This window comes from Pseudoglutamicibacter albus, from assembly GCF_022346425.1.
Lineage (GTDB): Bacteria > Actinomycetota > Actinomycetes > Actinomycetales > Micrococcaceae > Pseudoglutamicibacter > Pseudoglutamicibacter albus.
Window position 1 is genome coordinate 1 of sequence record NZ_JAKRCW010000010.1, and the last position, 57,671, is coordinate 57,671.

At 57.8% G+C, this 57,671-nt stretch carries 53 protein-coding genes, 3 tRNA genes and 1 pseudogene (1 of these 57 running past the window's edge); 35 read left to right on the forward strand and 22 right to left on the reverse strand.

Features of this window, described 5'->3' with window-relative positions:
- The 8 genes and pseudogenes from MHJ63_RS06925 to rpmH form a co-directional block, all read right to left on the reverse strand.
- Positions 1-581: pseudogene (locus tag MHJ63_RS06925) on the reverse strand (hypothetical protein); the annotation flags it as partial.
- A gap of 1,587 nt (positions 582-2,168) precedes the next feature.
- The gene (locus MHJ63_RS06930) at positions 2,169-2,969 is read right to left on the reverse strand and encodes a ParA family protein (RefSeq protein ID WP_070491389.1); all 801 of its coding nucleotides are present in this window, start codon (positions 2,967-2,969) and stop codon (positions 2,169-2,171) included.
- Between the two features lie 118 nt (positions 2,970-3,087).
- The gene (gene rsmG, locus MHJ63_RS06935) at positions 3,088-3,849 is read right to left on the reverse strand and encodes a 16S rRNA (guanine(527)-N(7))-methyltransferase RsmG (RefSeq protein WP_083285470.1); all 762 of its coding nucleotides are present in this window, start codon (positions 3,847-3,849) and stop codon (positions 3,088-3,090) included.
- Complete coding sequence (locus tag MHJ63_RS06940; protein WP_035755738.1) at positions 3,849-4,433, reverse strand: Jag family protein; 585 nt, start codon at positions 4,431-4,433, stop codon at positions 3,849-3,851. The genes rsmG and MHJ63_RS06940 overlap by 1 nt, the downstream gene beginning before the upstream one ends.
- A complete protein-coding gene (yidC, locus tag MHJ63_RS06945) occupies positions 4,433-5,404 on the reverse strand; it encodes a membrane protein insertase YidC (protein WP_035755736.1) in 972 nt (323 codons plus the stop codon). The genes MHJ63_RS06940 and yidC overlap by 1 nt, the downstream gene beginning before the upstream one ends.
- Entirely contained in the window at positions 5,401-5,964 is a 564-nt protein-coding gene (yidD, locus tag MHJ63_RS06950; protein WP_239446747.1) for a membrane protein insertion efficiency factor YidD, read from the reverse strand. The genes yidC and yidD overlap by 4 nt, the downstream gene beginning before the upstream one ends.
- Positions 5,945-6,301 carry a ribonuclease P protein component gene (rnpA, locus tag MHJ63_RS06955; RefSeq protein WP_084590390.1) on the reverse strand — a complete coding sequence of 119 codons (357 nt, stop codon included), beginning with the start codon at positions 6,299-6,301 and terminating at the stop codon, positions 5,945-5,947. The genes yidD and rnpA overlap by 20 nt, the downstream gene beginning before the upstream one ends.
- A 72-nt stretch (positions 6,302-6,373) precedes the next feature.
- A complete protein-coding gene (rpmH, locus tag MHJ63_RS06960; RefSeq protein ID WP_035755734.1) occupies positions 6,374-6,511 on the reverse strand; it encodes a 50S ribosomal protein L34 in 138 nt (45 codons plus the stop codon).
- A 588-nt stretch (positions 6,512-7,099) separates the two neighbouring features.
- Between rpmH and dnaA the strand changes: the two genes are divergently transcribed.
- From dnaA to MHJ63_RS07005, 9 genes are all read left to right on the forward strand, one after another.
- Entirely contained in the window at positions 7,100-8,836 is a 1,737-nt protein-coding gene (dnaA, locus tag MHJ63_RS06965; RefSeq protein ID WP_035755733.1) for a chromosomal replication initiator protein DnaA, read from the forward strand.
- A gap of 472 nt (positions 8,837-9,308) precedes the next feature.
- Positions 9,309-10,433: a DNA polymerase III subunit beta gene (dnaN, locus tag MHJ63_RS06970; RefSeq protein WP_035755732.1), complete on the forward strand. Its 1,125-nt coding sequence runs from the start codon at positions 9,309-9,311 to the stop codon at positions 10,431-10,433.
- A gap of 7 nt (positions 10,434-10,440) precedes the next feature.
- Positions 10,441-11,634, forward strand: a complete 1,194-nt coding sequence (recF, locus tag MHJ63_RS06975) for a DNA replication/repair protein RecF (RefSeq protein ID WP_239446748.1) — start codon at positions 10,441-10,443, stop codon at positions 11,632-11,634.
- Positions 11,615-12,292, forward strand: coding sequence for a DciA family protein (locus tag MHJ63_RS06980; RefSeq protein ID WP_084590389.1), 678 nt, complete (start codon positions 11,615-11,617; stop codon positions 12,290-12,292). Before recF ends, MHJ63_RS06980 begins: the two co-directional genes overlap by 20 nt.
- Positions 12,293-12,721: 429 nt before the next feature.
- Positions 12,722-14,728 carry a DNA topoisomerase (ATP-hydrolyzing) subunit B gene (gyrB, locus tag MHJ63_RS06985; protein WP_239446780.1) on the forward strand — a complete coding sequence of 669 codons (2,007 nt, stop codon included), beginning with the start codon at positions 12,722-12,724 and terminating at the stop codon, positions 14,726-14,728.
- A gap of 114 nt (positions 14,729-14,842) precedes the next feature.
- On the forward strand, positions 14,843-17,512 hold the full coding sequence (gene gyrA / locus MHJ63_RS06990) for a DNA gyrase subunit A (protein WP_239446749.1): 2,670 nt from the start codon (positions 14,843-14,845) through the stop codon (positions 17,510-17,512).
- A complete protein-coding gene (locus MHJ63_RS06995) occupies positions 17,509-18,048 on the forward strand; it encodes a DUF3566 domain-containing protein (RefSeq protein ID WP_239446750.1) in 540 nt (179 codons plus the stop codon). Before gyrA ends, MHJ63_RS06995 begins: the two co-directional genes overlap by 4 nt.
- A 298-nt stretch (positions 18,049-18,346) precedes the next feature.
- Positions 18,347-18,423 (forward strand) — tRNA-Ile (locus MHJ63_RS07000).
- A gap of 1 nt (position 18,424) precedes the next feature.
- A tRNA-Ala gene (locus tag MHJ63_RS07005) sits at positions 18,425-18,497 on the forward strand.
- A 336-nt stretch (positions 18,498-18,833) separates the two neighbouring features.
- Here MHJ63_RS07005 and MHJ63_RS07010 read toward each other — a convergent pair.
- The gene (locus MHJ63_RS07010; RefSeq protein ID WP_052048439.1) at positions 18,834-19,778 is read right to left on the reverse strand and encodes a hypothetical protein; all 945 of its coding nucleotides are present in this window, start codon (positions 19,776-19,778) and stop codon (positions 18,834-18,836) included.
- Positions 19,779-19,953: 175 nt separating this feature from the next.
- On the opposite strand from MHJ63_RS07010, the gene MHJ63_RS07015 reads away from it, so the two are divergent.
- From MHJ63_RS07015 to MHJ63_RS07025, 3 genes are all read left to right on the forward strand, one after another.
- Complete coding sequence (locus tag MHJ63_RS07015) at positions 19,954-20,496, forward strand: peptidylprolyl isomerase (protein ID WP_035756067.1); 543 nt, start codon at positions 19,954-19,956, stop codon at positions 20,494-20,496.
- Positions 20,497-20,608: 112 nt separating this feature from the next.
- Positions 20,609-21,340: a rhomboid family intramembrane serine protease gene (locus MHJ63_RS07020; protein WP_239446751.1), complete on the forward strand. Its 732-nt coding sequence runs from the start codon at positions 20,609-20,611 to the stop codon at positions 21,338-21,340.
- A gap of 793 nt (positions 21,341-22,133) precedes the next feature.
- On the forward strand, positions 22,134-22,451 hold the full coding sequence (locus tag MHJ63_RS07025) for a DMT family transporter (RefSeq protein WP_239446752.1): 318 nt from the start codon (positions 22,134-22,136) through the stop codon (positions 22,449-22,451).
- Between the two features lie 97 nt (positions 22,452-22,548).
- Here the strand turns inward: MHJ63_RS07025 and MHJ63_RS07030 are convergent, their stop codons facing one another.
- Entirely contained in the window at positions 22,549-22,866 is a 318-nt protein-coding gene (locus tag MHJ63_RS07030) for a cell division protein CrgA (RefSeq protein WP_232219275.1), read from the reverse strand.
- A gap of 182 nt (positions 22,867-23,048) precedes the next feature.
- Between MHJ63_RS07030 and MHJ63_RS07035 the strand changes: the two genes are divergently transcribed.
- The 3 genes from MHJ63_RS07035 to MHJ63_RS07045 all read left to right on the forward strand — a co-directional run bounded on the left by MHJ63_RS07035 (position 23,049) and on the right by MHJ63_RS07045 (position 24,702).
- Positions 23,049-23,789, forward strand: a complete 741-nt coding sequence (locus MHJ63_RS07035; RefSeq protein WP_070491328.1) for a class E sortase — start codon at positions 23,049-23,051, stop codon at positions 23,787-23,789.
- Complete coding sequence (locus MHJ63_RS07040) at positions 23,789-23,977, forward strand: hypothetical protein (protein WP_035756061.1); 189 nt, start codon at positions 23,789-23,791, stop codon at positions 23,975-23,977. The genes MHJ63_RS07035 and MHJ63_RS07040 overlap by 1 nt, the downstream gene beginning before the upstream one ends.
- Before the next feature lie 71 nt (positions 23,978-24,048).
- Positions 24,049-24,702 carry an anthranilate synthase component II gene (locus MHJ63_RS07045; RefSeq protein ID WP_035756115.1) on the forward strand — a complete coding sequence of 218 codons (654 nt, stop codon included), beginning with the start codon at positions 24,049-24,051 and terminating at the stop codon, positions 24,700-24,702.
- Positions 24,703-24,824: 122 nt separating this feature from the next.
- Here MHJ63_RS07045 and pknB read toward each other — a convergent pair whose 3' ends face one another.
- Genes pknB through MHJ63_RS10055 form a run of 7 tightly spaced genes read right to left on the reverse strand, consistent with a single transcriptional unit; the run spans position 24,825 to position 34,288 of the window.
- Positions 24,825-26,753, reverse strand: a complete 1,929-nt coding sequence (gene pknB, locus MHJ63_RS07050) for a Stk1 family PASTA domain-containing Ser/Thr kinase (RefSeq protein ID WP_052048437.1) — start codon at positions 26,751-26,753, stop codon at positions 24,825-24,827.
- A gap of 8 nt (positions 26,754-26,761) precedes the next feature.
- Positions 26,762-28,462, reverse strand: a complete 1,701-nt coding sequence (locus MHJ63_RS07055) for a protein kinase domain-containing protein (protein WP_239446753.1) — start codon at positions 28,460-28,462, stop codon at positions 26,762-26,764.
- A complete protein-coding gene (locus MHJ63_RS07060; RefSeq protein WP_035756059.1) occupies positions 28,459-29,916 on the reverse strand; it encodes a penicillin-binding transpeptidase domain-containing protein in 1,458 nt (485 codons plus the stop codon). The genes MHJ63_RS07055 and MHJ63_RS07060 overlap by 4 nt, the downstream gene beginning before the upstream one ends.
- Entirely contained in the window at positions 29,913-31,538 is a 1,626-nt protein-coding gene (locus MHJ63_RS07065) for an FtsW/RodA/SpoVE family cell cycle protein (RefSeq protein WP_070491330.1), read from the reverse strand. The genes MHJ63_RS07060 and MHJ63_RS07065 overlap by 4 nt, the downstream gene beginning before the upstream one ends.
- Positions 31,535-33,016 (reverse strand): PP2C family protein-serine/threonine phosphatase, encoded by a 1,482-nt coding sequence (locus MHJ63_RS07070; RefSeq protein ID WP_239446754.1) that lies wholly within the window; start codon positions 33,014-33,016, stop codon positions 31,535-31,537. Before MHJ63_RS07070 ends, MHJ63_RS07065 begins: the two co-directional genes overlap by 4 nt.
- Positions 33,016-33,513 (reverse strand): FHA domain-containing protein FhaB/FipA, encoded by a 498-nt coding sequence (locus tag MHJ63_RS07075; RefSeq protein WP_239446755.1) that lies wholly within the window; start codon positions 33,511-33,513, stop codon positions 33,016-33,018. The genes MHJ63_RS07070 and MHJ63_RS07075 overlap by 1 nt, the downstream gene beginning before the upstream one ends.
- A 4-nt stretch (positions 33,514-33,517) precedes the next feature.
- On the reverse strand, positions 33,518-34,288 hold the full coding sequence (locus MHJ63_RS10055) for an FhaA domain-containing protein (protein ID WP_070507537.1): 771 nt from the start codon (positions 34,286-34,288) through the stop codon (positions 33,518-33,520).
- 336 nt (positions 34,289-34,624) lie between these two features.
- On the opposite strand from MHJ63_RS10055, the gene MHJ63_RS07085 reads away from it, so the two are divergent.
- From MHJ63_RS07085 to MHJ63_RS07105, 5 genes are all read left to right on the forward strand, one after another.
- A tRNA-Leu gene (locus tag MHJ63_RS07085) sits at positions 34,625-34,708 on the forward strand.
- Positions 34,709-35,017: 309 nt separating this feature from the next.
- Complete coding sequence (locus tag MHJ63_RS07090) at positions 35,018-35,980, forward strand: metal ABC transporter substrate-binding protein (RefSeq protein ID WP_239446756.1); 963 nt, start codon at positions 35,018-35,020, stop codon at positions 35,978-35,980.
- A gap of 2 nt (positions 35,981-35,982) precedes the next feature.
- The gene (locus MHJ63_RS07095) at positions 35,983-36,801 is read left to right on the forward strand and encodes a metal ABC transporter ATP-binding protein (protein ID WP_232219274.1); all 819 of its coding nucleotides are present in this window, start codon (positions 35,983-35,985) and stop codon (positions 36,799-36,801) included.
- Complete coding sequence (locus MHJ63_RS07100; RefSeq protein ID WP_239446757.1) at positions 36,798-37,733, forward strand: metal ABC transporter permease; 936 nt, start codon at positions 36,798-36,800, stop codon at positions 37,731-37,733. The genes MHJ63_RS07095 and MHJ63_RS07100 overlap by 4 nt, the downstream gene beginning before the upstream one ends.
- Positions 37,730-38,599 (forward strand): metal ABC transporter permease, encoded by an 870-nt coding sequence (locus tag MHJ63_RS07105; protein WP_239446758.1) that lies wholly within the window; start codon positions 37,730-37,732, stop codon positions 38,597-38,599. Before MHJ63_RS07100 ends, MHJ63_RS07105 begins: the two co-directional genes overlap by 4 nt.
- Here the strand turns inward: MHJ63_RS07105 and MHJ63_RS07110 are convergent.
- Positions 38,550-39,224 carry a metal-dependent transcriptional regulator gene (locus MHJ63_RS07110; protein ID WP_239446759.1) on the reverse strand — a complete coding sequence of 225 codons (675 nt, stop codon included), beginning with the start codon at positions 39,222-39,224 and terminating at the stop codon, positions 38,550-38,552. The genes MHJ63_RS07105 and MHJ63_RS07110 overlap by 50 nt on opposite strands.
- A 99-nt stretch (positions 39,225-39,323) precedes the next feature.
- On the opposite strand from MHJ63_RS07110, the gene MHJ63_RS07115 reads away from it, so the two are divergent.
- The 11 genes from MHJ63_RS07115 (at position 39,324) to MHJ63_RS07165 (ending at position 48,314) form a co-directional block, all read left to right on the forward strand.
- Positions 39,324-40,883 (forward strand): SulP family inorganic anion transporter, encoded by a 1,560-nt coding sequence (locus tag MHJ63_RS07115; protein ID WP_420876143.1) that lies wholly within the window; start codon positions 39,324-39,326, stop codon positions 40,881-40,883.
- Between the two features lie 178 nt (positions 40,884-41,061).
- A complete protein-coding gene (locus tag MHJ63_RS07120) occupies positions 41,062-41,502 on the forward strand; it encodes a prolipoprotein diacylglyceryl transferase (RefSeq protein WP_035756045.1) in 441 nt (146 codons plus the stop codon).
- Between the two features lie 234 nt (positions 41,503-41,736).
- Positions 41,737-42,099, forward strand: coding sequence for a hypothetical protein (locus MHJ63_RS07125; RefSeq protein ID WP_239446760.1), 363 nt, complete (start codon positions 41,737-41,739; stop codon positions 42,097-42,099).
- Positions 42,100-42,226: 127 nt separating this feature from the next.
- Positions 42,227-42,676 carry a hypothetical protein gene (locus tag MHJ63_RS07130; RefSeq protein ID WP_035756042.1) on the forward strand — a complete coding sequence of 150 codons (450 nt, stop codon included), beginning with the start codon at positions 42,227-42,229 and terminating at the stop codon, positions 42,674-42,676.
- Between the two features lie 60 nt (positions 42,677-42,736).
- Positions 42,737-43,192, forward strand: coding sequence for a hypothetical protein (locus MHJ63_RS07135; protein ID WP_035756040.1), 456 nt, complete (start codon positions 42,737-42,739; stop codon positions 43,190-43,192).
- A gap of 103 nt (positions 43,193-43,295) precedes the next feature.
- Positions 43,296-43,727, forward strand: coding sequence for a universal stress protein (locus MHJ63_RS07140; RefSeq protein ID WP_035756037.1), 432 nt, complete (start codon positions 43,296-43,298; stop codon positions 43,725-43,727).
- Positions 43,693-44,562 (forward strand): LysR substrate-binding domain-containing protein, encoded by an 870-nt coding sequence (locus tag MHJ63_RS07145; RefSeq protein ID WP_239446761.1) that lies wholly within the window; start codon positions 43,693-43,695, stop codon positions 44,560-44,562. The genes MHJ63_RS07140 and MHJ63_RS07145 overlap by 35 nt, the downstream gene beginning before the upstream one ends.
- A gap of 244 nt (positions 44,563-44,806) precedes the next feature.
- Positions 44,807-45,562, forward strand: a complete 756-nt coding sequence (locus tag MHJ63_RS07150) for a FadR/GntR family transcriptional regulator (RefSeq protein ID WP_239446762.1) — start codon at positions 44,807-44,809, stop codon at positions 45,560-45,562.
- Positions 45,563-45,682: 120 nt separating this feature from the next.
- Positions 45,683-46,501 carry an enoyl-CoA hydratase/isomerase family protein gene (locus tag MHJ63_RS07155; RefSeq protein ID WP_239446763.1) on the forward strand — a complete coding sequence of 273 codons (819 nt, stop codon included), beginning with the start codon at positions 45,683-45,685 and terminating at the stop codon, positions 46,499-46,501.
- Between the two features lie 35 nt (positions 46,502-46,536).
- Positions 46,537-47,499 carry a carbohydrate kinase family protein gene (locus MHJ63_RS07160; protein ID WP_239446764.1) on the forward strand — a complete coding sequence of 321 codons (963 nt, stop codon included), beginning with the start codon at positions 46,537-46,539 and terminating at the stop codon, positions 47,497-47,499.
- Complete coding sequence (locus tag MHJ63_RS07165; protein WP_239446765.1) at positions 47,496-48,314, forward strand: HAD family hydrolase; 819 nt, start codon at positions 47,496-47,498, stop codon at positions 48,312-48,314. Before MHJ63_RS07160 ends, MHJ63_RS07165 begins: the two co-directional genes overlap by 4 nt.
- On the opposite strand, the gene MHJ63_RS07170 is transcribed toward MHJ63_RS07165, so the two are convergent.
- Together MHJ63_RS07170 and MHJ63_RS07175 are read right to left on the reverse strand one after the other, a co-directional pair.
- Positions 48,306-49,559, reverse strand: coding sequence for a hypothetical protein (locus tag MHJ63_RS07170; protein ID WP_239446766.1), 1,254 nt, complete (start codon positions 49,557-49,559; stop codon positions 48,306-48,308). The two genes, MHJ63_RS07165 and MHJ63_RS07170, sit on opposite strands and share 9 nt — an antisense overlap.
- Before the next feature lie 51 nt (positions 49,560-49,610).
- Positions 49,611-50,951 carry a uracil-xanthine permease family protein gene (locus MHJ63_RS07175; RefSeq protein ID WP_239446767.1) on the reverse strand — a complete coding sequence of 447 codons (1,341 nt, stop codon included), beginning with the start codon at positions 50,949-50,951 and terminating at the stop codon, positions 49,611-49,613.
- A gap of 141 nt (positions 50,952-51,092) precedes the next feature.
- On the opposite strand from MHJ63_RS07175, the gene MHJ63_RS07180 reads away from it, so the two are divergent.
- A complete protein-coding gene (locus MHJ63_RS07180) occupies positions 51,093-52,532 on the forward strand; it encodes an aldehyde dehydrogenase family protein (RefSeq protein WP_052048432.1) in 1,440 nt (479 codons plus the stop codon).
- Positions 52,533-52,536: 4 nt separating this feature from the next.
- Here the strand turns inward: MHJ63_RS07180 and MHJ63_RS07185 are convergent, their stop codons facing one another.
- A complete protein-coding gene (locus MHJ63_RS07185; protein WP_239446768.1) occupies positions 52,537-54,156 on the reverse strand; it encodes an amidase in 1,620 nt (539 codons plus the stop codon).
- A 192-nt stretch (positions 54,157-54,348) separates the two neighbouring features.
- Between MHJ63_RS07185 and MHJ63_RS07190 the strand changes: the two genes are divergently transcribed.
- Both MHJ63_RS07190 and pheA read left to right on the forward strand, forming a co-directional pair.
- A complete protein-coding gene (locus tag MHJ63_RS07190) occupies positions 54,349-54,678 on the forward strand; it encodes a rhodanese-like domain-containing protein (protein ID WP_035756021.1) in 330 nt (109 codons plus the stop codon).
- 128 nt (positions 54,679-54,806) lie between these two features.
- Positions 54,807-55,781 (forward strand): prephenate dehydratase, encoded by a 975-nt coding sequence (pheA, locus tag MHJ63_RS07195; protein ID WP_239446782.1) that lies wholly within the window; start codon positions 54,807-54,809, stop codon positions 55,779-55,781.
- A gap of 4 nt (positions 55,782-55,785) precedes the next feature.
- Here pheA and MHJ63_RS07200 read toward each other — a convergent pair whose 3' ends face one another.
- A complete protein-coding gene (locus MHJ63_RS07200; RefSeq protein ID WP_239446769.1) occupies positions 55,786-56,790 on the reverse strand; it encodes a diacylglycerol/lipid kinase family protein in 1,005 nt (334 codons plus the stop codon).
- Positions 56,791-56,927: 137 nt separating this feature from the next.
- Between MHJ63_RS07200 and serS the strand changes: the two genes are divergently transcribed.
- On the forward strand, positions 56,928-57,671 hold the 5' portion of the coding sequence (gene serS, locus MHJ63_RS07205; protein ID WP_239446770.1) for a serine--tRNA ligase. 549 nt of this gene lie beyond the right edge of the window; only the first 744 of its 1,293 coding nucleotides appear in the window; its start codon is at positions 56,928-56,930; its stop codon lies off the right edge, out of view.

Genomic DNA, 57,671 nt, shown 5'->3' on the forward strand with positions numbered 1-57,671 from the left:
GTCTCGTTGGCGCCACTGCCGTCTACTGAATCATGTTCAGTGCTGCGATCCGCCTCGGTGGTGAAGAAGAAGTCCACAGGGCGCCGCTTGTGGTTAGCTTTATCCCCCGTTGCTTTCCGCGCGGATTTACCACCCTGGACATTGGAGGCTGAAGTTGCCTGCGTTTCACGTGAAACCTCAGACGCCTTAGAGCGTCCAGTTGTGTTGCTTGCTATAGATTTCGCAGCGGGTGTACGCGCCTCACTCTTGGTTGCCTTCGCATCATCTTTGGTCGACGTGGGCTTACTCTGCGACGCCTGAGCGCTACCTGTCTTGGTCGTCGCAGATTTTGCCTTAGGGGTGGAAGACTTTTGTGTTGCTTGAGTCTTCGACTTTTTAGACCCGGTCTCGGCAGATGTAGCCGAGGACTGAGAAGATGCCTTCGTACGAGTCACGTCCTTCGCAGCCTCTGTACGAGTCTTGGCTTGTTGCTCTGTATCTTCGTTGTTCGCTGTAGTTTCGCTGGCGGATTGCTGCGGGGTGCTCGCCCCGATGAGTGCACCTAGTCCCCTACCGAGACCGCGCCTACGTGGTGTGGCCATCTAAACGCTCCTTCGCTCGCAACTAGTTTATCCGCTTTGGCGCTAATCGCGGCCTTGGATTCGGCAGGTTTCCCCGCAAGACATCTTTTCTGGTCAGTACAGTGAGCCGTGGGCTCCGCCTCATACGGATTCCATCCCTATTGGCGGCTAGTTTCATGCCTGGGTTTCACGTGAAACGGTCCAACGAGCACGTTTATCTCTCGCAGCGTTTCGTGTACTTACAGGACAAATGTAATGTGCCGGGACATCGTTCCGCTTAGCGCGGTTAACAAAGGCGGCCCGGCAACGTACTTGCAGTCTTGCGGATCCCGGTTCTCCAGGACGACTTTGCTGCCGCTGCGGCTGATGTACGCCGGTGTTGTCGTTCCTCCTTGACACCGGGATAGGCGCGTTTTTATGCAACCTCTGTCTCGGCATGGGCTACGTCGGCGGACTAGTCCCACCCTCTCTCGCGGTGGGAACGATGTCGTAACAGATGGGTGAAGGATGTCGTGAAACATGGTTTGAAGGATGACGTGAGAGATACGTGAACAGGTTGAGGTGACTAGAGGCTCACAATGGCGTGAACCAAAGATTCTGGCAGGAAGTAGCCAAGAAGCTGCGTCTACTCTCACCTTGCGCCCGTCCTAACTGCATATGGTAAGTAGGCAGGGATCCCCTTCGTTGCAGGCGTCCCCGCATAGCTCTCTGAGGTCATGTGCGCGAGAACTGAGACGCCTTCAAACGCACAAGACCCTATTTCAGTTAGCGTTGCAACGCTGCAACAATTCGCCTTGTCGCTTACCTGCTAACCACTCTACTCCCTGCGTTTCACGTGAAACGGGCACTGGCATTCAGCATCACCGGGTTCTCATAACATCACCTAGTTGCCACGTTCCTGCGGAAACAAGAACTACGCTCCTGCCGTTACTGAAGAACGCCGGGCTTCAAGGACAGAAAGCCGAACAACCGGGAAGATTGTCTGCCTATTGTTCAGAAGCACTCACGCACACCGGAGCCTACTCACCTGGCTCAGCAGCTACGTGCATGGATCGTGCAGGTGGCAGGCGACCCTCCTACCCCACTGGCATCGTTTAGACCAGAGAACTAGTGCACATACGCAGTCAGCTAGTTAGACCAGAGCCATTCACCAGCTAGGCGGCATCTACCTCGACGAGTCAATGTCTCCAGTGACGCCCGGAGAATCCCTGCAGCATGTATCCGAAAGTCTAACTATCTACAGCTCTACCTCCGGCTCAGCTTCTGAACGCGTGAAAGCTAATAGAACTGACTCCACGCTGCAGCAAACCACTATGGATTCCGTCCGCTCCCCTGCCGGTTCGAAAGGTTCCGATCTGCGCCCATCGTATTGATGCGCCCGCCGCATTCAGAAGCACGTTGCATTCATGAGTCCGTCGTACTCGTAGACGCGTTGTATCCGTAGGTCCGCGTTTCACGTGAAACGCTCCGAAAGACTCGAATGGCCGAGAAGTGAGCCGAAATACGGAAATTGCGCCTTGGATACCCTTAGGGCAGGTCAGGTAAAAGGACTCGATCAAGGAATCCACTGTTGACAGCGGATCAACAGTGCACTCAAGTAAAAATGCTTTATTTGTTCAGAAGTTCCCGCGCAACGTTGATATATGCCAAGGCGCCAGTGGACGTCGGGTCATACGTCAGCACAGTCTGCTGGAAACTTGGCGCCTCTGAAATACGCACCGAACGTGGAATCACGGAATCTAGGGCCTGATCAGGGAAATGCCCCCGAACCTCTTCGGCAACCTGCGAGGACAAGTTGGTGCGGCCATCGTACATGGTCAACAAGATAGCGCTCACCGCAAGCTCAGGGTTCAGATGCTCACGGATCAACTCGATATTGCTCAACAGCTGGCTCAAACCCTCGAGTGCATAGTACTCACTCTGGATCGGGATCAGAACCTCACGCGCTGCAACGAAAGCGTTAACCGTCAACAGACCCAACGACGGCGGGCAGTCAATGAAAACGAAATCAAGACGAGGGAGGCCGTTGGCCTCACGGTACTCGGCGTAGTCCCGGATAGCTGTAGCCAACCGCACGTTACGGTCCTCAAGGGAGACCAACTCAATTTCGGCGCCAGCAAGATCGATCGTCGCAGGAGCAACAACCAAGTTGTCCACGTCAGGGCAATTCTGAACAACGTCAGACAAGGGTGTCCCCTCAATCAGGACGTCGTAGGTCGAGGGAACTTCAGAAGAGTGAGGAACATTCAACGCGGTGGAGGCGTTACCCTGGGGATCGTTATCGATCACCAGAACCTGCATGCCCTCTAAAGCAAGCGCGGCAGCCAGGTTCACGGTTGTGGTGGTTTTCCCTACCCCGCCCTTCTGGTTGCTCACCGTAATAACGCGGGTCGCTTCGGGACGCTTCATATCGCCTGCAGGAAAAGAGACCTCAGCGGCAGAATTCGAATCACCAGAAATATTGTCGCCGGCCTGATTATTATCGAGCATTCCTGCGCCTCTCATCCATAACCTTCAGAGTTCAACCTTATCGAGGATCAACCACGATCCGCACTACGGTTGACGGCTCGGCGAGCCATTCCTCACCCACAGTTTCAATCCGGACATCGCGGCCCTTATATTTCCGGATCACCTTCGCAGCCTTTTCAACCTCAGCCGCAGCCGAACGGCCCTTCAACGCGATCAGCTCCCCTCCCCCACGCATCAGAGGAAGAGTCAAAGGAACCAGCTGACGCATCGCAGTCACTGCGCGGGCCGTCACCACATCAACATCTAAGGTTTCGACCATCTGTTCGGCGCGAGCCTGAACCACATCGACTCGGTCGCTCAGGCCTAAGTCCTCGATCACTTCATCAAGCCACTGACAACGGCGCTGTAGCGGTTCAATCAAGACAAGAGTCAGGTCAGGGCGCGCTAGAGCCAAAACGATACCCGGCAATCCAGCGCCGGAACCGACGTCAGCAACCAGTGCGCCTTCGGGCATCACATCGGCCAAAGCAGCACAGTTGAGAACATGCCGCGACCACAGAATAGGGATCTCGCGTGGACCAAGCAGGCCACGCTCAATACCAGTGGAAGCCAGATGCCCCACGTATCTCTGAGCGAGCCCCGCGCGGTCACCAAAATAGTGTTCAACCGCGGGAAGCTCCTGCTCACTCGGTCGCGGTGCATCTTCAGGAGCTACCGCGATCTCCGAGGAATCAACCCGCGGGCCTTCCGGGCCAGTACCGGGACGGCGCTGCTCATCATCCTGTGGACGATGCTGCTCACCGTTGGTCTGTGGAGTCATTAGCTCGCGTCCTCAGCAGGGTGCACGACGACGTGGCGGCGGGTGCCTTCACCTTCAGATTCGGAAACAAGCCCAGCTTCCGCAATGACGTCGTGAACGATCTTGCGTTCATACGGGGTCATCGGTTCCAGGGATTCCGGCTCACCTGTCTCGTTGACGGCGTCGATAGCTTTCTTCGCGATGTCCTTGAGTTCTTCGGCGCGTTCCTTGCGGTAGCCGGCAATGTCTAGAACGAAACGTGAACGCTGGCCGGTGTGCGCCAGAACTGCCAGGCGGGTTAGTTCCTGCAGGGCGTCCAAGACCCGGCCGTCGCGGCCCACGAGTTCTTGAAGGTCCGCATCGTCATCTTCGGTTTCTACTGAAACGTAGACGCGTCCGCCACGAACCTCGATGTCGATGTCGCCATCCAAGTCAGCGATGTCCAGGAGTTCTTCGAGATAGTCAGCTGCGGCGTCGCCTTCTTCTTCCAGGCGCTGCATCGTGAGGGATTTACCGGTTTCACGCTCAGGCTGGGCATCATCCGAGGCGCGCTCGGCGTCATTCTCGGAGGTGACTTCGAGGTCCTGCAACTGTTCGTTATTCATCACTTACGCTTCCTCCGGTTCTTACGCTGCGGCTGGATACGCTGGCCACGCACGTGCGTCTGATTTGTTTTAGTGTTCTCTTCTTTTGCAGGTGCATCCTTCTGCCCGATGGGCGGAAGACCGCGTGCGGCGCGGCGGATGTTGAGTTCCTTTTCGGCAAGCGAACCAGGCGTCGGGTTGTGCTTGATAACCCACATCTGCTGGGCCAGAACCCACATGTTGGTTGCAGTCCAGTAAACCAGCAGACCCAGTGGGAAGTTAATACCACCGATACCGAAGACCACTGGCAGGAAGTACATCATCATGCGCTGTTGGCGTGCGAACTGGCCCTGCTGGGATTCCGGGGTCATGTTCTTGGTCATCAGCTGGCGCTGCGTGATGAACATGAGGGCGACCATCGCGATGATCAGGATGATCGCGACGATGATCACGGATGCCTTAGGTGAGCCGCTACCGAGCGTGCCAACAAAGGTGTCGGAGAGGCGGGCGCCGAAGATCGTGGCGTCGTGGAAGGAGCGGACTTTCTCTGCGGAGAGTGCCGCGATGTTTTCGTTGGCGTTAGCCGCGTGGGTCGAGCCATTCAGCACCTGGAAGAGCGCGAAGAAGAACGGCATCTGAATCAGCAACGGCATGCAGGACGCGAACATCGAGGTGTTGTGCTTCTTGAACAGTGCACGCTGTTCGGCAAGCATCGCCTGCTGTGACAGCTGGTCGCGTTTGCCTTTGTATTTCTGTTGGAGTTTCCGCAGTTCTGGCTGCACAACCTGCATTGCGCGCTGGGCGCGAATTTGGCGTGCGAACACAGGGATCAAAGCGGCGCGGACCGTGACCGTGACCAGCACGATCGCGAGAGTCCAGGTCCAGCCGGAGTCCCGGTCCATCCCAATCAGGGTGAAGAAGCTGTGGAACATGTCCATGAGGAAGGACATGACCCAGCGGAATGGGGTCAGAAGCCAGTTAAAGAAATTCATAAAGCGCCGCTTTGCTCCTTAGCCGCGGTGTGCGGCTGAGACGAATGCAGGGGATGGTTTAACACCATGATCTTCGGTGCCTTCGACTCTGGCCAAATCCGTTTGCCGGGTGGCACCGGGTCGATTCCCCCTTTGGTCCATGGGTGGCATCGAGCGATTCTCGATACGGTGAGCCACGAGCCTTTGATGGCGCCGTGGCTTGTTACTGCTTCTAGCCCGTAGGCGGAGCAGGTTGGATAGTAGGGGCACACATCTCCGTAGAGCGGGGAGATGGCAAGCCGCCAAAACTTGATGAAGCCGATGATGAGGTTGCGTGGGATGTCCACGATGTGGCGCCACCACGGTACTGCGGGTGCCTGGTTGTCAGGGACGATGGGTGCGGGACCCAGCTGCTCGGCGAGGCTGCGCTCATCATTGCGGCTGTGTAGTTCCGCTGAACTGTGTTGTTCAGCTAAGCCGCGCTGTTCAGCTGCTTTGTGCTGTCGGGTTGAGTTTGATTCCGTTGCGCGGGCAGGGTTGAGGTGGGTGTGTGGTGTGCGTCTATTTTTGTTGCGTGCCACTGATGTCCACCCCGATTCTGCGTAGTCCGTTGCGGAGGTCGGTGTTGAGGGTGTTGTAGTCTGCGTGAGCTGCGGCGGGTAGGCCACGTACCACCACGTCGTGGTTTGGGATGCCTTCTTTAATGATCTCCCATGCGCTGGCGCGTAGTCGACGCTTGACTAGGTTTCGTACTGCCGCGTTTCCTACTTTTCTGGAGACGATGAATCCAAAGCGTGGAACCGGGTTCTTGGTAGGTGTAGCGAAGACAACGACGTTCCGGCACCCTTTACGGGTACCGGAACGCATTACGTTTCGCAGTTCGTTGCCTTTGCGTACTCGATGTTGTTGTGGGAGCACGAAAACACCCGTTGTTGGGTTCGCTTGAGCTGGTCCGGTTACCGTGTGGTTCCGGACGCGGGCTCGAGCGGGTTAGGCAGAGAGGCTCTTGCGACCCTTGTTGCGGCGGGTCGAGAGGATTGCGCGGCCGGCGCGGGTGCGCATGCGCAGGCGGAAGCCGTGCTTCTTGCTGCGGCGGCGGTTATTCGGCTGGAAAGTCCGCTTGGTCACGTTGAACACTCCGAGACGTCAGTTAGGGCATCGCCCGCTGTGCCTGAGGGGTTATGCCTGAGGGATGTAACGGGATGGATGCGTTGTATCACGTTTACAACCGTGCTCTAACGAGGACTAACCGGGACGATGTTGTATCCGTTTGGCCAGTTCATTGTCAGGTTCGCGGGTGCACCTTTTGGGCACGCCGCAACGCACGGAACTGATCCAGTGTAGCCAGTTTGATTGTTGCGGGTCAAACCCGGGTTAGGTGAATCACGCTGATGTGCGCAGCTGCATGCACGAAACAGCTCAAATCACCTTAATTAGGCATTCTTTTCACACCCTGTTCACGAAAGTTATCCACAGCCTGGGGAGAACTCTGGGGATTACTTGCGTTTACAGTCCAAGTTATCCCCATTTTCCTGTGCATAAGTTCGTCAACCTGTGGTGGGTACGGGTACGGTAGTGCCGTTGGGGTCTATCTTTTGCACAGGCTGTACCGTAGTCTCAGCTGTGTGTTCGCTGTGTCGGCGCCGAGTCCTTTCTTGACTCCCCGCCTGATCGCACCGTTCACGTCATCTATGCGCTAACAGAAGGGAAACTGGGATGAGCACTCAGGACGCAACCGCCGATCAGTGGCGGAAAGTGGTCCAAGAGTTGCGTGCAGACCCGCGCGTTACACCCCGTCAGCGCGGCTACCTCGAATTAGCGCAACCACAGGGGCGTGTTGGAACCACGTTCCTGGTAGCTGTCCCTAACGAATTGACTCGCGACACTCTGCAAAGCGTGCTGAGTGAACCGCTCGATGATGCTCTGCGCACCGTTTTTGGTCAGGACATGCTGTGCGCTTTCTCAATCGATGCAACCATCGAAACCCGTGCTGACGATGCGGATACCTCAGTTGCGGAAAGCCCCGACCGCTACCGCGGCAACGAGGTCTCCCCCGCCAACGAGCTGCAAATCCTGGATCCACACCCCGTTTCTTCGAATGTCGATCCGCGCCGTCGGTTCGATCGCGGTGAATATGATGACCGCGGCGAGTATGCCGCAGCTGAGCGGCCGCGCGAGAACTTCAACCACCAGGAATTTGATAGCAACCGCTATCAGACAATTGCCCCTTACCCTCTTGAGCACGAGGACACATCGAGACAGCCGCACGATAACGGTGAATTCTTGCGTGCAGAAGCGGATGTGCAGCGTTTCCAACGCGCGGCTGAAAGGCTCGATGCGAGCCAGGGCGCGGCATCTGGCTCAGCCATGCTTCCGGTTGGCCGTGCCGTGCCGCAGCCCCCATCGACATCGGCGGAATTTGGGCGGCTGAACCCTAAATACGTTTTCGATTCGTTCGTGATCGGTTCATCGAACCGTTTCGCCCACGCCGCGGCCGTGGCTGTAGCGGAGGCGCCCGCTAAGGCATATAACCCACTTTTCATATACGGGGGTTCGGGGCTCGGTAAAACCCACTTGTTGCACGCCATCGGGCACTATGCACGCGATCTGTATCGCGGAATCCGGGTGCGCTACGTCAACTCGGAAGAGTTCACGAACGACTTCATCAACTCGATTCGTGATGACGAGGGCACCAGCTTCAAGGCGATGTACCGCAACGTAGACATCCTGCTGATTGACGACATCCAGTTCCTTGCGAACAAGGACGCAACTCAGGAAGAGTTCTTCCATACGTTCAACGCGTTGCACAACCACAACAAGCAGGTTGTGATCACCTCGGATTTGCCGCCCAAGCAACTCTCAGGCTTTGAAGACCGCATGCGTTCGCGCTTCGAGTGGGGTTTGACCACTGATATTCAGCCGCCTGAGCTGGAGACGCGTATCGCGATTCTGCGTAAGAAGGCTGAGGCTGAAGATCTTTCGGTGCCTCCCGAGGTTTTGGAAGCGATCGCCTCGCGAATCTCAACGAACATCCGTGAGCTTGAGGGCGCACTAATTCGCGTGACGGCATATGCCTCGTTGAACCAACAGCCCGCCACTTTAGAAGTGGCCGAACATGTGCTGAAGGACCTTGTCACGGATGAGGGCGCGCAAACGCTGACGCCTGAAACGATCATTCACACAACTGCCGAGTACTTCGGGTTCACAGTGGCTGAGCTCAATTCCAAGTCGCGTACCCGGGCTCTGGTTACCTCACGGCAGATCGCGATGTATCTGTTGCGTGAGCTGACAGAGATGTCGCTTCCGAAGATCGGTGAGTTGATGGGCGGACGCGACCACACAACTGTGATCCATGCTGAGCGCAAGATCCGTGAGCTGATGGCTGAGAGGCGCGAGATCTATAACCAGGTCACGGAACTGACCAATACGATGCGGCAGCAGCAGCGGGATTAACCCTGTAACTACGCGGTTAAATCCGAATATTTTGTAGTTATCCGCAAGAAATGTGCAAAGAGCTGTGGATAACTGTGGGTGACATGCCTTTCGCTTCGCATAGTCCTAGCTCACTCTTATATGCTTCACAGTGATGGGAATAATGCGTTAGAGTTCTCCACACTTTATCCACACTCAGTGGATAGCTGAATCATGCGGATCTGACGGGTTTTACACAAACTCCACAACGGTTACTACTCCTCCCACCTTTAAACATCTATCCAAATTACATTTTGTGATTCGACCGGCCCCGGCTCGAACTACACGCCCCTACAGGCTGATTTCTAAATCTCAGTGAACAAGTTATTTGAACCAGGTAGGCTAAACACGTGCCCTGTGTGACTTTTGAGCACAAGAGTGAATAAGGTCTTACTCTTGTGCTTGAATCTCATGCGCACCGAAAGCCTCGTATTTCGCATCGGAAGGTGAATCTGTGAAGATCAGCGTGGACCGTGATGTGCTCACTGAAGCCGTGACGTGGACTGCTCGAGCACTCGCTCCTCGTCCAGCGACCCCTGTACTTTCCGGTATTTTGATCACTGCCGCGGATAACACTCTGACGTTTGAGGCTTTTGACTACACGACTTCGGCACACCTTGACGTGGATGCCAACATCGAAACGGAAGGTTCGGTGCTTGTCTCTGGCAAGATGCTCGCCGACATCGCCCGTACTTTGCCTGCGGCTCCAGTGACTCTTGAACTTGAGAACGCTAAGCTCACGGTTTCGTGTGGCCGTTCCCGTTTCCACTTGGCCACCATGCCGGTTGATGAATACCCGAGCCTGCCTAAGATGCCCGATGTTCTTGGCACTGTTGATGGCACAGAATTCTCTCGGGCTGTTGCTCAGGTTTCGGTTGCTGCTGCTCGTGATGAAACCTTGCCGATCCTCACTGGCATCAAGGTTGAGTTTGAAGATGACACGATGACGCTATTGGCGACTGACCGCTATCGTCTTGCGATGCGTGAGTTGAATTGGAAGCCAGCTGGTTCGAGCGTTTCAACTTCGGCTCTCGTGAAGGCTAAGACCCTCTCGGATGTCGCTAAGACGTTAGGTTCTGCTGGTGAGCTCAGCATCTGCATGGAGGAAAACGGCGATATTGTCGGTTTCGTTTCGGGTTCGCGCCGCACCACTACGCTTTTGGTTGATGGTGATTACCCTAAGATTCGCTCTCTGTTCCCGGAGGAATCGCTTATTCACGCATCGGTTTCTACTCCTGAGCTGATTGAGGCCGTTCGCCGTGTTTCGATTGTGGCTGAGCGAAACACCCCTGTGCGTTTGCAATTCACTGATGCCCAGGTCGCGCTCGATGCGGGAACGGGTGAAGAAGCCCAAGCTGAAGAAGCCATCGAAAGCCAGCTCAACGGCGATGAGATCACGGTCGCGTTCAACCCTCCGTTCTTGTCCGAGGGTTTGTCTGCTTTTGACACTGAGAATGTTCAGTTTGCGTTCACTACCGCGCCGAAGCCTGCGATGTTGACCGCGCTTGATCAGGAAACCGGCCAGCCGGATATGTCTTTCCGCTATTTGGTGATGCCGGTGCGTCTGCCTAACGCGTGATGTTTGGGTGTATCTGACGCATCTTTCGCTGCACGATTTCCGTACGTATCAGCATCTCGAGTTGCCTTTGAGCCCTGGCACTACTGTTTTGGTGGGGCCCAATGGTGTGGGTAAAACCAACATTGTTGAGGCAATCGGCTATTTGGCTACACAGGATTCTCACCGTGTGAGCCAGGATGCACCGCTGGTGCGTTTCGGTGCGGAGCGCGCGTTGATCGCGGGCCAGGTTAACCGCGGGGACCGCCTGACGCGTGTTGAAGTTGAGATTAATCCGCGGCGGCGGAACCGGGCACGGGTCAATCGCGCTGATTTTTCGCGAGCTCGTGAGGCTTTAGGCATTCTCCGTTCGATCCTGTTTGTCCCTGAAGATCTGGAGCTGGTCAAGGGCGAGCCGGAGGTTCGGCGCCGTTTCCTTGATGATCTTGTGGTGCAGCTTCGGCCGGATCAGGCCGCGGTGCGCAACGAATTTGACCGGGTATTGCGTCAACGCAACGCACTTTTGAAGTCGGCTCGCGCATCGGGCGGTTTCACTGAAGCCCACGAGGCCACTCTTGATGTGTGGGATATGCATTTCGCGCAAGCTGCGGCACCGCTTATGCGGAACCGGATTCATGTGGCGAAATTGTTGGCTCCGCATGTTGCCCAGGCTTATTCGGAGCTGACGAATGGGGCTAAGGCGGCTACGTTGCGTTATTTCACGACAGTGGTTGATGAGGCGGAAACGCTGGGTTCGGTTGATGGCCCGGTCGCGGAGCAGACGTTGTTGACCCCTGATATGGTGCACATCACTGATGTGGTGAGCCAAGCGTTGGAGGCTTCCCGCGCCCGTGATATTGAGCGTGCCACGACAACGGTTGGTCCGCATCGTGATGATGTGATGTTGGGGCTTGGGTCCGCGCCGGCTAAGGGTTTTGCCTCTCACGGGGAGACGTGGTCGTTGGCGCTGGCCTTGCGGTTGGCGGCGTTTCGGGTTCTGATGGAGGATGACCCTTCCGAAGCGGCGCGTCCTGTATTGATTCTGGACGATGTGTTCGCTGAGTTGGATGAGTTCCGGCGGCAGCGTCTGGTGGCGGCGCTGGCGGATGCCGAGCAGGTTGTGGTTACTGCCGCGGTGGGTAGCGAGATTCCTCAAGGGTTGGATGCCACGGTGGTGCGTGTTTCGCCTGGGGAGGTGATGATCGATGACGCCACAAACGCCTGAGCCGCGCCCTGAAGAGGACAGTTTTGAAACGCAGGGTTGTGATTTTGAAACGCAGGGTTGTGATTTTGAAACGCAGGGTTGTGATGCGCAGCCGAATGAGGCTGAGGCGTTCGAAGCTGAACTTGAGGGGCTTGATGCTTTGGTGGATGATGCCCCGGCGGTGGTTTTGGCTCGCGCGCGGAAGCTTGCTTTGTCCCGAGGTGATGTGCGCCGTGATGCGGCGATGGTTCAGCGCGCTAAGCAGAAGGCGCGGGCCCGTAAGAGCCGTAAGCAGAAGTGGGATGATCCTGATGCTGGCGGGCGTGATCCGGTGGGTTTGGGTGAGCTGCTGGAGCGGATGATGCGTTCGCGGGGCTGGGCTGAACCGGTTGCGGTGGGTTCTGTTTTGGCTCGGTGGCCTGAGATTGTGGGGCCGCAGGTTGCCGCGCACGCGGTTGCTGAGTCTTTTGAGGATTCGGTTGTGGTGGTTCGGTGTTCTTCTACTGCGTGGGCTACGAATCTGCAGCTGATGCAGCATGATTTGTTGAAGCGTTTGGATGCTGCGGTGGGTCATGGCGTGGTGACGCGGATCAAGGCTTTGGGGCCGGCGGCGCCTTCGTGGCGTAAGGGGCCGCGGTCTGCTCCGGGCGGGCGGGGCCCGCGGGACACATACGGGTGAGGCACGCGAGGCATCGTGTGTTTCGCACCCGGCGCATCGTTCCCACCACTGCCCTTCCGAACCCCGCATTCTGAGCCTTGTATTGCGTACTCCGCATCCCGCTCGATCGGTTCTGAGGGGATGGGAGGGCCGGAGGGGATGCCCTACATATATGGGGATGCATCGTGTCTAAGGGGCGTTTACGGGCCTGCTAACGCGACGAACGTACTTATTCCGCGCTAGAATGGATCTAAATTGGCGTTTTTGTGTGCCCGCGTGCTTGTTGTTGTGCGTGTGGTGCAGGCGCCCGCTGTAGATGATTGAAGAACTGGGAGTACCGTGGCGGAGGATATCCAGCCGGAGAACGGCGTTTCGGAACACCATGAGGGGTCTGGGGATCAGACTCATGGTGAGACACATGAGGGCACCGGCCATGTCGGCAACCATAAGGTGACTGAGGAATACGGTGCGTCTGCGATTACGGTGCTTGAGGGGCTTGAGGCTGTCCGGAAGCGCCCGGGTATGTACATCGGTTCGACCGGCCCGCGTGGTTTGCATCACCTCGTGTATGAGGTGGTTGATAACTCGGTCGATGAGGCGTTGGCCGGGTATGCGGACACGATCCGGGTGACCCTGCAGGACGATGGTGGCGTCCGTGTTGAGGATAACGGCCGCGGTATCCCGGTGGATATGCACCCGACGGAGGGCCGCCCGACCGTTGAGGTCGTGATGACCATTTTGCATGCTGGCGGTAAGTTCGGCGGCGGCGGTTATGCGGTTTCGGGTGGTTTGCACGGTGTTGGTATTTCGGTTGTGAACGCGCTTTCGCGCCGCATTGACACGTGTGTTAAGCGTCAGGGTTACGAGTGGAATGTGACGTTTGAGAACGGCGGCCACGTTGTGGGTGAGGGGCTCACGCGTGGTGCTGCGACTGATGAGACGGGCACGATCCAGACGTTCTATCCGGATCCGGAGATTTTCGAATCGGTTGAGTTCGATTTTGAGACCCTACGTGCGCGCTTGCAGCAGATGGCGTTTCTGAATAAGGGTTTGCGCATCGTTTTGACTGATGAGCGCAGTCTTGATGATGCCGGTGATGAGGTTGTTGATGAGGCCGATGCGGACGCAGGCGAGGCTGTGTCGAAGCCGCAGCATCGCACGGTGGATTATAAGTATGACGAGGGCTTGCTTGATTACGTCAAGTTCCTGAACGCGTCGAAGAAGGCTGAGCTGATCCATGAGGATGTGATCGCTTTTGAGGCCGAGGATACTGACCGGAAGATTTCGGTTGAGATCGCGATGCAGTGGACTTCGGCGTATTCGGAGTCGGTGCACACGTATGCGAACACGATTAACACTCATGAGGGTGGTACTCATGAGGAGGGTTTCCGTGCCGCGTTGACCTCGTTGATCAACCGTTATGCGCGTGAGAACAACCTTCTGAAGGAGAAGGATGAGAATCTCACGGGTGACGATATCCGTGAGGGTCTCACCGCGGTGGTTTCGGTCAAGCTGGGTGAGCCGCAGTTTGAGGGTCAGACCAAGACGAAGCTGGGTAACTCGATTGCGCGTGGTTTTGTGCAGGGTGTTATCCACGACGGTTTGGGTGACTGGCTGGAGCGTAACCCGATGCCGGCGCGGGATGTGATCCGGAAGGCTATGCTTTCGGCGCAGGCTCGCATGGCTGCGCGGAAGGCTCGTGATCAGGCTCGGCGTAAGTCTCCGTTGGAGACGTTCGGTATGCCGGGTAAGTTGTCGGATTGCTCGTCGAAGAACCCAACAGAGTGCGAGATCTACATTGTTGAGGGTGACTCCGCGGGTGGTTCGGCTAAGCGTGGCCGTGATCCGCGGACTCAGGCGATTTTGCCGTTGCGCGGCAAGATCCTCAACGTTGAGCGTGCGCGTCTGGATAAGGCGCTGGCTAACCGTGAGGTTCAGTCGATGATTACCGCGTTCGGTACGAACATCGGTGAAGAGTTCGATATTGAGAAGCTGCGGTATCACAAGATTGTTCTGATGGCGGATGCGGATGTTGACGGTCAGCACATCACCACGTTGTTGTTGACGGTTCTGTTCCGGTTCATGCGTCCGCTGATTGAACACGGCTATGTGTATTTGGCGCAGCCGCCGCTGTACCGCATCAAGTGGTCGAATGCCCCGCACGATTATGTGTTCTCTGACGCTGAGCGTGATGAGGCGTTGGAGAAGGGCCGGGCTGCTGGCCAGCGTTTGCCTAAGGATAATGCGATCCAGCGTTATAAGGGTTTGGGCGAGATGGATTATTCGGAGTTGTGGGATACGACCATGAATCCGGAGTTCCGTACGTTGAAGCAGGTCACGATGGATGATGCTGCGGCTGTGGATCAGGTGTTTTCTGTTCTGATGGGTGAGGACGTTGAGTCTCGCCGTGAGTTCATTCAGCAGAATGCCCGTGATGTGAGGTTCCTGGATATTTAGGTTCGTCAGGGTGCGCAGCGTTTCACGGTGTGGATCGAGTACGTGGATCTGACGGTGGCGCTGTTGCTGAGGAAGACTTTTGGATTTTGAGGCTAAGGAAGAAGCTGTAATTCGATGAGTGAGAACAACACTCCTGATCCGGATGTGAACGCTGAGGGCGCTGAGGAGTCTTTGGCTCCCGCGGTGGTTGCTGGTGACCGTGTTTCGCAGGTTGATCTGCAGACTGAGATGCAGCAGTCGTATCTGGATTATGCGATGGCTGTCATTGTTGGCCGTGCGTTGCCGGATGTTCGTGATGGTTTGAAGCCGGTGCATCGTCGTGTGATTTATGCGATGTATGACGGCGGGTATCGGCCGGATCGCGGGTTCAATAAGTGTGCCCGTGTTGTTGGTGAGGTGATGGGTCACTTCCACCCGCACGGTGATTCGGCGATTTATGACACGTTGGTGCGTCTGACTCAGGATTGGGTCATGCGGTACCCGTTGGCTACGGGCCAGGGTAACTTCGGTTCTCCGGGTAACGATGGCGCTGCGGCTCCTCGTTATACGGAGACGAAGATGGCTCCGTTGGCTATGGAGATGGTTCGGGATATCCACGAGGACACCGTGGATTTCATGCCGAACTATGACGGCAAGAATCAGGAGCCGACTGTTTTGCCGGCTCGTTTCCCGAACCTGTTGGCGAACGGTTCGGCTGGTATCGCCGTTGGTATGGCAACGAATATTCCTCCGCATAATATGCGTGAGCTTGCCGATGGTGTGCAGTGGGCTCTGCAACATCCGGATGCGAGCCGTGAGGAGTTGCTTGAGGCGCTGATGCAGCGCATTCAGGGCCCGGACTTCCCTACGGGTGCCCGTATTTTGGGGCGTAAGGGTATTGAGGATATGTACCGCACTGGTCGCGGTTCTATCCCGATGCGTGCGGTGGTTAATGTCGAGGAGATCGACGGCCGTACGTGCTTGGTTGTGACTGAGCTTCCGTATCAGGCGAATCCGGATAATTTGGCGATCAAGATCGCTGATCTTGTGAAGGACCACAAGATTCAGGGCATCGCGGACTTGCGGGATGAGACCTCGGGCCGTACTGGTCAGCGTCTGGTGATTGTCCTGAAGCGGGACGCTGTCCCGAAGGTTGTATTGAACAACCTGTATAAGCACACGGAGCTGCAGCAGAATTTCTCGGCGAACATGTTGGCGCTCGTGGACGGTGTTCCGCGCACACTTTCGCTGGATGCGTTCATTATTCACTGGATTAATCACCAGATCGATGTGATTGTCCGCCGCACTAAGCATCGTTTGAAGAAGGCCAAGGCTTTGGCGCATATTCAGGTTGCTTTGTTGATGGCGCTGGATGTGCTCGATGACGTGATTGCGTTGATCCGTAAGTCACCGACTGTTGATGAGTCGCGTGAGGGTTTGAAGAAGCTCTTGGGGATCGATGATGATCAGGCGAACGCGATTCTGGATATGCAGTTGCGCCGGCTGGCTGCGTTGGAGCGTCAGAAGATCCAGGACACGTATGACGCGTTGATGGAGGAGATCGCGGGTTATGAGCGGATCCTTGCTTCTGAGACGTTGCAGCGTGAGGTGATTTCTGAGGAGCTCACGGATATTGTGGAGCGTTTCGGTGATGACCGCCGCACTGAGATTGTGCGTGGCTATGACGGGGATATGTCTGTTGAGGATTTGATCCCTGTTGAGGAAATGGTTGTCACGATCACTCAGGGTGGCTACGTCAAGCGGACGCGTTCTGATAATTATCGGGCGCAGAACCGTGGCGGTAAGGGCATTCGTGGCGCGCAGTTGCGTGGCCAGGATGTTGTGGAGCATTTCTTTGTGACCACGACCCACCATTGGATTGCGTTCTTCACGAACTTCGGCCGCGTCTATCGCTTGAAGTGTTACGAGTTGGCGGAGGCTGCGCGCGATGCGCGGGGGCAGCATGTGGCGAATGTGTTGGCTTTCCAGCCTGGCGAGCAGATTCAGCAGGTTTTGGCGCTGGAGAATTATGAGCAGTCGCCGTATCTGGTGTTGGCTACCCGTAATGGTTTGGTTAAGAAGACTCGTTTGGAGGAGTACGACACGAACCGTACGGCCGGTGTGATCGCGGTGAATCTGCGTGAGGGTGATGAGCTTGTTTCGGCTGGTTTGGCCAGCGAGCATGATGATCTGATGCTGGTTTCGAAGAAGGGTATGTCGGTTCGTTTCACGGCTACTGATGACGCTCTTCGCCCGATGGGTCGCGCGACGTCTGGTGTTACGGGTATGAAGTTCCGCGCAGGCGATGAACTGTTGGGTATGAGTGTTGTTCGTGACGATGAGGCTTCGTTTGTCTTCACTGTCACGGATAGCGGTTATGCCAAGCGCAGCCCGGTATCGGATTACCGTGTTCAGGGTCGTGGCGGCCTCGGGATTAAGGTTGCGAATCTGCCTGAGGATCGTGGCGAGCTGGTTGGTTTCAAGGTTGTTCAGGAAGATGACGAGATTCTGGTTGTGATGCAGTCGGGCAAGGTTGTCCGTACAGCTGTGAACCAGGTTTCGCCTACTGGCCGTGACACGATGGGCGTGATTTTCGCTAAGCCGGACAAGAAGGATCACATTCTTGCGGTTGCGAAGAACGCTAATCATGACTTGGAAGCTGCCGGTGAGGAAGCCGGCGATGACGAGACTGATACTTCAGGTGTAGACGCTGAGGGTACCGAAGCGGGTACAGTTGCTGAAGTGCAGATAGATGATCAGGGCGAGGGCGCTGATTCTGAGCCAACTGACGGAGGAGACGAGTGAGTACCTCAAAGAATCCTGGTGCGCAGCGGCCTAACGCGTCGTCTGGGAAGGGCCGTGGCCCGGCCCCGCAAACGGTGAGTTCGCAGGGGAAGGCTCGTCCGGCGTCGTCGGGGGCTCGCCCAGCTAATGCGCGTGGCAGTAACCCTACCCTGGTGCGCCCTGCGCCTAAGGCGAAGGTGCGTAAGGCACGCCTCATGGTGTCCAAGGTGGACATTTGGAGCGTTTTGAAGCTTGCGTTCTTGTTGTCTGTGGCTTTGGGTGTGGTCACGGTTGTTGCGACTGTGGTGCTCTGGGCTATCTTCGACGTCGCTGGTGTTCTTGACCAGATCAACAACTTCTTGGGCACGATTATGGGTGAAGGCAAGAAGTTTGATGTCAAGGATTATGTGTCGATGGGTAACGTCACGAGCTTCTCGGTGATCATCGCGGTAGTCAACGTGATTCTGTTGACGGTGCTTTCGATGGTGGCTGCCGTGATCTATAACTTGTCGGCTTCCCTTGTTGGCGGAATTACGGTAACGTTAACTGACGACTAGACGCCTGCAGTGACGTTGGCGGTCTCGTCCGGTTTACGTGAGTTTCACATCACATCACGTTTGATTTGGAACTTAGAAAGAAACCAGGTAGAGTCTTTCAACGTTGCTCCTGCTAAGGAAACAAAACGAATGAGAACTGAATACTGAATCTCTTGAAAATTGAGAGATGCAAAGTTGAAGTTTAGATTTCGTTTCGATTTTGTTCAAGAAGGTTCTAGGAATAGAATCGACTGAGGAAAGATTCCTTAGCGGAATTCCGTAGCAAAACTCCTCACGGAGTGAGAGACGGAAATGGTGCGGGCGTATAGCTCAGACGGTTAGAGCGCATCGCTGATAACGATGAGGTCCCTGGTTCAATTCCAGGTACGCCCACCATGGGGGATTGGCGCAATTGGTAGCGCATCTGCTTTGCAAGCAGAGGGTTAGGGGTTCGAGTCCCCTATCCTCCACAAAGTGAAGGTCCGGATGATCGAAAGGTCAGCCGGACCTTCGTCATTTAACTCACGGCCACTGCGCAACCAGGCTGCGGGACAGCCCTATGCCCCGCGCGGCCCCTTTTGACCCTTAACCCTGGTTGCCTGTGGAGCCTTAGGCGCAGACTGATGGGCCGGTGGCTCAGGAGGGCCTCAGGGGAAGGGCCTGAGCGCCTTGACGCCCCGTGGGCCTGTTGACGCCCTTGTGAGGGCCGTTAAAGGAAGCGAGGCATAAAGAGAGCGCCCCCTCACCAACGTGTGGTGAGGGGGCGCTCTCGCGTCTTTGAGCTCGCTGTCTGCGAGCGGGAACGCTTACTTGTTCAGTGGGTTATCCGAACCGGTGCTTGCGTTCTTCAGCGGCTTCTCCGCAGCCGGCTTCTCAGCAACTGGCTTATCGGCTGCGCGGCGGCCGGACTGCTTAGGCTTCTCGCCAGTGACCTTCTCCTTGACGTCTGCAGCCTTGTCCTTGGCGGCGTCAACTGCGGTGCCAGCGGCGTCCTTAGCCTTGCCAGCAGCCTCCTTGACGGCGTGCTTAGCGTCGTCGCTGGCTACCTTGTCTTTGACGTCTGCAGCTTTGTCCTTAGCGGCATCGACACCGGTCTTAGCGGCGTCCTTAGCCTTCTCCACAGTGGACTCCTTCTCGGAAGCTGGCTTCGAAGCCAAGGTCGGGGCCTTCTCCTGAGGAGCAGGGTTCTTCCAAGGGTCCTCGACTGGACGGGATGCACGCCAAGCAGCAACAGCGGCAGCACCAATCGCTGCGAAGAGGACGAACAAGAAGAACTTCTTGCCGCCGGACTTCTTCTGCTTCTTACGCTCCTTAGCGGCTGCCTTACGAGCCGCCTCGGCCGCCTGCTTAGCCTGCTTCTTCAACTGACGCTTGGACATCTTCTTGCCCTTCTTCGCTTTCTTAGCGGACTTTTCCAACTCTGCACGGCCAGCGTTAGCTCCAGCCTGAGCCTGGGCTGCCAGCTCGGAAGCTTTAGTCTTAGCGTTCGTAAAGGTCTCGCTAGCGGTTTCTTGCGCGCGGGAGGCGAAATCCTTAGCTGCGGGGACGACGTCGTCCTGAACCTTTTCCATCATGTCTGCTGCCTTCTCCTTAGCGGTGTTCAAACCATCGGCAATAACCGGGGAAACCTGCTCATAACCGTGAGCAAGCGCTTCGGTGGCCGCATGGAGCTTAGGAGCAGCCCAATCGCGTACATTCTCGACAGTGCTGGCAATTGCGCCTTCTGTCTTCTTAACTGAACGGTCTTTCATGACTGCTCTCCTGTTTTAGTTGTTCGTCCACACATGAGTAGACGTTGTTCCATACATTTACCCTAGACGGAAAACGAGGTGTTGTGTTGGGATTTGTAGAACTTGCCCCAACCTGTTCACTGAACGCGTATGATTCGGCCACATAAACAGGGGCGCCTCATGGGATGATGGGGGCATGAGCATTGCAACGCATGAAGCAACTATTCATACGAGCTTGGGCGACGTAGTTCTGAATCTGTTCGGCAACCACGCGCCACAGACTGTTGAGAACTTTGTTGGTTTGGCAACCGGCGAGAAAGAATGGACCGACCCTGCAACGGGTGAAGCCCGTAAAGGCACTCCCCTGTACAACGGCACCATCTTCCACCGCATCATCAAGGACTTCATGATCCAGGGCGGTGACCCTCTGGGTCGCGGCATCGGTGGCCCGGGCTACCAGTTTGATGACGAGATCCATCCCGAACTGACGTTCGCTGAACCGTATAAGCTCGCGATGGCCAACGCAGGTAAGCGGATGGGCCGCGGCACCAACGGTTCCCAGTTCTTCATCACGACCGTGCCAACCACATGGCTGCAGGGCAACCACACCATCTTCGGTGAGGTTGTGGACGATGCGTCCAAGGCCGTCGTGGATAAGCTCAACGCAGTCCCTACGGGCCCGGCCGATAAGCCACTCGAGGACGTCGTTATTTCCTCGATCGATATTAAGAAGCTGTAACTTGTGGCTCACTTAGGTGCCCCGGTGCTGTAACAGCGCCGGGGCACCTGCCTTTAAGGGCTCTCACCATGGAGACATCAAACGAACGGGGATATCAATGAGGAATCTGCTGGTGCGTTACCCGGGAACAATCATCATCACTGTGGTCTTGGTGGCGTTCTATATCGTCCAGCTTGTGGTGGAAAGCTTCACCGAGGACATGTTGATCCGCGGGGTCTACGTTAACGAGCAACCGTGGCGTCTATTGAGTTCAGGGTTTGTCCACAGCACCGAGTTCCTGCCTTCAGCGCACCTACTGAGTAACCTGCTGATGCTGTGGTACGTGGGGCTGCTGCTCGAACGGATCCTAGGCACAATCCGGTTTATAGCAGTCTTCCTCGTAGGCGTTGTGGGAGGAAGTGCCGCGGTCGTATTGCTAACAAGCCCCATCGACGGGGCGCTGGGTGCCTCCGGCGGGATCTTCGCCCTGTGCACTTCCCTACTCATGGTCCTGCGTAAAGGAGCAACCACGGCGTTCGCAAGCCTCTCGACCGTTGTGGTCATCATGTTTCTCCAGGGGCTGTTCATGCCAGGAGTTTCGTGGGAAGGCCACCTCGGCGGAGCAATCACAGGTATCGTGCTGGGCGCGACCGCACGCTTCCAGCCCTATGTTCTTGAACGTGTAAGCGACCTCTTCGATGTGACAGAAGGAATCAAACCCTCCGTGTCGCGGCAGAAGATCGTGACGGAAGTACCGCGCCGCATTGCAGAAGTTGCGATCTATGCCGGAGTGGTTGCCCTCGCCGTATGGCTGAGCACGAGCCACGTAACATCAACGCTCACGAAATACGGCATCACACCGTGATGTGCAACACCGTGACGTACAACATTGCGAGCTAAGCCTTGTGAGCCTGACCTAGGGCAGAGGACTGACCCTGACCTCTGCTCCTGATGGCGACCCCTGCACCAGATGGCGACCCCTGTCCCTCATCCTGACTGACCTCTAGCCTAGACGCCGCGTAAAGCACGCGGCGTCTTTACTTATCCACAGTGGTTCTCCACAGTGTGGACAAGAACACAACGGTGTAATTCGAATAAGGGACAAATATTCGAAGAAAAACTGTGCTAACTATAACCTAGGCCAAGATCCAGCTTAAAGATTACTTAAAGCAAGCACTAGCGAAGATGTGTTCGAACGTTTTCCCACTTTTTATCCCCACCTGTGGATAACTTTGTGCACGGGTGTTGACAGAATCTTGGAATTCTCGTAAATTTTCGCCACCTGCCGTTATCTTCATGTTTATCCACAGTCGTTTTCCACAGTGTGGAGAACTTACACCGTTGTGATTTATGAAAGATCTTTCAGATCTTAAGATACGGGGATGACTGTGATTCCGGGGATCCGGACATCTTTCTGTGCATAGACTGTGAGAATATTTCGCAATCCACACACTTTATCCCCACCTGTGGATAACTCAAGTTCACACGTCCACAGCTCTTGTCATCCAGAGCCGCCGTTTCTCGGCCTGCATCGCACATCTACCGCTCTTTGCTTCGGTCGCGGAATGCCCTCGTGGATACTGTGGAACGGAGGCTGTTCGCACCAAGATGGTCGAATAGGACGGTCGAACAAGACGGTAGGAAGATAGAGGAACAGCATGGCGTGGGTTGTATTGATCGTGTCCGGGCTCTTCGAAGCCGTGTGGGCCACGGCCCTCGGCAAATCCGAGAGGTTCACTAAGCTGTGGCCCACGGTCATCTTCTTCATCACCGCAGCAATCTCGATGGGCGGACTCGCATGGGCCATGAAAACCCTGCCAACCGGTTCGGCTTACGCCATCTGGGTCTCTATAGGAGCCTCCGCGGCCGTCGCCTACGGGATGATCACCGGTGACGAAAACTTCAGCATCATCAAAGTGCTTCTCCTGTTAGGGATGATCGCGTGCGTGATTGGGCTCAAACTCGTATCGAGCTGAGCACACGCACCTATTGAGGCAGATACGAAAGAGGCGGAAGCCCGCAACTCATGCGAACTTCCGCCCCTCAAAAGCTGAGTAGATAAGATGACTGGCTCTATTCTCGCCAGCCGAACATCATGATGAAGCCGATCATGGAGATACCGAAGCCAATCAGAATGTTCCAGTTACCGATCTTCGGGATCGGCAACTCGACACCGACCATGTGGGCAACATAGAACGTCACGATCCACACCAGACCGAGAATCATGAAGCCAAACATGATGGCCTTATATACAGGAGAAACAGGCTGGAACTCGCTGGCCTCACGGCGCTGACGACGAGTCAGCTCCTGCTGCTTGATCGCAGCGTTACGTGCAGCAGGGTTCCCGATCTTCTTCGGATTAGAAGATGCGCGCTTGGAAGATTCAGACACGTGTCCTCCTCAACCCGTTCAACGTAGCGGTGTCAACGGCTCAGTGTTCAACGCCTGGATATGAACAGGTTGTAATATTGGTTAGTGTTCCCGGGCTCGGGCTCAACATCACATTCTAACGGTACATAACCCTGAAAATGCTAAAGAGTCCACAATAGAGCTAACAAACTCAGGAGGGGCTTGTGACAGCAGAGCCAATTGCCCGACGGCCTCGCAGGCGACGCAGCGTCGGGTCAGTGATCATCGGGATCATCGCTGAACTTTTGCTCACCGCAGGTCTCTTCGTCCTCCTCTTCATTGGTTGGCAGCTGTGGTGGACCAACATCGAAGCCGAATCCGTTCAGCAAAACGCCATCAGCCAGGTCACCCAAGAATGGGATCAAGCCGAGAAGAAGAGCAAGGACGGTAAACCCACTACCCCGATCGAAGGGGAAACCTGGGGAATCCTCTATATCCCTAAATTCGGCCACAACTATGCCAAGCCCATCGCTGAAGGCATTGGGATGGATGTCCTCAACACCGTGGGCGTAGGCCGCTACCCACAAACCCAAATGATTGGCGAGAAGGGCAACGTAGCGTTCGCTGGCCACCGCCAAACCCACGGGCAAGTGTTCTGGGACATGGACAAACTCAGCGAAGGCGACACCGCCTACATTCAAACCAAGGACGGCATCTACTCATATAAGCTCCGGCAACTCCAGTACGTCAGCCCGGAGCAATCCGACGTACTACTTCCAGTACCCGGCCAGCCCGGAGCGAAACCGCAAGAGAAACTTATGACGCTGACAACCTGCCATCCGCCGTTCAGTATGGCCGAGCGCATCATCTCAACCTTCGAACAAACCGACTTCTCTAAACGCGGTGAACCAATCCCTGCCGAAATCGAAGACATCGTCACTAAAACTACGGGAGGAAACGGCTGATGTACGGCTTCATTTTCAGGCTCCTACCTGGCCCACTGTGGATCCGGGTACTCCAAGCGATCCTCCTTGCCGTCTTTGTGATCCTGCTGCTCATGAACTACGTCTTCCCTCTGCTGAATCCCTACAGCCCGTGGCAAGACTCCACGGTTAGCGGGAGCATTCTGGGAACGTTAGGCGGAGGCAAGTGACACACGGGTACCAAGTAGGGGGCCGTGAGCACGAGCGGCTGACCCCTGAGGCAGCGCAGCGTCAGGAATCGTTGCAGGGTGGTCGGGTACTTGTTGTCGACAACTATGACTCGTTCGTCTATACCCTGGTGGGTTATCTCCGCGAGCTCGGAGCGCAAGTCAGAGTTATTCGCAATGACGAATATTCACTCGAAGAAGCCCGGAATCTAGCAGAAGATTTCGATGGCGTACTCATCTCCCCCGGCCCAGGCAATCCACTAAATGCCGGAATAAGCATAGGTCTAATCCGTATATGTGCTGAAAAGAATATTCCGCTGTATGGGGTCTGCTTAGGTCTGCAGTCTCAAGCTGAGGCGTTCGGCGGCATAGTGAGCCACGCAGAACAGCTTATGCACGGGCGAACCTCACTCGTAGAACACACGGGCCACCCCATGTTCGAAGGGGTCGCCAATCCGTTCACAGCAACTCGGTACCACTCGCTGGCAGTGCAAGCCGGTACGGTCCCAGATGATCTCGAGGTAACCGCCCAAACCCAGGACGGGGTGATCATGGGGCTAGCTCACAAGACCGCACTGGCATGGTGTGTGCAGTTCCATCCCGAGTCCGTCCTGACACAAGACGGCTATCGGATGCTCGGTAACTGGCTCGAAGCCCTTGGCCTGCCGGGCGCAGCAGAGCGGGCTGAGAAACTCAGCCCGCTCATCAGTAGTGTCAATCAGCGCTAGTCAGCGGCCTCTACGGCATAAGCGAGCAACCGGTGTGGCAAGGCCGAACGCTGATATGACCATCGGCCGCTGATACTAGATAGCGGCCGATGGTCAACGGTGACTACTCGACGATACCGAGACTATTCGTCGGCTCCGATGGTTGAGGACGGGGATTCCTCAGAATCCTCTCCGGAATCGGATTCATCTCCCCCATCTTCAGACTCATCGGACGGGCTTTCACTCGGTTGTTCCGGAGCCTCCGCAACCACGATCACAACGATGCTGCCCGGCGAGGTCTTAGTGCCCTTGCCTGGACGCTGAGAAACCACGGTCCCCTCGTCAACAGAATCATCCACGGCGCGGGTCACCTGGACCTCAAGCTTGTACTCATCCGAGGTCAACTTCTTGACGGCTTCGGATTCCTCAAGCCCCGTCACGTCAGGAAGGCTGACCTCACCCGAAGAAATTGTTAACTGGACTTCGTCACCGAAACGCAACTCAGTCCCAGGTTTCGGGCTCACCTCAAGCACCGTCCCCTGCGATTCGCTAGCGGAGTCCTTCGTCTTGACGTCATCCGAAACCGTGAGCTTCGCTTCTTCCAAGATTCGACGGGCTTCGCGCTCATTCTTACCGATCACGTCACGGGGAACCTTAACCTTATCGGTACCCTCAGAAACCATGAGCGTCACCACGGTCTGCTTCTTCACGCTCGTGCCAGCCGCAGGGTCAGTCGAGATCACATGGCCCTCATCAACGGAATCCGAGTGCTCTTCTTTGACCTCATAGTTGAGTTCAAGCTCACTCAGCTTCGCTTGCGCCTGCTCGAGAGAGAGGTTTTCCAAAGAAGGAATGTTGACTGGCGCGTTCCTTTCGCGTTCAGCCTGCATCCACAGCAGCCCGAACACCACGCCGACGATCAGCAACACACCGAAGATCGAAGAAGCGATCCACAGACCCTTCCGGCTGCGCCTATCGCGCTCCTCAAGCTCCTCATCGTCATTGCTTTCCTGCAACGCAACAGGCTGGGCGTTCAAAGGCTGCCCGTTCATGGCATGCCCAGAGCCGTTCTGCGGCATTTGGGTTGCACCCATAATCGCTGCCGCAGGTGCCGCAGCAGGCAGGGTGCGCGTCGCGAGCGTAGCCGGCGACGGCGGTGTCTCTCCACGCTGCACGGAACGCAACGCAGCGGCGAACTCATCCGCGGTCTGGTAGCGGTCCTCGCGGTCCTTGGCTAACGCGACCTGCAAAAGCTCTTCCATAGCCTGCGGGATCTCAGGGTTGAAACGCTGAGCACGCGGTGGAGCTTCACTCACGTGCTGATACGCGACTGAAACTGGAGAATCGCCTTGGAAAGGAGGGCGGCCCGTCAACAACTCAAACAGCAAGCAACCGGCCGAATACAGGTCCGAACGCTGATCAACATCATCGCCACGAGCCTGCTCAGGTGAAAGATACTGGGCAGTACCCACAACCGTTTGTGGCTGTGTCATGGTCGCGGCGGAATCCGCCAACGCACGCGCAATACCGAAGTCCATGACCTTGATAGACCCGGAATTGGTGACCATCACGTTGGCAGGCTTGATGTCGCGGTGCACAATGCCTTGCTTATGCGATGACGACAACGCCGCAAGAACACCGAGGGTCGCGTTGATCGCGTCCTTCTGCGACAACGGGCCATGCTTGAGGCGTTCCTTGAGCGTATGGCCTGCCACGTACTCCATCACGATGAACGGGACCTTGAGGCTCGAATGCTCCCCCGGGATGCGAACATCCGTGTCACCAGTATCAAAAACCGAGACGATCGTAGGGTCATTCAGGCCAGCCACAGCCTTCGCTTCGCGGCGGAAACGAGCCTGGAAAATAGGGTCCCGCGCCAAATCGGAGCGCAGAATCTTCACGGCTACATCGCGGCCCAACAAAACGTCGCGAGCCAGCCACACATCGGCCATGCCCCCGCGGCCAATCAAGCGGTCAAGCTCATAACGATCATTCAGAGTGTGCTGGCGTGGCTGCGCCGCCTGCTCTTCCTCCCGATGACGGGGGCGGTCTTGCTGTTCGTCCTCAGTCACGAGTCACCTCAGTTGCTACTTGGAGGGTCAATGGATGGCAACGGCCTACCTGATCGTTGCGGGGCACTCTGGCTAGGCTCTGCGCTCGGCTGCGCAGTTTCGCTAGGCGGATCCGAGGTCGGGCTTGGCTGCTCTGTCTGTGAAGGCTGCTCAGATTGAGTTGGGCTCGGCTGCTGCGTCCGCGAAGGGCGCGGCTGCTGAGTCGGTTGTTGCTGAGTTGGCGACGGGGCCGGCTGCGGAGAAGTGAACGCACCGTAATAGATGGTGATCTTGCTACCCTTCTCGAGCTCACCCGTCGGGTCGATATCCACAACCCGAGCCGCTTGAGACGCCGAGGAAACCTGACGAGGCTCTGCCTCAACCTTAAAGCCACGCGATTCAAGCTCACCCATGGCCTGTTGATACGGCTGGCCAAGGTACTTCGACTTGGTCACCAGCACAGTATCGTCCGCGCTCTTGGACTCAGACTCGGATTCCGATTCAGATTCGGATTCAGACTCTGACTCCGAAACAGACTCACTCACCGACGGGCTCGGCTTCGCCGAACCACCCGTCAACTTCGGAATCAGAACCGCGCCACCAATAATCAGCGCAAGCACCAGAAGACCAATGAGCCACCACAGCCACGTCTTCTTAGCGCCATCATCCTCATCATCATCCGGATCCGAAGGCCCAGGGAAGCCGCCTTCTTCCTCACCCGATTCGAACATCGGGAAGGAAGGGGCCGCGGACCCAGAAACAGAATCCACTGCAGGCAACTGGGAGGTCGACGGGTTCGCATCCTGAGAATCCACCACGGTCGTCGCGGCAGTAGGGGCGTCATTGGCGGCATCAGAGTCCTGATTCAGGAACAACTTCATCCCCGGCACCGCAGCAACCGCATCGGAGACACGACCCGCACGCAACGCATCGGCAGCAATCGCCAGCTTCGATGCGTTAGCCGGCCGATCCAGAGGATCCTTAGCCAGCATCGACATGATGAGCGCATTCACCGGGGCATCCACCGTGTCAGGTAACGCCGGCGGGTTGTCATTGACCTGCGCCAACGCGATGGCGATCTGCGACTCACCCGTGAACGGGCGGCGACCAGCCAAGCACTCATAACCGATAACGCCCAAAGAATACAGATCAGACTGGCCCGTAGCCTGCTGCCCGGTAGCCTGTTCCGGCGCTAAATACTGCGCTGTACCCATGACCTGGCCCGTAGCAGTCAACGGAACCTGATCAGCCAAACGCGCAATACCGAAATCAGTGATCTTGACCTTGCCGGACGGCATGATCAAAAGGTTGCCCGGCTTCACATCGCGGTGCACCAAACCACGCGCATGCGCAGCCCCCAACGCGCGCGCAGTCTGAGCGATCACCGAAAGAGTGAAATCCGAGTTCAGGTGGCGTTCACGCTCAATGATGGTGGAAAGCGGCTCGCCGGGAACCAGCTCCATAACCAGATAAGCAGACCCATCGGCCTCGCCGTAATCGTAAACATTCGCGATGCCGTCATTATTAAGCAGGGCCGTATGCCGAGCCTCAGCCCGGAAACGCTCCCTAAAGCCCGGATCGCCCATATATTCCTCTTTGAGGATCTTGATGGCAACAACCCGGCCCAAGACATCGTCTAGAGCTTTCCAAACCTCACCCATACCGCCAATCGCGATGCGGTCAGTGAGCTTATAGCGGCTTCCAAGAACCATTCCGCTGGATGGTCTCATCGGTTCATCACCGCCCTCTCAATCTTGCTCATGATGGTGCTAGACAAGCCAGCGCTTTCCTCATAAGTGACGTTCTTGACAACAATCGTGACCGCATATTGAGGCTCATCTGCTGGGAAGAAACCGGTGATCCAGCCGTTGACCTTGCCTGATTCGCCAATATCTGCGGTACCGGTCTTGGCTGCAAGGTCCACACCGGACACACGCGCCCGCGTTGCGGTACCCGACTTCACAGGCTCGCGCATCAGCTTGGTCATATCCTGAGCTACCTCAGAGCTGGTGGCGCGGCCAAACTCCTCGGCCTTGAAACGCCTCAAAACACGCAGGTCAGGGCTCGTGACCTGCTTGATCAACTGCGGACGCATGATCACCCCGTCATTCGCGATACCCATCGCAACCATGTTCATCTGCAACGCGGTTGCCTGAACATCGAACTGGCCGAACGACGAGTACGCCAGCTGCGCGGGGTCGGAGGTGTCCGGCCACACCGATGCTGAGGTTGGAGCCAAACCCATCCAGTCCGGCTTCTCACCGAAACCGAACCGCTTGGTGACGTCCTTCATCTTGTCCGCACCGATGTCTTGAACAACCTGAGCGAACGGAGTGTTACAGGACTGCGCAACGATGAAGGTAAGCGGGGCCTTATCCGGCTTGCTAGCGCAAATACCGACGCTGAAGTTCTTCAACTCCCTCTCCGTACCAGGTGGTGACCAGGACGGAGGGTTGTCATATTCCTCATCCATCTGGAAATCGCCTGTCTCCAACCCCGCGATCAGGGTCAGCAACTTGAACGAGGAACCAGGCGGGATGCGGTCATAGACAGCGGGATTCCAGTTGACCGACAGCCCCGGAACAGATTCGAGCTTGGCGCGGTTCTGCTTAGCTTGATCCGCGTTCTCTACAGACAGCTCGTTCGCATCGAAGGTCGGCTTGTTGACCATCGCGAGAATCCGTCCGTCGCGGGGATCAGTCACAACAACGGAACCCTGCTTACCGTCCGGTAACGCATCGTAGGCGGCTTTCTGGATAGCCGGGTCGATGGTCAGCTCGATATCAGCGCCGCGGTCTTCCTTGCCCGTGAAGAGGTTGCTCAAACGGTCAAAGAACTGATCATCGGAGGTGCCAGACAAGGTCGACTCTTGAGTCGATTCAAGCTGGGTTGCGCCACTGTTGATCGAGTAGAAGCCCGTCAAGCCGGAGTACAGCTTGGAATCCGTGTAGGTTCGCTTGAACTTATATGGACCGTTTTCAGTCCTCACGCTCTGGGCGATCGGTTTGCCGTCCACAAGGATCGCGCCACGCGGGCGGTCATAGTTAGCGAGGATGGGTCGACTGTTCAACGGGTTGGTGTTGAGCTTCTCAGCACCGATGAACTGAACATAGGTTGTGCCCATGAGGATAACTACGAACAGGGTTACGACAGCCAGCCAGGTACGGCGGATTGCTGGATTCATGCTGACGTAGCACCTCCTGCGTTCGGACGGGCATCACTAGGGCGGGAATCATCACGATGGCCTTGGTGTCCTGCCCGATGTGCGGCGCGGCGGCCGCTTGGGCGAGCCTCTGGATGGGCACCTGGGCGAGCGTTGGACTGGTTCGGCCGGTTTGCCTGGCTAGTGTGGTTGCTTTCGGGGCGTGGCCGGTCGTCTTCACGCGCGTCCAGAGCAGACGGCGTCTCAGGTGCCGAAAGTTTGCTTGCCAGTAGCGAATCATCTTCGCTTGTGAGCAACCCACCGGTTGCTGGGCGCCGCGCATTGTGGCTGATGAGCAGCAGCACGGCCGCTAGAACCCAGTTAGCAAGCAAGGATGAACCACCTGCGGACATGAACGGGGTGGTCAAGCCGGTCAATGGGATGATGCGCAGCACGCCGCCTGTAACGATGAAGAACTGGAACGCGACCGCGAAAGACAGTCCGGTGGCTAGTAGCTTGCCGAAGCCATCACGGGCACCCAGGCCCGCGCGGATACCGCGCGAGGCAAACAGCAAGAAGAACATGACAACGGCGAAGAGGCCAACGAGGCCGATTTCTTCACCGAGAGCGGCATAGATCATGTCTGACTTCGCTACCGGGATGCGTTCAGGGGAGCCGGCGCCTAGTCCAGTGCCGCCAAGACCACCGTGAGCCATACCGAATAGGCCCTGAACCACCTGGTAGCTGCCGCCTGGGTCGCGGTAGTAGATGTCTGGGTTGAAAGCGTCGTACCAAATCTGGAAACGGGCCCGGACGTGCCCCATGAACATGTAGGCGAAGAGGCCGCCGAGAGCAACGAGCCCACCGCCGATGAGGATCCAGGAGATCCTGCCGGTTGCTACATAGATCATGACCATGAAGAGGCCAAAGAACATCAGGGCGCTACCGAGGTCCCTCTGCATCACCATGATGCCCATCGCAATGCACCATGCGATCAACATAGGCGCTAGGTCGCGATAGCGAGGCAACTGGAGGGGACCGATCTTGTGGCCTGCCAGGAGGATGAGGTCACGTTTGGAAGCCAAGTAGCTGGCGAAGAAGATTGCGAGGGTGACCTTGGCGAACTCACCAGGCTGAACCGAGAACGAGCCGATGCGGATCCAAATTCGGGCGCCGTAGGTTGCGAAACCGAGGCCGGGAACCATCGGCAAGAGAAGCAATACGACGGAGACCGCGAGCCACACGTACGTGAACTTGCGTAGCACGCGGTGATCGCGGATGACCCACAGGATGATCACGGCAGAAGCCATGCCGACACCGGAATATAGCAACTGGGATGTAGCGGCGGTGGCTAATTCTGGCGGTCCGGCAAGGTCGAGGCGGTGGATCATTGCCAAGCCAATCCCGTTCAGCGCAACCAAAACAGGAAGTATGTATGGGTCGGCATATTTAGCCCAGATGCGTAGCGAAATGTTCACGCCTACGCCAAAGGCACCCAGAACGAGAATGTTGGGAAGCCACGACTGATCATTACGCGAGGAACCCGCAGTCGTGGAAACCAAAAACTCCGCTAAAGCCGTGACACCCAACGCAAGAACGAGCAAGAAGAGCTCGGTATTACGCCGGGTTGGCAACTTCTTTGCACGATTCGCGGTAACGCTCACTCAACATCACCACGCAACTCATGGCACCACTCCGGAGCCTCATCACCAGGGTTTCCGTCCTGTGCCTTCTCCGGCGAGGACTGCGAAGCCTTACCAGAGCTATCCGGCGCAACAACATCAGGCGGTGCTGGCGCCACTACAGGGCACGACTGCTGGGCGGTGATCCGCACATCGTGCATAATCTGCTGGGCATCCTTACGCGACTGCGTTGCGATGCCGCTCTTAAGCTGGGTCTGGGTGTATTCGGGCAGCGCCTCGAGTGGAATCTTCGATTCGGTGTCCACACTCGACATCTTGATAGGGCCAAGGTCTTGGGAAATACCCTTAAACATCGCGACCTTACCCTGGTGGACCCCCACGTAATACTGGGTTTGGGTCCAGGCGTACCCCAAGTAGCCGCCCGTGAGCAGGATCAGCACCAAAACAACGAGCGTGGTAGGCAAAACCCACGCGAACCGACGCCGTGGCGGCTCCTCATCAAGTGCCGCGAGCGCCAGTTGGCGTTCACGTTCGGTAGAACGATGCTGAAGCAGCGCTGCCGCGCGACGCTCACCGGAACGCTGCGTGACAATCGGGATCTGCCCCGACTCGGTCGCCAGCTGCGCGGCGCCAACGAGTTCGTGCGGGCGGTTAGCCATCGCGTGACGCAACAACGCCTGATTAGCGGCGAGGTCACCGCCGCGAGCGACCTCGATCTGACCCGTGTCAGGGGTTGGGACCTCTATGTTGCTGAACTCTTCCGACAGTGGTTTGTCAGCATCGTCCACGATGTCCACAACAGCGACAGTGACGTTATCTGGTGAACCGAGCTCGAGGGTCCGCTCAACCAAGCGGTCCGCGGCTTCCCGCGGAGTCGCGGCGCTACGAACGATCTCCTCGGTTTCTTCCTCGGAAACCACGGCGTTCACACCGTCGGAGCACAGCATCCAGCGTTCCCCGGCGGTAGCGGGGATCACAGACATATCGAGTTCGGGGGAGGCGTCAGAGTCCCCAAGAACACGCATGATCACGTTGCGATGCGGGTGGACTTTCGCTTCGTCTTCGGTGATGCGACCCTCAGCGAGGAGCTTTTCGACGAACGTGTGGTCCTTGGTGATCTGTTCCCACTCACCGTCACGCAACCGGTAGGCGCGTGAATCGCCGATGTGGGCGAGGTGCAGTTTGGAACCTTCCAGCAGGATAGCGCTGACGGTGGTTCCCATACCGGAGAGTTTGGGGTTTTGTTCAACGAGTTCGTTGAGGATGATGTTCGCTGACTGGATCTCGTCAGCGAGGATCGTGTTGGGTTCCTCGACATCGGGCCGGTCTAGGTGGACGAGGTCCAGCACGGTCGATGCGGAGGCGACGTCGCCGCCCACGTGGCCGCCCATACCGTCAGCGACGACCGCGAAGTGACGGCCCGCGTATCCGGAGTCGTCATTCTTGCGGCGTACACAGCCCACATCGGAGTGGGCGGCAAAGTCGAAATATAGGGCCATTATGGGCGCAGCTCCATCACGGTTTTGCCGATGCGGATGCGTTGGCCGATCTCGATCGGCTGGGCGCGGGTCAGCTGTACTTCATCCACATAGGTTCCGTTGGTTGATCCGAGGTCTTCGAGGAACCAGCGGGTTCCTTGCGGGAACAAGCGGGCGTGGCGGGATGATGCGTAGTCGTCCATCAAGACGAGGCTCGCTTCTTGCGCACGGCCGAGCAGGACCGGGCTGGCAGCTAGGCGTACTGACGTGCCGGCCCCTGGGCCTTCAACAACCACGAGTGCGTGCGCGATGTTGCGGGGCGCCTGTGAGGGCTGGCTGGACATGCCGGGGCCAGGCCCGGATGGTCCGGACGGGCCTGCTGGGGCGCCGGCTGGCTGTATGCGTGCACGCTTTCCTACCCCGAGGTCTCGGCGCATCGACATCACGATGATGAGGACCAAGATCCAGAGGAATACGAGGAAAGAGATACGCAGTAGCGTCACTACCAATGGGACCATGCGGTTAGCTCATTCCTTCGGGGGCGTCCTGCCAGGAGAAGGTCAGGCGGGCGTGACCGATCGAGATGATCGTTCCGTCGAGTAGCTCTTCGTCGCCTTCGATGCGGGATCCGTTGACGTAGGTTCCGTTGGTGGAGCCGAGGTCGCGGATGAATACACGGTTTCCGCGGCGCACGATTTCGGCGTGCCGGCGGGAGGCTCCTTGGTCGTTGATGTGGAGTCCGGCATCGCCTGCGCGGCCCATGACGACGCTGTCGCCGCTTAGGGCGTAACGGCTGCCGTCGATTTCGATGACGGGTGTCCGGTTGCCGGTGGGACGGATGTGTTGGGTGCTGGCTTGTTGTTCCGCGGAGCTCAGTTGTGGGCGCGCGGATGGACGGGGCTGTGGCGTGCTTGGTGCTTTGGTTCCGCCGAGGGAAGCATCGACTTCGATCTGTGTTGGCTGGATCGATTCGTCTTTGCGGAAGGTTACGGTTACGGCGTCGCGTAGTGAATAGTCCTGGCGTTGCGCGTGTTCGAGTGCGACGTCAGCGAGTTCTTGCGCTAGCGCGGTACCCCATTCGCGTGCCTGGTCGAACGCGTCGGCGCCGAGCCGGACTGTGAAGGAGTGCGGTGCGACGGTGCGGCCTTCTGAGATCGAGAAAGATTCGTCATCCATGGTGTTACGGATTAGATTGGCGATCTCTACGGGTTTGATGGTCCCGTTGGAGTTGCCGCGGAATGCGCGTGAAACGAGGCGCTCGAGTCCTTTTTCGAATCCTCTGACAATTCCCACAACGAACCTCCTCTCAACTGTGTTTGCTGTGTGCTCGCGGTTCACGAGGCGCTACGGTGTGTCCCGTGTTCTGCCGTGATTCTGGTTTTCAGGCACGGCGGATGTGGGGCACATCGTTCTCCGATCTTACCTAAAGCACCTGTTCATGCCTCAACCTGTCTGAAATCAGTGAAGTTTCCGCGCGTTACAGCCGCCCCAATGTGGCACTAAATGCGGCACTGTGACGGGGTTGCGGATGTGTCGATTATGAAATCTAGGCATCCTCAGTTAAGCTTTTCTCTGTTGTCTTTCACATGATGTGTTCACATCGAGCGTGGAGGGAACGAATAAGTTTACGCGCGAGTGGCGGAATTGGTAGACGCGCTGGCTTCAGGTGCCAGTGCCCGCAAGGGCGTGGGGGTTCAAGTCCCCCCTCGCGCACGTTTTCTGAGCGGTGTTGTAACGCAGACCGAATAGGTCTGGTTACAACACCGCTCTTTTCGTTTCTGCTCTTTTTTAGGCTGCTTGGTTGCACTGCTTATACGCGGCCTGCTTGCGCTCCCTTCCGGTAGATCACGCGCCAAATTCACCTTCCTCGAATCGACTACGAGCTATCCCTGTTTGCAACTACGGCGCATCGAACATTATATTTAGGCATGCCACCATGATGCGCTTTGGGCAGGGCACATCAACAGTCCTAGTGGGTGGAAATCCCTTCACCCACTTACTGACATTGGAAGGTTGCCTCTCTTGAAGCACATCAAGAAACTCCTCTCTATAATCGCGATCACCGTACTTGCCACATTCGGGCTCACAGCATGCTCTGACAGCGGTTCCAACACCAAGGCGGGCGGTGACGGCAAGTCGATCAAGGTTTACGCGACCACCGGATACCTCGCTGATGCGGTCAAGAACATCGCGCCCGATGCCGAAGTCACGACCATGGTCGGCCCCGGCGGCGACCCACACACCTACCAGCCGTCCACCAAAGACATCGAGACCATCCAGAAATCAGATCTCGTGTTCTGGAACGGCCTACACCTGGAAGCCCAGATGACGGACCTGCTCACAAGCCTCGGTGACAAGCAGGTGGCCGTGGGGGAGAGCCTCCCCAAGAACCTCTTGCTGGACTGGCCTGAAACTGATGATCAGGGAAATGCGTTGCATGACCCGCACATATGGAACAGCCCTGACGCGTGGTCGCTCGTTGTGAAGAACGTCGCCGATAAGTTCGCCGAAGTGGACCCGGACAACGCCGAAAAATACAAGGCTAACGCCGACAAGTACCTCAAGGAGATCGATGCAGCGGTAGATGAGGCACGCGGCCTTCTAGCAGAAGGCAAAATCAACCCCCGCATCCTGGTTACTGGTCATGACGCTTTCAACTACTTCGGTAAAACCTTCGACCTTGATGTTCACGCGACCGACTTCGTCTCCAGCGAAGCGAAACTCAGCGCCTCTGAGCTGGCGAAACTCGCGAAGTTCATCGCCGATAAGAAGGTCCCGGTGATCTTCCAGGACAACCAAGCTAACCCCCAGGCGATCACGAGCCTTAAAGAAGCTGTCCGCTCCCATGGCTGGCACGTCAAGGTCTCCAACCAGGAGCTGTACGCAGACTCCCTGGGCGCTGAGGCACCCGTGGACACCTACATCGGTGCGCTCAAACACAATGCCCGCGCTATCGCTGACGCCCTGAAAACCTCAGGAGAGTAGACGTGACCAACCTGAGCGATCCACGCGGGCCTGCCGCAACACCAGATCCACAAGAGGGTAGCCCTCTTCACGGCGCCGCCACGCCTGCGTGCCGTACCCATAACCTCTCGGTTGCCTACGATGCGGTGCCGGTTCTGCGCAACGTTGACTTCACGGTCCCGCAGGGGGTTGTGATGGGAATCGTTGGCCCGAACGGCGCAGGGAAATCAACCCTCATCAAAGCGATGCTCGGGCTCGTGAAGCCGTTGACTGGCACGTCCGAGTTCTTCGGTAAACCGCTGGCGCGTGCGCGCAAACGGGTTGGTTATATGCCTCAAACTACGAGTGTCGATTGGGATTTCCCGACCACGGTGCTCGATGTGGTCACGATGGGCACGTACGGATCGCTCGGTTGGATTCGTCGGCCAGGTAAGAAGGAACGCGCCCGCGCTGTCGCTGCCCTCGAACAGACGGGGATCGCTGATCTGTCTTCGCGGCAGATCGGTGAGCTTTCCGGAGGGCAGCGACAGCGCGTGTTCCTCGCCCGCACACTCGTGCAGGCCCCCGACCTGTACTTCATGGATGAACCGTTCCAAGGCATCGACGCGAAAAGCCAACAAGCTATCGTCTCGGTTCTGCACACCCTAAGAGAGCAAGGCAGGACCGTTGTGATCGTGCACCACGACCTCGCAACCGTACGCCAATACTGCGACTATGTGACCCTACTGAACCGGCGCGTGATCGCCTCCGGCCCGGCCGAACAAGCCTTCACGCGGGAGAACATCCGCATCGCTTATGAGGTTTCAGTAACGGATGAAGCGTTCCTGGAGTCCGCGTCGTGAGCCTTATCGAATTCTTCAGCAATCACACCTACCGGATGGTATTCTTCGGCACCATGACCATCGGGCTTGTCGCGGGCGCGCTCGGTTCCTTCGCTTATCTGCGTAAACAGTCGCTCATCAGCGATGTGATCTCTCATGCCGCTCTGCCAGGCACGCTGCTCGCGTTCCTTACCGCGGTCGGCGTGCTGGGCGCTGACGGCCGCAACATGCTTGGCCTGATCCTCGGTGCAGTCATCGTAGGCACCATCGCGGTGCTGATCGCCAACGGCATCAGCCGCATCTCCAAGATCCGTATCGACACCGCGATGGCGATATCTCTCACCGTTTTCTTCGGTGGCGGGATGCTTTTGATGCGCATCATCGCCAACGGCGCCTACCCAGGCAAAGGCGGCATCCAAGACTACCTGTTTGGTAACGCCTCCGTGATCACCGTCGCGGACCTGGTAACCAGCATCAGCATCGGGGTGATCGTGCTCGCCCTCGTGGTGGTGTTCTGGAAAGAATTCACGCTACGGACCTTCGACCCGGACCACTCCACGGTGCTCGGGTTCCGGGCCCGCACCATCGACACCCTCATGTTCGCGACCATCGTCATCGCGACCGTGATCGGCGTCAAAGCCGTGGGCCTAGTGCTCATGGTTGCTTTCGTGGTCACCCCACCTGCAGCGGCTAGACAATGGACTAGGACCCTGCCCGGCATGGTCACGCTCTCGGCCGTAATCGGTGGCGTCGGCAGCGGGGTAGGGGCATACCTGTCGATTGTGCTCGGCAAAGTTCCAACCGGGCCGCTCATCGTTCTCACACTGTTTACGATCTTCATGTTTTCGCTCTTGTTCGCGCCACGACGCAGCATCATCACTCGTGCCGTTTCTCGCGCCCGTGCACGCGCGAACCTTAAACAGGAACTGATCGAGGAAGGCGGTCACGCATGAGCTTCTTACTCGGGACCATGTTGCTTGCGGTAGTGACCGCGCTCGCCTGCGCACTGCCCGGCGTTTTCGTTGTGTTGAGGCGAAACTCGATGCTCGTGGACGCCATCAGCCACTCGATTTTCCCCGGGATCATCTTCGGCTATTTCCTCACCCGCAACTTCAACTCGCCTTTGTTGATCCTCGCGGCTGCACTGGCAGGCTTAGCTGTAGTCTTGGGAAGCGAATGGCTCGCCCGCACCGGCTTACTGTCCGGTGACGCCCCGCAAGGTCTGATCTTCCCCGCCCTGTTCAGTGCCGGCGTGATCTTGGTGACCCTCGAATTCGCGAACATCCACCTTGATACCCACGCGGTTCTGGCAGGCGACCTCAACATCGCGGCCTGGCAGCCCCTCATCATCGCAGGAACACACTTAGGGCCTGCCTACCTCTATGTGATGCTGGGTGTTCTGCTGATCAACATCGTGTTCCTTATGTTGTTCTATTCAAAGCTCAAGGTCACAACCTTCGATCCCCAGTTCGCAACCAGCCTCGGCATCCGCTCCGGGCTCATGAACACCGCGTTCATGTTCCTCGTCTCCGTCACCGTGACTGCCGCGTTCAACGCAGCCGGCGCGATCCTGGTTATCGCCCTCGTGGTTGTTCCGCCCGCGACAGCTTACCTGCTCACCACCCGTTTACCGGCGATGATCGCGCTCACTGTGCTCATCGCCATCGTGGGGGCGCTGGCTGGGTTCTGGATAGCGTATGTGCTCGATGCTGCAACAAGTGCGGGTATGTCGCTGTTCTATGGGCTTGTGTTCGGTGTTGTGCTGTTAGCTACAAGGCTTCTACCCAAACGGCATCAGAGGCAGCACGCCCTAGCATGAGTCGTTCGGTTTGCCCCTCAACAAGAATCTCCACGGTTTCTGAATAAGGCGCGCTCGGGTGCACTTCGAGCAGCGTGCCGAAATGTATGCCGTTTTCTGCAAGGAACTGCAACAGTTGCGGATCATCGTCAGAGATCCGCTCGACCCGGGCTTTCGAGCCCGCCGCGAGCGTGGTGAGGAGCGTTGCGTTGGGGCGTGCCACATCGCCGTCGGTCGTTGGGATTGGGTCGCCATGCGGATCACGAGCAGGGTGGCCCAAGAATTCGTCGAGGCGCTCGATCATGAAATCAGACACCGCGTGTTCGAGTGTCTCGGCCTCATCGTGCACTTGATCCCATCGGTATCCAAGGGTTTCTAGCAGGAACGTCTCGATCAGACGATGCCGGCGTACCATCGTAATCGCGTGCGCGCGCCCCGTATCCGTCAACGTCACTTCGCCGTACGGCGCATGATCAAGAAGACCTTGTTCGGTGAGTTTGCGCACCGCATCCGATACCGAGGACAGCCTCAGCCCCATCCGATCCGAAATCAGTTTCGGCGTGACCGGGGCATCTGACCACTCACCGAGGTACCACACGGTTTTCAGATAGTCCTGGGTGCTCGCAGACAACTCAGAAACGGACATATCGTAAGTTTAGCCTTCACCAGGTTGTTCAACGCCTACCCGTTAAGTGTCTGGTGACAGCCTGAACGCGAGCGTCTATATATAAGGAATGGAGTGCCGATGGCACGGGGACAAGCGAGCAAGCCGCATAGCGATCCGTTGATGAGGCAATACGATATTTCGACGCTGGGCGCGTTGAAGTCTCCGCGGAAGCTGGTGCGCGAGGTTTTGGCAGGTCTCGTGGTGGCGTTGGCTTTGATCCCGGAGGCGATCTCATTCTCGATCATCGCAGGCGTGGACCCTGCGGTGGGCCTGTTTTCTTCTTTCATCATGGCGGTCGTGATCGCGATCGCCGGTGGCCGTACCGCGATGATTTCCGCCGCTACGGGGGCTGTCGCGTTGGTGATTGCGCCGCTGATGCGGGATTACGGTTTTGACTACTTCATTGCCTGCGTCTTATTGGCCGGAGTTTTCCAGGTTGTTTTCGCGCTCCTGGGTGTATCGAAGCTGATCCGGTTTGTGCCGCGTGCGGTGATGGTCGGGTTCGTGAACGCGTTAGCGATCCTTGTGTTCATGGCGCAGATGCCGCAACTGATTGATGTGCCGTGGGTTGTGTATCCGCTTCTGGCGGCAGGTATCGTGATTCTGTGGCTTTTCCCCAAGATCACCGGCGCTGTTCCGCCGCCACTGGTAGCGGTGGTCGTGATTACCGCTGTGGTGATGATCTTCGATATCAAGGTTCCGACGGTTGGCGACCAGGGCGAGTTACCGCATGGGTTACCGCAGCTGTTCATCCCGAATGTTCCACTCACGTGGGAGACCCTGCAGATCATCGCCCCGTATGCCGCGGCGATGGCTTTGGTGGGTCTCATGGAGTCATTGTTGACGGCCCAGCTGGTTGACAACATCACCGGTACTTCTTCAGATAAGAAGCGTGAATCCTGGGGTCAGGGTCTCGCCAACATCACGTCCGGATTCTTCGGCGGTATGGGTGGTTGCGCGATGATCGGGCAGACCATGATCAACGTCAAAGTGTCAGGTGCACGCACACGTATCTCTACATTCTGTGCCGGCGCGTTCCTGTTGGTTCTGGTTCTGGTATTCGATCAGTGGGTGGCGCAGATCCCGATGGCGGCATTGGTTGCGGTCATGATCATGGTGTGTATCGCCACGTTTGATTGGCACTCGATTCAGCCACGTACGCTGCGCACTCTCCCGAAGTCAGAGACGGTAGTCATGCTGGTGACGGTCGCTGTGGTTTTGATGACTTCGAACCTTGCGATCGGCGTGATCGTGGGTGTTTTGACTGCCGCTGTGGTGTTCGTGCGTCAGGTTGCTCACGTGGTGCGGGTCGAGCGGGAACTGCAGGACGAGGAAGGCAACGTCCTTTCTGCGGATACACCAGCGGATCAGGTGGCCCAAGCCGTCTATAAGGTGCGTGGGGCGTTGTTCTTCGGTTCGAGTAACGATTTCACGACGATGTTCCGGTACGGCGAGGACCCGGACCTCGTGTGCTTGGACTTGTCTCAAGCGCAGGTCTGGGATGCGTCATCGGTCGCCGCGCTCGACAGCGTTGAGGCAACATATGCCGAACAGGGAAAGCGTCTGGTGATTGCGGGCATGAGTGAGAAGAGCCGCCGGATCCATGACCGTTTGAGCGGTGAGCTAGGGGAGAGCTAGCTATCGCGAATTCGCGCGGTGTTCACGTGATATTTACGTCCTATCTGCGCTCGGATTATTCCCCGCAGGTCCGATTAACGTACGCTGTCGGACGTAGTACGGGACTACTTTTTGCGCGACGAATAACGTGTGAAAGGTAGTAGCGTCATCATTTTGGTATGAACTCTAAGGAGAGATTGTGAAAGCTTTCACCAATACTCGTCGCCCAGGCGCCCGCCTCATCGCTGGCCTGTCCATGGTGGGCCTTGCAGGCGCGCTGCTGACCGGTTGCTCGGGTGATAACAACCCAGATGGCAAGCTGTGCGATGACGCCACCAAGGCGCTCAAGGATGCTGGCATCGAAAAGCCTACTGAAGTCCTGCAGATCGAGGACAGCGCTAAGATGTCCAAGCTCGGCCAGGATCTCAAAGCAGCAGCTGAAAACAGCAAATCGGACCTTGCAGAACCTGTCAACCTCTTAGGTAAGTCAGCCGAGCTCGCCGCTAAGGTGAAAGAAGACCCATCGAACGCTGATCAGCTCAAGTCTGAAATGGATGAGATCGGTGAACAGCTCCGGGACGAGGATAACGGAGAGAAGGCTAAGGAACTCTCTAAGAAGTGCGACGCCTTCAAGAACTAGTGGAACCTAGCGCAGGCTAGGTGACATGCTCCCCGTTGGCTGGACTGAGAAATCAGTACCTGGCTAGCGGGGAGCATCTTTATGCGATCCGTGCTGAGATGAGTAGAGATCAGTTTTGAGTAGGGCTGAGTTGCCTAGGAAGTTGAGGAATGGATCATCGCCGCACGTTCTAACGCACGCAGTGCCCAGCATTCTGGTGCACGCCTCATCGCAGGGTTATGGGTTGCTGGTCTTGTGACTGCCTTCCTCGCTGGATGCTCGGCTAAGGACCCAGATGAGGCCTTGTGCGAAGACATGGTCAAAGCAGTAAACGCGACCGGTGCCAGAAGTTCCGACGAGCTCGAGGACAGCGACAAGAAACTTAAAGCCGGGAGGAACCTTCAGATAGCGGCTCACAATAACAAAGAGTCGCAGTACTCAGATGCTCTGGAACTTTATGGTCGCTTCACAGAGGCTGAAGCCAAGGCGGATCACGAGAGCTCGAACCCTGAATATCGTGAAGAGAAATGGGCGCTTGAAGTCAGGATGAATGAAGAGCGCACAGAGGAAAAGGTGGACGAGTTCTACAAGAAGTGTCTGGCCTTCCGGGACGAGTAAACAACTGAGCGTGCATGACCACTTCAATATGAAAGTTGATGGTCGCCACACTAAAGTGCCCTGTTATTGATGTGAAGTAACAACTAGCATCGCTTTTAAGCAGGAAGCAGGAAGCAGGGAGAAGGTCATGAAAACACGTTCTAGTGCACCCAGTACCCATCGCCCAGGCATTCATCTCATCGCTGGCCTGTCCGCACTTGGCCTTGCGGCCGGGCTTCTGACTGGTTGCTCGAACAAGGACCCCGATGAGGGTCTGTGTGAAGAGGCGACCAAGGCACTCGAGTCCGTTGGCTTGGACAACGGGAACGATATCCCGAACCTCGAGAAGGCTGAGAAAGTGAGCCAGCTCGGCGAAGGGTTCGTTGATGCAGCCGAGAAGTATGACGATTCTGAGTACGCTGAACCCATTGAAGTCGTAGGCAAGATGGCGGTTACTTCCGCCAAGCTTGACCAAGACCGCGAGAATCAGGAACTTCAAGCGGAGTTATACAACCTGTCGCAGCAGGCCGCCCAGCCAGAGCTAGGGGAGAAGGCTAAGAAGTTCGCTGAGAACTGCCCTGCCTTCGATGAGGACTAGCTACCAGCGTTGTTCCCCCCCAAAGCGTTGTTCCCTGAGTAGGAACTTAAGGAGTAGATTATGAAAGCACGTTTCAACACACGCGGCACCAAGCACCCAGGTGCCCGCCTCATCGCTGGCTTGTCCGCACTTGGCCTTGCGGCCGGGCTTCTGACCGGTTGCTCAAACAAGGACCCCGACGAGGCCCTGTGTGAAGACTTCTCTCAGGCGCTGAAGAATGCAAACATCGAAAGTTTCAGTGACTTCATGCGCATCTCAGACTCCGAAAAGCTGGCTCAGTTCGGCCAGGACCTCAAAGGTGCCGCTGAGAAGAACAGTACGTCGGAGCTGTCCGATCCGATCTACCTGCTTGCCAAGATGATTGACGTTCAGGTCAAGATCTCAGAAGACATGTCGAACACTGAAGCTCAGGCTCAGATGCGTGAACTCGGGGAACGAGCCACAGACCCAGCGATGGACGATAAAGCCAAACAGTTCGCTGAGAAATGCCCTGTCTTCGAAGAGGGACGCGAGTAGTTCCCGCAACGGGCCAACGTTTTTCTTGTTTAGGACTGTTCTCACACGTGTTCTGCGGTTAGTATCAGTTCAAGACTGACCTGAAACAGATACGGAGTACACCATGGGCACCTTCATCGTCGGCGTTGACGGCTCGCAGACTGCATTCAAAGCTGCATCCCGCGCAGCGCATGTAGCGGCACGAACTGGCGACACCCTCGTTGTGGTTTCGGCTCACTCCAAAGACAACACTGAGGTTGTCAACATCGGTACCGACACCTGGGTTCTCGACGACGCCGACCTCGCAGGTGACCTTGCTCGCCGCGTGGCAGACCGACTCCTCGAAAACGAGCCCGACCTCAAAGTAGAGACCGCCGCGATGTTCGGCAAGCCCGTGGATGCCTTGATCAAGGCCGCTAAAGAACACAAGGCTGACGTGATCTTCGTAGGTAACGTCGGCACTCACGGCCTGGGCCGTGTGCTCGGCTCCGTAGCCACCGGCATCGTGCACAACGCACCGTGTGACGTCTACGTTGTCCGTACCTCCGGAAACTAATATCCCGCACCCTTCTGAGATGCCCGCGCAGCTGAACCGCCTGCGTCTGTGGTGTGCACCTGGAACCAGCCCTGACAAGTGGCTTAAGCGTTTTGGTGACGCACGCCCTGATGTTTCGGTCCAGCTGACCGCGGGCACCTCTGATTCTGAGGCAATCGAGGCGCTACTGAACTTCCGCTCGGACGTCGCTTTGGTGCGCCACAGTGTTGACGAGGTCCTCACCCGCCGCGAGTTCCCCCGGGGCGTCCGCCTGCACGCGGTGAGGCTCTACGACGAGGATGTTGCGGTTGTAACGGCACGCGAGCATGACGCGGAATACTGGGATGAACACGATTCAATCCCGCTAGAAGAAGCCGCGGCGTGGGCGCGTCTTGACCCTGCCGATTACCCAGACGATGTTGCGGGCCAGCGCATGATGGTCGAGGTCGCGGCCTCGGGTGCTGGCGCGGTAGCTGAACTACCTTTTCCGCTGGCGCGCATGCTTTCCCGCAAGGACGTTGTGGTGCGCCGTCTGCAGGCAGAACCTCGAACACGCGTCTCCGTTGTATGGGTGCACCCGGACGCGGTCCCAACAGTGAGTAACGGGGATTGGAGCCTGGCTGAGCGCGAGACGCGCGAGGCTGTGATTCAAGACTTTGTTGGCGTGCTCAGAGGCCGCAGGGCAGGATCATCTCGCGGATCAACATCATCTCGCGGATCAACCCAGACTTCCCAGCAAGAGGGCTCTTCGCAACAGAGTTCTTCTCGACGGTCTTTTTCTCAACAGAGATCTCTAAAGAGCCGGACTTTACGAAGAAATACAGCTAGTTCTCGAAAATTACGTAGGAAGCGCTAATTTTCCACATATACGATAAATCCACGCGCTTGCTCATGTGGGCTTAATGGTGACCCTGAAAACGCGTGCTTATTCCGAATAAATCCATCTAACAAATTTCGTTCGTCAAAATGGGAGCGATATTTGCGCAAGGTATGTGGGAAATAAGTCAGGTCGGATAGTGACACCTATCAGCATCAAATGACTGGCGGCTCATAGCTATCCGTGACCTCACACAAGAAAAACATCAGGAGAATTCAACCAAATGGCCACAGCTGACCATGACAATCTGAAACAGACCATCAATGAGGGCATAGGATCTTCCTCGCACGTTCTGCGCAACACGGTTGTCGCGAACCTTGGACGGCGCATCGTTCATGGCGAGATCGGCACTGGCTCACGTTTCACGCTGGATGACATCCAGGACCATTTCGACGTGTCCCGCACGGTTGCACGCGATGCGATGCGCATCCTGGAATCTATGGGCCTGATGTACGCCAAGCGCCGCGTGGGCCTCATTGTTACCGGCCTGGAGCACTGGCGCGTGCACGACCCGCAGGTCATCACGTGGCGATTGTCTGGCCCAGACGGTGACACTCAGTTCCGTGAGCTGACGGAGCTACGCCGCGCAATCGAGCCGATGGCGGCTGCTGGTGCCGCGATCCACGCCCCACGCGAAGTCAAGAACGACATCATTGCGTTGGCTGGCCAGTTGCGTGACACCGCTGCATCGAATGACATGGAAGCGTTCGTGCGTACGGACACCGAGTTCCATGAGCTGATTTACCGTTACAGCGGAAACTCGTTGTTCCGCATGTCTGGGGATGTGATCCAGCAGATCATGCGCCGCAGCTTGACCGTCAACGGTGAGCTTGTGTCTCCGAGTGAAGCGGTGCTGGATCAGCATGACGCTCTCGCTCTTGCGATCTCTTCCGGTAGCGCTGAGCGCGCTCGTGAGGCGAGCGAATGGATTACAAGCGAAGCTAACCGCACCGCGCACACTGAGCGTGAGGCCGCCTAGCAGCCTCGCTACCGCGACACCCCTCTAGGTGTTACTTTCTAAAGGTGACAATGGGCACACTTCGGTGCACCCTGGTTATAGTCAGGAAGAATCGATTGCTCATCCGGCAGAAGGTGAACCATGGAATTTGGGGAGTTCTCAACAGTAAACGTTTCTGAGCGTGGAAGCGCTCTGCTTGTGAGCATCAACAGGCCGCGGTCGATGAATGCGCTCTCGACCCAGGTGGTCGCTGATCTCGATGCCGTGGTCACCATGTGCTCCCAGTTGCTGGAAACAGCGTCCGAGTCCGGGTGGCCGTTCCGTGCTGTGATTATCACGGGCGAAGGCGAGAAGGCTTTCGCGGCAGGGGCGGACATCGTTGAGATGAGCGAATACGGCTCAGAAGAAGCACGCGCCTACGCCGAGTCGATGCATCAGGTCACGCTCGCGTTGGAGGCGTTGCCGGTTCCGGTGATCGCTGCGGTGAACGGTCACGCGCTCGGTGGCGGCTGCGAGCTGGCGTTGGCGTGCGATTGGATCATCGCGTCTGAGAACGCCTCGTTCGGCCAACCTGAGATCACGTTAGGCATCATCCCGGGCTTCGGCGGCTGTGTGCGTTTGCCGCGCCGCGTCCCGTTGGGTGTGGCTCGCGAGATGATCCTGACGGGTAATCCGTTGCGCGCACAGCGTGCCCTGGAGGTCGGCCTGGTCAACTGCGTGTGCCCAGATAAGGATGCGCTGCTTGAGTGCGCTGATGAGCTGGTTGCTTCGATCGCACAGCGCTCCCCGGTTGCTGTTGCCCAAGCCAAGCTAACGATGGCCAAGGCGGATGCGCTCACGGTCCGTGATGGTTTGGATGTTGAGTTGGGCGCGTTCTCTGCCGTGTTCGGTTCTGAGGATTCGCGTGTAGGGCGGCAGGCTTTCGTGGATAAGCAGACCGCTCAGTTCCCGGGTCGGTAACCAAGACGGTGAGTGATGGTTACAGGGATACTGGCATGTTGGTGATCGGTGAGGCGCTCGTCGATATTCTTCAAAAGACTGACGGCAGCGTTGCGGCGTACACAGGCGGTTCGCCGCTGAACGTCGCTATGGGTTTGGCCCGTTACGGGGCCCAGGTGACGTTTGCGACTCGTCTGGGTGATGACGATGCCGCGCACGTTGTCTTGGAGACGTTGGCGCGTGAGGGTGTTGAGGTTTTCACCCCGCCTTTGCGTGGAGCCACGACTGTTGCGCGCGGCCAGGTGGACTCCGATGGTCAGGCGGATTATCTTTTTGAGTCGCTCACGTGGGATCTAGGCCCGGCTGATGATGAGTTGGCTGCGTTGGCGACTGACGCGTCAGTGGTTCATTCGGGCTCGCTTGCGGTTTCGTTGGATCCGGGGCGCTTCGCCGTGTTGAACGCGATGCGGGCGGCCCGTGGGCGTGCGTTGGTGACGTTTGATCCGAATGTGCGCCCTGATACGGCGGGCACCCGTGAGCTCGAAGCTGAGCGCATCGAGGAGGTTGTTGCGCTGGCTGATGTGGTGCGGGCCTCTGATGAGGATTTGGAGTGGCTGTATCCGCAGTGCCCTGCTGTTGATACGGCGCGTAGGTGGCTTTCGATGGGCCCTTCGCTTGTTGTGGTGACGAGCGGGGGTAGTGACGCGTTGGCTATGACTCACGAGCATCTTGTGACGCGCGCGGCTCATTCGGTTGACGTGGTGGACACGGTGGGTGCAGGGGACGCTGTGATGGCTGCGTTGATTTCTGCCCTGGTGGATGCCGGTTGTGGCGGTATTGGTGCGGCTGAGCGGGTGCAGGGCTTGTCTGAAGGGCAGGTTTCGCGTCTGTTGGATGTCGCGTTGGCGGCGGGTGCGTTGGCGGTTGAGTCTGAGGGGCCTGATGGGCCCTCGCGTGAGCAGCTTTTGAGTGTTGTTGGTCCGGTGGCGGATGGCGGCAGGGAGGGGGTGTTGTTGTGAAGCTTTTGGCGACTGACTTGGATGGGACGGTTGTGCGTCGTGATGGGACGATGTCTGACCGTACTGTTGAGGCTTTGCATGCCGCGCGTGCCGCGGGTGTGCACGTGGTTTTGGTGACGGGGCGGCCGTTGCGGTGGCTTGGGCCGGTGCGTGAGCGTTTGGGTGATCTGGGGCCGGTGATCGCCTATAACGGAGCTGTTTTGTTTGATGATTCGCGTGGCGTGGTGGTGGAAGCTGCGGAGATTGATGCGGCTGCGATGCGTGAGGCGCGGGAGCGGATTCTACGTGCGGCTCCGGATGCGTTGTTTGCTGCGGAGACGTTGGAGGGGATTGTTGCGGAGCCGGGGTTCATTCCAGCTCAGGCTCGCGCGGGTTTTGTTGATGCGGGCGCGCGTGTTTCGGATTCGGGTCTGGATTTCGATGCGGCGGTTGCTCAACGTACTGTGAAGCTTTTGGCTAAGCGGCCCTCAGGTAAGGCTTCGGAGTTCGCCGCGGTGGTGGGGCGTGCCGTGGATGATGTTGTGACGATGACGCATTCAGCGTTTGATGTCGCGTTGCTTGAGATGTCAGCCCCGGGGGTTGATAAGGCGGCGCGTTTGCGTGATTTCGCGGCGTCTTTGGGGGTTGCGCGTGAGGATGTGTGGGCGTTTGGGGATATGCCTAATGACATCCCGATGCTCGCGTGGGCTGGCACGGGTGTTGCGGTGGGCCCGGATTACCAGGTGGTGGCTGATGCCGCGGATCGTGTGGTTGGCCCAGTGCACGATGACTCGGTTGCTGTTGAGATTGAACGGGTCCTGAAACGCTTAGCTTAGAGCCGACCGGCGCCCGTGGCGGCGCCCGTTCCTGCTAACCCCGCTCCTACTAGCGTTGTTCCTATTGCTTCCGTTTCGGTTGTCGTCGTTCCCGCCATCGCTGTTCACGCCGGCGCCGTTTGCCCGGGCGCCATTCCTGCCAGCGCCGTTTGCGCGGGCGCTATTTCCATTGGCGCGGTGGTTGTGGTGGCGTGGGTCTGAATCGACCGCGTAGTGCAGCAGTGCGCGCAGCTCGCCTGCGTATTTCGTTTGGGTTTCTGGCGGGGCGTCACGCATGAGTTCCATGAGCGCCAGATAGTTGCGCACGTGCGCAAGCAGGGTTGCTGGGATGAGGTAGTCCAGCAGGTTCTCCGGTGAAACAGGGGAGTCCGCGGCGAGTGGGGTGATGTAGTTGACCAGCAGGGAGCGCATCGGTTCCTGGAGTGGTTCTGTGCGGAGCACGTTTCCGAGTTCCAGCGCGATCCCTGCGATCGCGAGCAGTGGGTTGGTGAAGGTTGCCCCGCTCCATCCAACGAACATGATGGGGTTGCGGTGGGAATCCGGTAGCAGGATGCTTCTGCTTTCCGGGTTGAGCTGGTTATAGACCAGGGGGAGCTTGGTTGAGGCTAGCGCGGCGGAGGCGTCCTTGAGGTGACGTGATTCACGCCGGAGGAAGTCCAGGGTTTTGGGTTCGATCCACAGCGGGTGGGAGTCCGGCATGCTCTCGTGGATGTCGAGCGCGTCCGTGTACAGGTCTGGCCAGGAATCATCGGTGTAGGCGAGCGCTCCGAGGTTCATGAGGCGGTCCTGGCTGGTGGCCGTGGCCTGGTGCAGATCCGATGCCTCTGTCAGTACCCGTCCAATGAGTTTGGTGGCTGCTTCGGCTTCTTTAGGGCTCAGTGCGGAGCTGCGGCGCTTGCCGTGTTGCCGTTGCGGCATGAGGTCGGAGAGCGGGGTTCCGATGCCGGGGGTCAGAATCCAGCCTTGTTCGGGCTCAACCGCGATGGGGACCGGGACGTGGCCTTTCGTGACGGCGGCCAGATGCGCGGACAGCGTCGCTTCCGCGGCTCGCGCGGGAGCGGTGGCCTTGAAATAGATGGTCCCCTCGGGTGTATCGATGCTGTAGACGGCCGCCGCGAGGGTTGCTGTGACAGGTTTGAGGCGGGCTACACACTCGATACCGAGGGTGTCGAGGGCACGCTGAATCCAGCCGCGGGCAGTGTCTTTCCACCCTGCGGCTTTCCAGGTGTCTTCCCATTCACTCATATCTGTACCATCTTAGGTTGGCCCGGCCTTCTTGTGTACCTCTCGGATCTACTAGCCTAGCTTGCCTGGCTGGGCGCCTTGAGGCTCGTCTACGTGGGTGGGGACGGTCTTACGCCACAACGCAATTCCTCGCATCACGTGATAAATCAGCAGGGTTGCGATGGTTCCCAACGCGATCCCGTCCAGCGTCAGGCCCGCGATCATCAGGACGTTATCGCCGCCGTTGAGTGCGATCGCGATGATGAGGCCCGCGCCCGCGGTCATGAGGTTGATCGGGTTGCCGAAATCCACTTGGTTTTGAACCCAGATGCGGGCACCCATGATCCCGATCATCCCGTAGAGCACGATGCCCGCCCCGCCGAGCACGCCCGGAGGGATGGTTGCGATGACGGCCCCGAATTTAGGCATGAAAGACAACACGATCGCCACGAAACCAGCGATCCAATACGCCGCGGTGGAATACACTCGCGAGGAAGCCATGACGCCGATGTTCTCTGCATAGGTCGTGGTGCCCGAGCCGCCAGCAGAGCCTGCGAGCATGGTCGCAATACCGTCACCCATCAGGGTTTTACCGTTGAGGTGATCGTAGCTTTTGCCCGTCATGACGCCCACGGTGCGGACGTGGCCCACGTTCTCCGCGATCAGGACGAACAAAACCGGCAGGAACAGCAGGATCACGTGCAGATCAAACGTCGGGGTGTGGAACGCTGGCAGACCAACCCACGCGGCCTCCTTGACGGGCGCGAAGTCGATCTCGCCCTGAGGCAGTGCCACGAGGTAGCCGATCACGATGCCCAACAGGATCGACAACCGACCCAGCATCCCGCGGAACAGAACCGAACAGATTACTACCGCGGCCATCGTGCTGAAGGTCGTGAGCGTGTATTCCTTCATTTTCGGCACGGTCGAACCGGCAAGGTTAAGTCCGATGAGCGCGACGATAGTGCCCATGACCGCCGGCGGCATGACCGCGTGAATCCAGCCCGTACCGGTACGGTTGACGATTACGCCCACCAAGAACAGAGCGAAACCCGTAACAAGCACACCACCGAGTGCCGCACCGAAGTTGTCCCGGCCAGGCCCCATCGCAGCGCTGACCGGCGCGATGAACGCGAACGAAGAACCCAGGTAACTCGGGATCCGGTTGCCCGTAACCAACAAGAAAATAATGGTTCCAAGCCCCGAGAACAACAGTGTTGTGGTGACAGGGAAGCCCGTGAGGGCCGGAACTAGAACCGTGGCTCCGAACATCGCCATGACATGCTGAACACCGATGCCGATAGTCTGCGGCCAGTGGAGGCGCTCGTCCGGGGCAACAGCTGTATTCGGTGAAACCGTGCGGCCATCGCCGTGCACAGTCCAACTGAACACAGGCTTGCTTTTCTTGGGCATGGAACTTCCTGAATGGCGCCAAAAATGGCACCGTTAAAACATGTGGGGCTGAACGAGTATCTTACTCTTCAGTACGCCAAGAAACTAACTCGTAACTCAGATGTCCTTGGCCGGCCGATACCCACCCCATAGGATCGAAATATGATGGCCACCAATCAGACTCCCGAGAACGCCGCCCGCATCCGTACCGCCCCAGACGACGCGGAGAACCGCGGGATCCAGGAGACCGTGGCGCACCTGCGCGAAGGCGCGCTCTCCCGGATCGCTCACGTGCGTCGCTTCAGGATCGCTCAACTCGATGCTCTCGAGGCGATGCTCGCTGAAAACCGCGAGGAACTACTCGAAGCGCTCGCGCAAGACCTCGGTAAGTCTGAAACCGAATCCTCCGTTGCCGAGCTGCAGGTTGTTGAAGGCGAAATCGCGCACGCCCGCCGCCACCTCGATGACTGGATGATGCGCCGCAAAGTATCTTCACCCATCGCGCTCGCGCCAGCATCAGCCACCGTGATGCCGAGGCCTAAAGGGCTCGTGCTCATCATCTCGCCGTGGAACTACCCCGTGAACCTCACGCTCGCCCCACTCGTAGCAGCGCTCGCGGCGGGCTGCTGTGCCGTGATCAAGCCGAGCGAACTCGCGCCAGCCACAGCACAGATCCTGACTGAACTGATCCCTAAATATCTTGACCACCGCACCGTGGCCGTCATCAACGGTGGGGCAGAGGAAACCCAAGAGCTACTGAAGGAACAGTGGGACCACATTTTCTTCACCGGCTCAGAAAAAGTGGGGCGCATCGTCTACCGTGCCGCAGCCGAACAAATGACCCCGTGCACACTCGAACTCGGGGGCAAGAGCCCCGTAGTGGTTGTGGACGGCAACATCAAGACCGCGGCACGCCGCATCGCCTACGGCAAGTTCATGAACGCCGGGCAGACGTGCGTGGCACCGGACTACATCCTCGCGGTGGGGTCACGCGTGAGCCGGGCGCTGGAAAAAGAACTGCCGGCCGCGATCCAGCAGTTCTACGGGACAGACCCGCAACAATCCCCGGACTATCCACGCATCATCACCACACGCCACGCTGAACGCCTTAAAGGCTTCCTCGACCAAGGACGCGTTGTCACCGGCGGAACCGCCGATATTGAAGACCGCTACATCGCCCCGACCGTGCTCGCCGATGTTGAGCCGGATCAGCCCGTGATGCAAGAAGAGATCTTCGGGCCCATCCTGCCGATCATCACGGTGGAAACCTTCGATGACGCCCTCGACTTCATCGAAGACAGGCCAGACCCGCTGGCCGCCTACCTGTTCTCAGGCAAGGCAGGGCTCCAGCGGATCTTTGAAGACTACGTGCGCGCAGGCGGGGTGTGCATCAACGCGACCGTGATCCAACTAGCGATCCCGTCCCTACCCTTCGGCGGCATCGGAGCCTCCGGGATCGGTCAGTACCACGGCAAAGCCGGCTTCGACGAGTTCAGCCAAGACCGCCCAACCCTCTCCAAGCCGCTGCGCTTCGATACCCTGCGGGTTGCCTACCCGCCATATAAGGGAACCAAATCGAAGCTCCTCAAAGAGCTGCTGTAGGGAGCTAGATCAGGCCGGCTGAAGCCAACTCGCGTTGCATGAGAGCCGCGATGCACAACAGGTGGACCTCCGAACCCATCCGGCCAATCAACTGAGCCGACATCGAGAACCCATCAGGGGTCCACCCCACCGGAACCGTCACGGCCGGAACCCCAGCCACGTTCACCATCGACGTGTATGGGGTATAGAGGCACTGTAAGCGGTAATCCGTCTCGGCATCGTTGTCGGTGAAATAACCGAGTGGCGGCGGGGTTTTAGCCATCGCAGGAGTCACCACGACATCGAAGGAGCCCCACGCGGTGGACATCGAACCACCGATCTCCAGAAGCCGCTCGTTGGCCCGTTCTTGTTCGTTCTCTGAGCGGGCCTGCGCCTCGGCGCGGAACGATGCCGCCAACTCGCCCAGCTTGTCCTCATACGGGATCGGAGTGCGCCCCAACCAGGCCGTCCACACCTTCCGGAAAGTTTCGTCATAATCACTCGGGGCCTGCCACGGGGACTCCTCGACATCGGCACCCAGACGCTCCAGAACCGCGCAAGCCCGCGCAAACGCGGCCTCAGCGGCAGCAGAAATCTCAACTGGCAACGCGGAATCGAAAGCGCTGGTGCGCGTGAAACCCACATGTAAACCAGCCAGGCCCTCCGAATGATCCAACGCAGCTTCTATGGAATCCAGCGCCGGGGTAGCGGAATGGCCAGCGGCCAGCCGCGAACGGTCAAAAAGCAAACCATCCAGCATCAACGCGGCATCCCGCGCATCACGGCCCAACGGGCCAGTGACCGATAGCTTCGGAGCACCCCAACGGTCGATCGGTGACGCCGCACCGGTTTCATCCGTGATGTCTTCGACCATCGCGCCGCGGCCCAACTTCAAACCAATCAGCCCGGTGGCCGAAGCCGGAATGCGAACCGAACCCCCACCATCACTACCCGGAGCGACCGGCATCAAACCGCCAGCAACTGCCGCCGCAGACCCACCCGAAGATCCGCCGGGAGTCCGGGAAACATCCAAAGGGTTCTTAGCCGGCGGAAGGATCGGGTTCTCCGAATGGCACGAAAGCAGAAACTCCGGAACCGAGGTCTTAGCAAACAGATTCGCCCCAGCAGAACGCAAACGCGCAGCATGTAGCCCATCCTCGCCCGCCACTACGTGATCCATCGCGGCAGAACCATACGTAGTAGGCAGACCGGCAATATCGAGGCCATCCTTCAACCCCATCGGCAAGCCAAGCAACGGCGGAACCCGCTTACCCAGGGAAGCCGCTGAGGCCGCTGAAGACGATGACGCTGAGTCACCGCCCGTAGAGTCACTGCCGCTGGAGTTAGCGCCGGGCGAGCTAGCGCCGGTGGGGTCGGCGCCGTCCGTGTTCGAGGTGGGGGAGCGGTAGCCAGCCAGCGCATCGTCGGCTTCACGCGCTTGCGCCAGCAACATGTCCTCATCCCACGTCACGACAGCGTTCAAGTCAGGGTTCTTAGACCGCACCCGTTCAGCAACATCGTGAGCAAGCTCAACCGCGGACACTTCGCCCGCAAGCAAGCGGTTTCTCAACTGGACGGCCAACGGCAAACCATCATCAACCCTGCGTGGAACACCAGACAACGCTTCCGGAATCTCAAAACTCATACACCCATGATGCCAACCCATACCCACCACGTCACACGAACGCCACGAAAACTAACACCACCTTGAAAACAAATCACACAGAGGGGCTCGATACAGTGGGAAATCTGTAGGCTGGGAACCACCGGCACCCGGACACACAGTTTCCGGGGCACGCAACACAGCTACCGGGACACCGTCAGCAAGGAGCACAGCATGTCAGACCTCTTCGAAAACGTCAGCGTCAGTGACGTCCCAGATGGTGCAGCCATCCTCGATGTCCGCGAACAAGACGAATGGGACGCAGGGCATATCGTCGGGGCACGCCACCTCCCACTCAGCGAACTCATGCAGCGTTACGAAGAGCTCGATCCGGATGAGGACCTCTACATCGTGTGCCGCACCGGTGGCCGTTCGATGCAGGCTTGCGGCTGGCTCGCGAACCAGGGCTACAGCGTCTTCAACATCGCTGGTGGGTCCGGCGCATGGCTTGATGCCGGCAAACCCATCGAAAGCGATAACGGAGAAACCCCGCGCATCAAATAGGGCAGCGCCGGATATGAGACAACACTGTGCATGCCTACCAAACTGTGCATGCATACCAAACTGCGTATGCCCACCAAGGCATACGCAGGCGTTGTATGTCGGATTGCTTATATAAGGACAGAGTGAGCGTGAAATACACCTATCTGGGACCAGCCGGAACCTTCTGCGAACAAGCCCTCCTGACACTGCCGGGGCCCGCCGCGGAGCCGGAACACAACCGGATCCCGGCCACCAACGTGGACGCAGCACTCCAGCTGGTGCGCACAGGTGAGGTTGACGCGGCCGTTGTGCCGATCGAAAACTCCGTTGAGGGCGGGGTCTCCGCGACCCTCGATGCAATCGCGGCAGGCGAGTCGCTCCACATCGTCGCAGAAGCCGTGATCCCCGTGACCTTCCAGCTCGCCGCATTGCCAGAAATCAACGCCCTCGACCAGATCCGCACCATCTCAACCCACGGCCACGCGTGGGCCCAATGCCGGCAATGGGCGCAGAACGCGATCCCGGAGGTCAACTTTCTGCCCGCATCATCCACCGCGGCAGGCGCGCTCGGTCTTCTCGAAGACAACCCCGCCTACCAAGCGGCAATCTGCTCACCCTTGGTCGCCCAACGCCACAACCTCAACGTCCTAGCGGAAGGAATCGAGGACAACCAAGGCGCGGTCACCCGCTTTGTCATGGTCCAAAAACCCGGCCGCATCCCAGGGCCGACCGGGTCCGATAAGTCCACCATCGTCGTCGAACTCACCCACGACCGCCCCGGCGGCCTGCGTGAAATCCTCGACCACTTCGCAACCCGCGGCGTGAACCTCACCCGCATCGAATCCCGCCCCACAGGCCTAGGGCTTGGCCAATACTTCTTCTCGATCGACCTCGAAGGCCACATCAGCGAACCCCGCGTCGAAGAAGTGCTCCACGGCCTCCACCGGATCAGCACCTACATTCGCTTCCTCGGCTCCTACCCATCCGCAACCCCGATAGTCGTCAACGTTCCACCACACGCAACCCCCGGGGCCTATCAAGCCGCCGACGCCTGGCTCAACGACATCCTGACAAGCGGCAACCAGGCCGATGCCACCCAAACAGACGGCAACCAGGCGCGGTAGTCGCCTAACTACGCAGAGAATTCAGGGCCTTACGGAAACCGCGCGGCAGCATCGCAAGCAAATCCCCACCAGGAGCACACCGATCCACAGGGCGCGGAACCCGCAAAGTCAGCGCATGCTTGACAACCTCAGTCGTCATGGTCGTGACCTTACCCACCGGGTCACCATCAATCTGAGCCATCACCGGCTTCAAAGGACGCACCGAAATCTTCCGCGTCTGAACATGCGCCATCAACCGGGTGCGCAAACGCTTATGCCACAACGTCTTCACACCCACAATCGACCAACCCAACGCAGTACGCGGCCTATACAACACAACATCCTGCACACCATCAGACATCGAAGCACCCGGCGCGAACTCGATACCACCCTGAATATAGCCAGCGTTCGCCATCACAATCGTGCGGAAATCAACCGTCTCCCACGCACCATCATCAATCCGCACACGAGCCTCCTTAGGGAAACCCGCTAACCGCTGCAAACCAGCCGCAACATAAGCCCCCGGACCAATCAGCCTCTTCAACCGGGAATTCGTGTTCGACATGACCTCCGCATCGATCCCCACACCAGCAGCGACCAAACTCAACTGCGAATCCACAGACTTATCCGGGCCCACCAACTCAACCCGCAAGGCATCCACCCGATACGTCTCCCCCAACAACGCTGTACGGATAGCGCCGGAAACATCGTCCGGATCAATACCCACATTCCGGGCCAACAAATTACCCGTCCCCAACGGCAAAACAGCTAACTCAACATCGCCACGCCCCACCAAATACTCAGCGACCAACCGAACCGTACCGTCACCGCCACCAACAACAATCAGATCAGCGCCCGCAGCCAACGCCTCCGCAGCCTGCCCAGCCCCCGGATCATCCTCCGTCGTCTCAAAAAACAAAGGCTCCGCAATACCCTCCGCCAGCGCAACCTCACGGAACTCATCGCGGATGGCCTCCAAACCGGGCTTACCGCCATTCAAAATCACCGCAGGCTGAACCAACGAACCCACCAAAACCTTCCACTACAACAACCACAAACAGACACAAACGTGCCGTCCCCATAGATTACCGACCAAGCCACCATCCTGTGAACCACATAAGACACAACAAACCCGTCAAGAAGACCGTGACAGGTAGGCTTATAACCATGATCGACTTGAAAGACCTGGCCGAAAACCCAGAGAAATACCGTGCATCCCAACGCGCCCGCGAAGCCGACGAACAACTCGTCGATCGCGTTCTCACGGCCGACGCCGAACGCCGCAGCGCGCTCGCCGAGTTCGAAACACTGAGAGCAGAACAAAAAGCGTTCGGCAAAAAAGTCGCCCAAGCCACAGGCGAAGAAAAACAAGCCCTCCTCGAAGGCGTGAAACAACTCGCAGGCCAAGTCAAAACAGCAGAAGCCGCCGCCAACACAGCCCAAGAACAGCGCGATACGATCGCCGCATCGTTCCCCAACCTCATCATCGACGGCATCCCAACCGGCGGCGAAGACGACTACACCGTCCTCAAAACCGTAGGAACCCCACGCGACTTTAGCGCCGAAGGATTCGAGCCACGCGACCACCTCGAACTCGGTGAAATTCTCGGGGCCATCGATATGGAACGCGGCGCGAAAGTATCCGGCTCCCGCTTCTACTTCCTCAAAGGAGTAGGCGCACGGCTTGAAATGGCGCTCATCAACATGGGTATGGACCTCGCGCTACGCAACGGCTTCGAACCGATCATCACCCCAACGCTCGTACGCCCACAGACGATGCGCGGAACCGGCTTCGACGTCGAACACGACGACGAAATCTACCGGCTCGAAAAAGACGACCTCTACCTCGTCGGAACATCCGAAGTCGCACTCGCCGGCTACCACGCCGACGAAATCCTCGACCTCACCGCC

Coding starts and splice junctions, on each gene's coding strand:
- MHJ63_RS06930 (WP_070491389.1), bottom strand. CDS start 2,969: ATGAAGCGTCCCGAAGCGACCCGCGTTATTACGGTGAGCAACCAGAAG.
- rsmG (WP_083285470.1), bottom strand. CDS start 3,849: ATGACTCCACAGACCAACGGTGAGCAGCATCGTCCACAGGATGATGAG.
- MHJ63_RS06940 (WP_035755738.1), bottom strand. CDS start 4,433: ATGAATAACGAACAGTTGCAGGACCTCGAAGTCACCTCCGAGAATGAC.
- yidC (WP_035755736.1), bottom strand. CDS start 5,404: ATGAATTTCTTTAACTGGCTTCTGACCCCATTCCGCTGGGTCATGTCC.
- dnaA (WP_035755733.1), top strand. CDS start 7,100: ATGAGCACTCAGGACGCAACCGCCGATCAGTGGCGGAAAGTGGTCCAA.
- MHJ63_RS06980 (WP_084590389.1), top strand. CDS start 11,615: ATGACGCCACAAACGCCTGAGCCGCGCCCTGAAGAGGACAGTTTTGAA.
- gyrA (WP_239446749.1), top strand. CDS start 14,843: ATGAGTGAGAACAACACTCCTGATCCGGATGTGAACGCTGAGGGCGCT.
- MHJ63_RS07010 (WP_052048439.1), bottom strand. CDS start 19,778: ATGAAAGACCGTTCAGTTAAGAAGACAGAAGGCGCAATTGCCAGCACT.
- MHJ63_RS07015 (WP_035756067.1), top strand. CDS start 19,954: ATGAGCATTGCAACGCATGAAGCAACTATTCATACGAGCTTGGGCGAC.
- MHJ63_RS07025 (WP_239446752.1), top strand. CDS start 22,134: ATGGCGTGGGTTGTATTGATCGTGTCCGGGCTCTTCGAAGCCGTGTGG.
- MHJ63_RS07040 (WP_035756061.1), top strand. CDS start 23,789: ATGTACGGCTTCATTTTCAGGCTCCTACCTGGCCCACTGTGGATCCGG.
- MHJ63_RS07055 (WP_239446753.1), bottom strand. CDS start 28,462: ATGAGACCATCCAGCGGAATGGTTCTTGGAAGCCGCTATAAGCTCACT.
- MHJ63_RS07060 (WP_035756059.1), bottom strand. CDS start 29,916: ATGAATCCAGCAATCCGCCGTACCTGGCTGGCTGTCGTAACCCTGTTC.
- MHJ63_RS07070 (WP_239446754.1), bottom strand. CDS start 33,016: ATGGCCCTATATTTCGACTTTGCCGCCCACTCCGATGTGGGCTGTGTA.
- MHJ63_RS07075 (WP_239446755.1), bottom strand. CDS start 33,513: ATGGTCCCATTGGTAGTGACGCTACTGCGTATCTCTTTCCTCGTATTC.
- MHJ63_RS07105 (WP_239446758.1), top strand. CDS start 37,730: ATGAGCTTCTTACTCGGGACCATGTTGCTTGCGGTAGTGACCGCGCTC.
- MHJ63_RS07110 (WP_239446759.1), bottom strand. CDS start 39,224: ATGTCCGTTTCTGAGTTGTCTGCGAGCACCCAGGACTATCTGAAAACC.
- MHJ63_RS07115 (WP_420876143.1), top strand. CDS start 39,324: ATGGCACGGGGACAAGCGAGCAAGCCGCATAGCGATCCGTTGATGAGG.
- MHJ63_RS07130 (WP_035756042.1), top strand. CDS start 42,227: ATGAAAACACGTTCTAGTGCACCCAGTACCCATCGCCCAGGCATTCAT.
- MHJ63_RS07135 (WP_035756040.1), top strand. CDS start 42,737: ATGAAAGCACGTTTCAACACACGCGGCACCAAGCACCCAGGTGCCCGC.
- MHJ63_RS07140 (WP_035756037.1), top strand. CDS start 43,296: ATGGGCACCTTCATCGTCGGCGTTGACGGCTCGCAGACTGCATTCAAA.
- MHJ63_RS07150 (WP_239446762.1), top strand. CDS start 44,807: ATGGCCACAGCTGACCATGACAATCTGAAACAGACCATCAATGAGGGC.
- MHJ63_RS07155 (WP_239446763.1), top strand. CDS start 45,683: ATGGAATTTGGGGAGTTCTCAACAGTAAACGTTTCTGAGCGTGGAAGC.
- MHJ63_RS07160 (WP_239446764.1), top strand. CDS start 46,537: ATGTTGGTGATCGGTGAGGCGCTCGTCGATATTCTTCAAAAGACTGAC.
- MHJ63_RS07170 (WP_239446766.1), bottom strand. CDS start 49,559: ATGAGTGAATGGGAAGACACCTGGAAAGCCGCAGGGTGGAAAGACACT.
- MHJ63_RS07175 (WP_239446767.1), bottom strand. CDS start 50,951: ATGCCCAAGAAAAGCAAGCCTGTGTTCAGTTGGACTGTGCACGGCGAT.
- MHJ63_RS07180 (WP_052048432.1), top strand. CDS start 51,093: ATGATGGCCACCAATCAGACTCCCGAGAACGCCGCCCGCATCCGTACC.
- MHJ63_RS07185 (WP_239446768.1), bottom strand. CDS start 54,156: ATGAGTTTTGAGATTCCGGAAGCGTTGTCTGGTGTTCCACGCAGGGTT.
- MHJ63_RS07190 (WP_035756021.1), top strand. CDS start 54,349: ATGTCAGACCTCTTCGAAAACGTCAGCGTCAGTGACGTCCCAGATGGT.